At 65.8% G+C, this 48,287-nt stretch carries 53 protein-coding genes and 1 tRNA gene; 25 read left to right on the plus strand and 29 right to left on the minus strand.

All coding sequences use genetic code 11. The features are described from left to right. The 3 genes from VKZ87_RS15135 to VKZ87_RS15145 form a co-directional block, all read left to right on the plus strand. Positions 1 to 390: glutathione binding-like protein (locus VKZ87_RS15135; protein ID WP_324222099.1), on the plus strand; the 390-nt coding region annotated here is incomplete at its 5' end. A 388-nt stretch (positions 391 to 778) separates the two neighbouring features. Next, the gene (locus VKZ87_RS15140) at positions 779 to 1,048 is read left to right on the plus strand and encodes a hypothetical protein (protein WP_324222100.1); all 270 of its coding nucleotides are present in this window, start codon (positions 779 to 781) and stop codon (positions 1,046 to 1,048) included. A gap of 78 nt (positions 1,049 to 1,126) precedes the next feature. After that, positions 1,127 to 2,209: a helix-turn-helix domain-containing protein gene (locus VKZ87_RS15145; RefSeq protein WP_324222101.1), complete on the plus strand. Its 1,083-nt coding sequence runs from the start codon at positions 1,127 to 1,129 to the stop codon at positions 2,207 to 2,209. Positions 2,210 to 2,320: 111 nt separating this feature from the next. Here the strand turns inward: VKZ87_RS15145 and VKZ87_RS15150 are convergent, their stop codons facing one another. The 4 genes from VKZ87_RS15150 to VKZ87_RS15165 all read right to left on the minus strand — a co-directional run bounded on the left by VKZ87_RS15150 (position 2,321) and on the right by VKZ87_RS15165 (position 6,906). Continuing rightward, positions 2,321 to 2,542 (minus strand): hypothetical protein, encoded by a 222-nt coding sequence (locus VKZ87_RS15150; protein ID WP_324222102.1) that lies wholly within the window; start codon positions 2,540 to 2,542, stop codon positions 2,321 to 2,323. Between the two features lie 82 nt (positions 2,543 to 2,624). Then, entirely contained in the window at positions 2,625 to 3,011 is a 387-nt protein-coding gene (locus tag VKZ87_RS15155) for a response regulator (protein ID WP_324222103.1), read from the minus strand. 177 nt (positions 3,012 to 3,188) lie between these two features. Next, positions 3,189 to 4,643 (minus strand): D-aminoacylase, encoded by a 1,455-nt coding sequence (locus VKZ87_RS15160; RefSeq protein WP_324222104.1) that lies wholly within the window; start codon positions 4,641 to 4,643, stop codon positions 3,189 to 3,191. 10 nt (positions 4,644 to 4,653) lie between these two features. Next, positions 4,654 to 6,906 carry a PAS-domain containing protein gene (locus VKZ87_RS15165; protein WP_324222105.1) on the minus strand — a complete coding sequence of 751 codons (2,253 nt, stop codon included), beginning with the start codon at positions 6,904 to 6,906 and terminating at the stop codon, positions 4,654 to 4,656. 205 nt (positions 6,907 to 7,111) lie between these two features. On the opposite strand from VKZ87_RS15165, the gene VKZ87_RS15170 reads away from it, so the two are divergent. Then, on the plus strand, positions 7,112 to 8,428 hold the full coding sequence (locus VKZ87_RS15170; protein ID WP_324222106.1) for a flagellar hook-basal body complex protein: 1,317 nt from the start codon (positions 7,112 to 7,114) through the stop codon (positions 8,426 to 8,428). A 22-nt stretch (positions 8,429 to 8,450) separates the two neighbouring features. Here the strand turns inward: VKZ87_RS15170 and VKZ87_RS15175 are convergent, their stop codons facing one another. Further along, on the minus strand, positions 8,451 to 8,825 hold the full coding sequence (locus VKZ87_RS15175; RefSeq protein ID WP_324222107.1) for a hypothetical protein: 375 nt from the start codon (positions 8,823 to 8,825) through the stop codon (positions 8,451 to 8,453). 125 nt (positions 8,826 to 8,950) lie between these two features. Between VKZ87_RS15175 and VKZ87_RS15180 the strand changes: the two genes are divergently transcribed. Further along, positions 8,951 to 9,394 (plus strand): CBS domain-containing protein, encoded by a 444-nt coding sequence (locus VKZ87_RS15180; RefSeq protein ID WP_324222108.1) that lies wholly within the window; start codon positions 8,951 to 8,953, stop codon positions 9,392 to 9,394. 1 nt (position 9,395) lies between these two features. Here the strand turns inward: VKZ87_RS15180 and VKZ87_RS15185 are convergent, their stop codons facing one another. The 5 genes from VKZ87_RS15185 to gatC form a co-directional block, all read right to left on the minus strand. Next, complete coding sequence (locus VKZ87_RS15185; protein WP_324222109.1) at positions 9,396 to 10,856, minus strand: hypothetical protein; 1,461 nt, start codon at positions 10,854 to 10,856, stop codon at positions 9,396 to 9,398. Positions 10,857 to 10,978: 122 nt separating this feature from the next. Continuing rightward, the gene (locus VKZ87_RS15190) at positions 10,979 to 11,596 is read right to left on the minus strand and encodes a DUF6655 family protein (RefSeq protein WP_324222110.1); all 618 of its coding nucleotides are present in this window, start codon (positions 11,594 to 11,596) and stop codon (positions 10,979 to 10,981) included. A gap of 89 nt (positions 11,597 to 11,685) precedes the next feature. Further along, positions 11,686 to 13,161: an Asp-tRNA(Asn)/Glu-tRNA(Gln) amidotransferase subunit GatB gene (gene gatB, locus VKZ87_RS15195; protein WP_324222111.1), complete on the minus strand. Its 1,476-nt coding sequence runs from the start codon at positions 13,159 to 13,161 to the stop codon at positions 11,686 to 11,688. A 1-nt stretch (position 13,162) separates the two neighbouring features. Beyond that, entirely contained in the window at positions 13,163 to 14,641 is a 1,479-nt protein-coding gene (gene gatA / locus VKZ87_RS15200; protein WP_324222112.1) for an Asp-tRNA(Asn)/Glu-tRNA(Gln) amidotransferase subunit GatA, read from the minus strand. Next, a complete protein-coding gene (gene gatC / locus VKZ87_RS15205; RefSeq protein WP_324222113.1) occupies positions 14,641 to 14,928 on the minus strand; it encodes an Asp-tRNA(Asn)/Glu-tRNA(Gln) amidotransferase subunit GatC in 288 nt (95 codons plus the stop codon). Before gatC ends, gatA begins: the two co-directional genes overlap by 1 nt. A gap of 152 nt (positions 14,929 to 15,080) precedes the next feature. Between gatC and ruvX the strand changes: the two genes are divergently transcribed. Beyond that, positions 15,081 to 15,524 carry a Holliday junction resolvase RuvX gene (gene ruvX / locus VKZ87_RS15210; protein WP_324222151.1) on the plus strand — a complete coding sequence of 148 codons (444 nt, stop codon included), beginning with the start codon at positions 15,081 to 15,083 and terminating at the stop codon, positions 15,522 to 15,524. Positions 15,525 to 15,527: 3 nt separating this feature from the next. Here the strand turns inward: ruvX and VKZ87_RS15215 are convergent, their stop codons facing one another. The 6 genes from VKZ87_RS15215 to VKZ87_RS15240 all read right to left on the minus strand — a co-directional run bounded on the left by VKZ87_RS15215 (position 15,528) and on the right by VKZ87_RS15240 (position 20,843). Continuing rightward, on the minus strand, positions 15,528 to 16,322 hold the full coding sequence (locus VKZ87_RS15215; RefSeq protein ID WP_324222114.1) for an ABC transporter ATP-binding protein: 795 nt from the start codon (positions 16,320 to 16,322) through the stop codon (positions 15,528 to 15,530). After that, positions 16,319 to 17,380: a dihydrodipicolinate synthase family protein gene (locus VKZ87_RS15220; protein WP_324222115.1), complete on the minus strand. Its 1,062-nt coding sequence runs from the start codon at positions 17,378 to 17,380 to the stop codon at positions 16,319 to 16,321. Before VKZ87_RS15220 ends, VKZ87_RS15215 begins: the two co-directional genes overlap by 4 nt. Positions 17,381 to 17,394: 14 nt before the next feature. Beyond that, the gene (locus tag VKZ87_RS15225; RefSeq protein ID WP_324222116.1) at positions 17,395 to 18,222 is read right to left on the minus strand and encodes a GNAT family N-acetyltransferase; all 828 of its coding nucleotides are present in this window, start codon (positions 18,220 to 18,222) and stop codon (positions 17,395 to 17,397) included. Positions 18,223 to 18,230: 8 nt separating this feature from the next. Beyond that, positions 18,231 to 19,295, minus strand: a complete 1,065-nt coding sequence (locus VKZ87_RS15230) for an NAD-dependent epimerase/dehydratase family protein (protein ID WP_324222117.1) — start codon at positions 19,293 to 19,295, stop codon at positions 18,231 to 18,233. Further along, complete coding sequence (locus VKZ87_RS15235; RefSeq protein ID WP_324222118.1) at positions 19,292 to 20,089, minus strand: ABC transporter permease; 798 nt, start codon at positions 20,087 to 20,089, stop codon at positions 19,292 to 19,294. Before VKZ87_RS15235 ends, VKZ87_RS15230 begins: the two co-directional genes overlap by 4 nt. Positions 20,090 to 20,177: 88 nt before the next feature. Then, positions 20,178 to 20,843, minus strand: a complete 666-nt coding sequence (locus VKZ87_RS15240) for a TetR/AcrR family transcriptional regulator (RefSeq protein ID WP_324222119.1) — start codon at positions 20,841 to 20,843, stop codon at positions 20,178 to 20,180. A 119-nt stretch (positions 20,844 to 20,962) separates the two neighbouring features. Between VKZ87_RS15240 and VKZ87_RS15245 the strand changes: the two genes are divergently transcribed. Together VKZ87_RS15245 and VKZ87_RS15250 are read left to right on the plus strand one after the other, a co-directional pair. Further along, positions 20,963 to 21,961, plus strand: coding sequence for an ABC transporter substrate-binding protein (locus tag VKZ87_RS15245; RefSeq protein ID WP_324222120.1), 999 nt, complete (start codon positions 20,963 to 20,965; stop codon positions 21,959 to 21,961). A gap of 167 nt (positions 21,962 to 22,128) precedes the next feature. After that, positions 22,129 to 23,367, plus strand: a complete 1,239-nt coding sequence (locus tag VKZ87_RS15250) for an MFS transporter (RefSeq protein ID WP_324222121.1) — start codon at positions 22,129 to 22,131, stop codon at positions 23,365 to 23,367. Here the strand turns inward: VKZ87_RS15250 and VKZ87_RS15255 are convergent. Beyond that, entirely contained in the window at positions 23,364 to 24,218 is an 855-nt protein-coding gene (locus VKZ87_RS15255; RefSeq protein WP_324222122.1) for an alpha/beta hydrolase, read from the minus strand. The genes VKZ87_RS15250 and VKZ87_RS15255 overlap by 4 nt on opposite strands. Positions 24,219 to 24,240: 22 nt before the next feature. Further along, complete coding sequence (locus tag VKZ87_RS15260; protein WP_324222123.1) at positions 24,241 to 24,624, minus strand: nuclear transport factor 2 family protein; 384 nt, start codon at positions 24,622 to 24,624, stop codon at positions 24,241 to 24,243. Between the two features lie 351 nt (positions 24,625 to 24,975). Between VKZ87_RS15260 and VKZ87_RS15265 the strand changes: the two genes are divergently transcribed. The 3 genes from VKZ87_RS15265 (at position 24,976) to VKZ87_RS15275 (ending at position 28,177) form a co-directional block, all read left to right on the plus strand. Then, complete coding sequence (locus VKZ87_RS15265; RefSeq protein WP_324222124.1) at positions 24,976 to 26,295, plus strand: ABC transporter substrate-binding protein; 1,320 nt, start codon at positions 24,976 to 24,978, stop codon at positions 26,293 to 26,295. Between the two features lie 72 nt (positions 26,296 to 26,367). Continuing rightward, entirely contained in the window at positions 26,368 to 27,270 is a 903-nt protein-coding gene (locus VKZ87_RS15270; RefSeq protein WP_324222125.1) for a sugar ABC transporter permease, read from the plus strand. Positions 27,271 to 27,283: 13 nt separating this feature from the next. After that, the gene (locus VKZ87_RS15275; RefSeq protein ID WP_324222126.1) at positions 27,284 to 28,177 is read left to right on the plus strand and encodes a carbohydrate ABC transporter permease; all 894 of its coding nucleotides are present in this window, start codon (positions 27,284 to 27,286) and stop codon (positions 28,175 to 28,177) included. Between the two features lies 1 nt (position 28,178). On the opposite strand, the gene VKZ87_RS15280 is transcribed toward VKZ87_RS15275, so the two are convergent. The 6 genes from VKZ87_RS15280 to VKZ87_RS15305 all read right to left on the minus strand — a co-directional run bounded on the left by VKZ87_RS15280 (position 28,179) and on the right by VKZ87_RS15305 (position 34,668). Then, complete coding sequence (locus VKZ87_RS15280; RefSeq protein WP_324222127.1) at positions 28,179 to 28,613, minus strand: cytidine deaminase; 435 nt, start codon at positions 28,611 to 28,613, stop codon at positions 28,179 to 28,181. Continuing rightward, the gene (locus VKZ87_RS15285; protein WP_324222128.1) at positions 28,610 to 31,249 is read right to left on the minus strand and encodes a valine--tRNA ligase; all 2,640 of its coding nucleotides are present in this window, start codon (positions 31,247 to 31,249) and stop codon (positions 28,610 to 28,612) included. The genes VKZ87_RS15280 and VKZ87_RS15285 overlap by 4 nt, the downstream gene beginning before the upstream one ends. A 112-nt stretch (positions 31,250 to 31,361) precedes the next feature. Then, a complete protein-coding gene (locus tag VKZ87_RS15290) occupies positions 31,362 to 31,985 on the minus strand; it encodes a DUF2497 domain-containing protein (RefSeq protein ID WP_324222129.1) in 624 nt (207 codons plus the stop codon). Positions 31,986 to 32,212: 227 nt separating this feature from the next. Next, positions 32,213 to 33,583: a TolC family outer membrane protein gene (locus VKZ87_RS15295; protein ID WP_324222130.1), complete on the minus strand. Its 1,371-nt coding sequence runs from the start codon at positions 33,581 to 33,583 to the stop codon at positions 32,213 to 32,215. Positions 33,584 to 33,661: 78 nt separating this feature from the next. Beyond that, entirely contained in the window at positions 33,662 to 33,997 is a 336-nt protein-coding gene (locus VKZ87_RS15300) for a rhodanese-like domain-containing protein (RefSeq protein ID WP_324222131.1), read from the minus strand. Continuing rightward, positions 33,997 to 34,668: a protein-L-isoaspartate O-methyltransferase gene (locus tag VKZ87_RS15305; RefSeq protein ID WP_324222132.1), complete on the minus strand. Its 672-nt coding sequence runs from the start codon at positions 34,666 to 34,668 to the stop codon at positions 33,997 to 33,999. The genes VKZ87_RS15300 and VKZ87_RS15305 overlap by 1 nt, the downstream gene beginning before the upstream one ends. A 182-nt stretch (positions 34,669 to 34,850) precedes the next feature. On the opposite strand from VKZ87_RS15305, the gene VKZ87_RS15310 reads away from it, so the two are divergent. Together VKZ87_RS15310 and VKZ87_RS15315 are read left to right on the plus strand one after the other, a co-directional pair. After that, a tRNA-Cys gene (locus VKZ87_RS15310) sits at positions 34,851 to 34,924 on the plus strand. Positions 34,925 to 35,000: 76 nt separating this feature from the next. Further along, a complete protein-coding gene (locus VKZ87_RS15315; protein ID WP_324222133.1) occupies positions 35,001 to 35,378 on the plus strand; it encodes a hypothetical protein in 378 nt (125 codons plus the stop codon). On the opposite strand, the gene VKZ87_RS15320 is transcribed toward VKZ87_RS15315, so the two are convergent. Continuing rightward, complete coding sequence (locus VKZ87_RS15320; protein ID WP_324222134.1) at positions 35,375 to 35,701, minus strand: YciI family protein; 327 nt, start codon at positions 35,699 to 35,701, stop codon at positions 35,375 to 35,377. The genes VKZ87_RS15315 and VKZ87_RS15320 overlap by 4 nt on opposite strands. 11 nt (positions 35,702 to 35,712) lie before the next feature. Beyond that, positions 35,713 to 36,201, minus strand: a complete 489-nt coding sequence (locus tag VKZ87_RS15325) for an ester cyclase (RefSeq protein ID WP_324222135.1) — start codon at positions 36,199 to 36,201, stop codon at positions 35,713 to 35,715. Positions 36,202 to 36,307: 106 nt separating this feature from the next. Here VKZ87_RS15325 and VKZ87_RS15330 point away from each other — a divergent pair, with 106 nt between their 5' ends. The 7 genes from VKZ87_RS15330 (at position 36,308) to VKZ87_RS15360 (ending at position 43,068) form a co-directional block, all read left to right on the plus strand. Beyond that, a complete protein-coding gene (locus tag VKZ87_RS15330) occupies positions 36,308 to 37,225 on the plus strand; it encodes a MoxR family ATPase (protein ID WP_324222136.1) in 918 nt (305 codons plus the stop codon). 1 nt (position 37,226) lies between these two features. Further along, complete coding sequence (locus VKZ87_RS15335; RefSeq protein ID WP_324222137.1) at positions 37,227 to 38,471, plus strand: VWA domain-containing protein; 1,245 nt, start codon at positions 37,227 to 37,229, stop codon at positions 38,469 to 38,471. Beyond that, entirely contained in the window at positions 38,468 to 38,797 is a 330-nt protein-coding gene (locus VKZ87_RS15340; RefSeq protein ID WP_324222138.1) for an XdhC family protein, read from the plus strand. Before VKZ87_RS15335 ends, VKZ87_RS15340 begins: the two co-directional genes overlap by 4 nt. Beyond that, entirely contained in the window at positions 38,794 to 39,510 is a 717-nt protein-coding gene (locus tag VKZ87_RS15345) for an XdhC family protein (RefSeq protein WP_324222139.1), read from the plus strand. The genes VKZ87_RS15340 and VKZ87_RS15345 overlap by 4 nt, the downstream gene beginning before the upstream one ends. 2 nt (positions 39,511 to 39,512) lie before the next feature. After that, positions 39,513 to 41,144: a molybdopterin-binding/glycosyltransferase family 2 protein gene (locus tag VKZ87_RS15350; RefSeq protein ID WP_324222140.1), complete on the plus strand. Its 1,632-nt coding sequence runs from the start codon at positions 39,513 to 39,515 to the stop codon at positions 41,142 to 41,144. 180 nt (positions 41,145 to 41,324) lie between these two features. After that, complete coding sequence (locus tag VKZ87_RS15355; protein WP_324222141.1) at positions 41,325 to 42,575, plus strand: hypothetical protein; 1,251 nt, start codon at positions 41,325 to 41,327, stop codon at positions 42,573 to 42,575. A 46-nt stretch (positions 42,576 to 42,621) separates the two neighbouring features. Then, positions 42,622 to 43,068: a hypothetical protein gene (locus tag VKZ87_RS15360; protein WP_324222142.1), complete on the plus strand. Its 447-nt coding sequence runs from the start codon at positions 42,622 to 42,624 to the stop codon at positions 43,066 to 43,068. A 20-nt stretch (positions 43,069 to 43,088) separates the two neighbouring features. Here the strand turns inward: VKZ87_RS15360 and VKZ87_RS15365 are convergent, their stop codons facing one another. Then, positions 43,089 to 43,916, minus strand: a complete 828-nt coding sequence (locus VKZ87_RS15365) for a hypothetical protein (protein WP_324222143.1) — start codon at positions 43,914 to 43,916, stop codon at positions 43,089 to 43,091. A gap of 210 nt (positions 43,917 to 44,126) precedes the next feature. Here VKZ87_RS15365 and purU point away from each other — a divergent pair, with 210 nt between their 5' ends. From purU to VKZ87_RS15390, 5 genes are all read left to right on the plus strand, one after another. Continuing rightward, complete coding sequence (gene purU, locus VKZ87_RS15370; protein ID WP_324222144.1) at positions 44,127 to 44,978, plus strand: formyltetrahydrofolate deformylase; 852 nt, start codon at positions 44,127 to 44,129, stop codon at positions 44,976 to 44,978. 20 nt (positions 44,979 to 44,998) lie between these two features. Then, entirely contained in the window at positions 44,999 to 45,376 is a 378-nt protein-coding gene (locus tag VKZ87_RS15375; protein WP_324222145.1) for a VOC family protein, read from the plus strand. A gap of 124 nt (positions 45,377 to 45,500) precedes the next feature. Beyond that, the gene (locus VKZ87_RS15380) at positions 45,501 to 45,962 is read left to right on the plus strand and encodes a hemerythrin domain-containing protein (protein WP_324222146.1); all 462 of its coding nucleotides are present in this window, start codon (positions 45,501 to 45,503) and stop codon (positions 45,960 to 45,962) included. A 54-nt stretch (positions 45,963 to 46,016) separates the two neighbouring features. Further along, a complete protein-coding gene (locus tag VKZ87_RS15385; protein WP_324222147.1) occupies positions 46,017 to 46,397 on the plus strand; it encodes a DUF2934 domain-containing protein in 381 nt (126 codons plus the stop codon). Between the two features lie 61 nt (positions 46,398 to 46,458). Further along, positions 46,459 to 47,184 (plus strand): DUF1194 domain-containing protein, encoded by a 726-nt coding sequence (locus VKZ87_RS15390; protein WP_324222148.1) that lies wholly within the window; start codon positions 46,459 to 46,461, stop codon positions 47,182 to 47,184. 6 nt (positions 47,185 to 47,190) lie between these two features. Here VKZ87_RS15390 and VKZ87_RS15395 read toward each other — a convergent pair whose 3' ends face one another. Together VKZ87_RS15395 and VKZ87_RS15400 are read right to left on the minus strand one after the other, a co-directional pair. Continuing rightward, positions 47,191 to 47,721, minus strand: a complete 531-nt coding sequence (locus tag VKZ87_RS15395; protein ID WP_324222149.1) for a MarR family transcriptional regulator — start codon at positions 47,719 to 47,721, stop codon at positions 47,191 to 47,193. A 32-nt stretch (positions 47,722 to 47,753) separates the two neighbouring features. After that, positions 47,754 to 48,287, minus strand: a 534-nt coding sequence (locus VKZ87_RS15400) for a TRAP transporter large permease subunit (protein WP_324222150.1), incomplete at its 5' end; no start/stop codon positions are given.

The raw sequence follows: 48,287 nt of genomic DNA on the forward strand, positions 1-48,287 counted from the left end.
CTGCTCGAGCTGAAATCCGACGAGGTCTACTTTCCGCACATCATCCGCCTGATGGGCCTGCAGCAGACGCCCGACGATCCGGCGGCGGTGGCGGCGCGCAGGGGTGCTGCCGATTTCTACGCGACGATGGAAGATCTGCTCGCCGACGGCCGCCCCTGGCTGGCCGGCACGCGGTACACCTATGCCGACATCGCCTTCTTCATGGCGCAGATCTTCGGCGACCGCATGGGCGCGCCGGTTCCCGCCAGCGCCGCGCGCCTGATCGCCTGGCGCAGCCGGATGTGCGACCGCGGACCGGTGCGCGAGGTCGCCGGCGCGATGGGCCGCTGGCTGAAAGGCATCGGACGGCCGGTGCCGGCGTGGATGGAGAAAGAACTACCGCTTGGTTAGCGCAGGCGGCGGAGCAGCTGACTCTTAATCAGCGGCTCGCGGTACAGGCGCACGACGTCATCGGTTCGCACAATCCTGCGGGAGATCGCCCAGGATGACAGGAACTGTACGACGATGAACGCAGGCGCTGGTCTCCATCGCACCGTCATCCTCGGGCTTGACCCGAGGATCTCAGGCGGGAGGCGCGATATGAGGATATGCCGGCTGAGTCGCCGCCCGGACCGCCCTACCCGCAGAGGTATATGCTCTTAAAACCTGCACAACGAAGCTTCCGGACCGGCGGTCAACTCGGTCGGACGCCAGGGCAAAAGCGACGGGCTGCGATTGACGCCCGGCCGCGCTGTCAGCAGCCTGCCGGCCATCATCATCGCGACAGAAGGTGCGCCTCATGCCTGACATTTCCATCGCCGACAGGCCGGAAGCCGAGCGCCGCTACTACCAGCTGGTCGAGGCCGCCGGCACCGATACCGACCGGCTGCTGCTCGCCATCGCATACGGCATCCGCGAAGCCGGCATGACGACCGATCATCCGCATATCCAGGCGATGCTGGCCTACTGCTCCGCCTACGACGCGTCGGCGCCGGCGGCCGGCGCCGTCAGGATGAAAACGCCGCAGCCTGCCGGTTCCGGACCGACCGTCGGCGTCGACCTGCACTGACCTGTTGCCCGCGGCCTCCGGCCGCCAATAGGATGGGCAGCCTCAGGGCCGCCAGTATCAACTATCGGGAAACCCAGCGTGAGCACCGGAACGGAGATCGCAGACGACATGCAGGGCGGCGCCATCGCCGACACCTTCCTGCATTCGCGCTTTTCCGTCGACCACCTGCCGCAGCAGCAGCGCTTCAGCGTCTGGCGCGAGAGCATCGCCTGCATCTTCGAGGTCGAGCGGCCGGTGCATCGCAGCAGCGAGCCGGACGAGTTCCACGCCACCATCGACGCGCACATGATCGGCTCGCTGATGCTGGCGCGCACCGTCACCCGGGCGCAGATCTGGAAGCGCTCGCCGCTGACCATCGGCCGCGACGGCATGGATCATTTCATGATCCAGCTCTACGACAGCGGCACCCAGCGCTACCGCTGGAAGAACGGCGAGGCCGATATGCCGGCGAACGGCCTCCTGGTCTACGACCTGTCGCGCGAAATGCAGGCCGAGACGACCGATTTCAGCAATATCTCGCTGATCCTGCCGCGGCCGATGATCGAGGATTTCCTGCATACGCCGGACGACCAGCATATGCGTGCCCTCGACGGCCGCGAGCCGCTGGTCGCCCTGCTGCGCGACCACATGCTGGCGCTGGCGCGGCACGCCGCCCGGCTCGATTTCCAGCAGGCCACCGCGATCGCACCGATGACCGCGCAGCTGGCAGCGGCCTGCCTGAACGGCACCTGGCAGGGCACGCCGGGCGAAACGCAGTTCCTCGAGCGCTCGCTGCTGATATCGCTGCGGCGCGACATCGAGGCGCGGCTGGCCGACCCCGCCCTGTCGCCCGCCAGCCTCTGCGAGCATCACGGCCTGTCGCGGACCCGGCTATACGAGCTGTTCGCGCCGCTCGGCGGGGTTTCGGCCTATATCCGCGAACGCCGCCTGCGTGCCGCCCTGCTGGCGCTGGTCGATCCGCAGGCCGCGGACCGGCCGATCAGCGCCATCGCGCGCGCCTCCGGCTTCCGCAGCGACAGCGATTTCAGCCGCGCCTTCCAGCGCCGCTTCGGCCTCAGCCCGCGCGCCGCCCGTCATCACGGCCTGGAGCGGCACAACCAGCTCCAGCCGGCCCAGGTCGATCGCCGCTACGAATACTGGCTGCGCGAACTGGCCCCGTAGGGGCCACGCTACCCGTCACCCGCCACCGCGTTCATCCTGCAGTTCATCCTGCACCCACCGCCATCCTCGGCGCTGAAGATGTGCGTACCGCTCTCCCGAGGCCTGCGCCATCTACCTCAACCCCGCCTTGATCTCGCGCAGCCGCAACTTCATGCAGTTGTCGATCCAGTAGTCGGCGCCACCGCCATAGGCGGCATCGGAGGTCAGCATGTCCTGGCACATCGCCCGGGCGCGCTGCTCGTCGGGCGACAATTGTCTGGCGGGCGGTGTGGGGTTGTGGGCCTGGCAACCGGCCAGCAGAATGATCGATGCCAACAGAAACGCACGATGCATGGCTCCCCCCTTCTTTTTTCTCACCTGCAGGGAAAGCCTAGAGCGGTTCGGCCCGGCGGAGCAAGGCCGCAGGTCATGCGTGCTACCGCATCCGTGACGGGTCGCGTTCGCCGTGCTGGATCATGCGTTCCACGGCGGCGACGAGCTGGGCGTTCTGGTAGGGCTTCTGCACATAGGCGTCGACCGCCACCTGGCGCGCCCGGAGATGGTCGAGTTCGTAGCTGCTGACCATGACGACGCGCAGCCGCGCCAGCTGCGGGTCGCGGCGGATGGCGTTGACCAGCGCCTCGCCATCCATGCGCGGCATGCGGTAATCGGTGACGATCAGGTCGGGGACATGACGCCTGAGTTCGGCCAGCGCCTCCTCGCCGTCGGCGGCATGCAGGGTGACATGCCCCTCCGCTTCCAGCAGGTCGCAGATCGTCAGCGCCAGCAGCGTGTCGTCTTCCACGACCAGAATCCTGGCCATCCCTCGTCGCTTCGCTCCCTGCCGTCTCCCCGGGCCGGCGGCATGGATGGCCGCGTCGGGCGAGAGCGCAACCGGCCGCGATCACGCCGGTTCCGCCTTCCCGCCAGTTGTTTCGAATTTGCCCCAGTACCGGATGCGGACAGTCAGCCGGCGGAGTGTCAGAAGCGCGTCTGGACCTCAGGCGGCCTGTCGCGTCACCAGACGGCCGGCGCTGGCGCCGGTGACACCTTCGCCCTCGCGATAGGCGGAGACGCCGTTGACCCAGACCTCGACGATGCCCTTCGCCGGCGTTTTCGGCATGGTGAAGGTGGCAGTGTCGATCACGGTCTCTGGATCGAACAGCACAAGGTCGGCAAAGGCGCCCTCGCGCAGCACGCCGCGGTCCTTCATGCCGAAGACGCCGGCGGTCAGGCCGGTCATCTTGTGCACCGCCTGCTCCAGCGTGATCAGGCCCAGCTCGCGCGCGTAATGCCCGAGCACGCGGGGAAAGGTGCCCCAGAGGCGCGGATGCGGCATGTCGTTGCTCGGAATTCCGTCGGAGCCGATCATGCTGCGCGGATGGGCGAGGATGCGGCGCACGTCGTCCTCATGCATGAAGAAATAGATCGCCGCCGCGGGCAGCAGGCGCTTCGCCGCCTCGACCGGATCGACGCCCCATTCGGCAGCGATGTCGTTCAGCATCCGGCCGGCCATCTCGGGATGCGGCTCGGACGAGCTGATCTGGATCGGCAGATTGGCGCTCACGCGATCCGGCATCAGCGCGGTAGAACCAGCCGGATAGGGATAGACGTCGAAACCCACCTTCTGGGCCTTCACCGCCTCGTCGATGCGGGCGAGCGCCTCCGCCGAGCGGCCGAAATTCTGCGGCAGCATGCATTTGAGATGGCTGATCACCACGGCCGAGCCGGTGTCGCGGCCGATCTTCAGCGTCTCCTCGATGCTGTCGAGCACGCCGTCGCCCTCGTCGCGCATGTGGGTCACATAGAGGCCGCCATGGTCGCGCAGCGCCTCGGCCACGGCGATCACCTCGTCGGTCGGCGCATGCCGGCTCGGCGGATACCACAGGCCGGTGGAGAATCCCGAGCCGCCCTGGCTCAGCGCTTCGGTCAGCCGCTCCTTCATCCGCGCGGCCTCCTTGTCGGTGGCCGGTCGCTCGATGTCGTGGTCCATCGCCTCCACCCGCAGCGACATATGGCCGATCAGCGCGTAGGTATTCACCGCCGGCGGATTGCGGCGCAGACGCTCGGCGTAGTCGGCGAAGCTCGGATAGGCCCAGGCCTCGGTACCGCCGACCAGATCGAGCGGCGCCGGCGGGCGCTTCGTCATCCGCGCCGGCGCGAGGCTGATGCCGCAATTGCCCGTCACCACCGTGGTGACGCCCTGCGACAGCTTGCAGGTCATGCACTCGGGACCGCAGAGCACGGCATGGTCGTCATGGGTATGGGCATCGATGAAGCCGGGCGCCAGCACCCTGCCCGCCGCCTGTATTTCGCGCTCGCCGGCGGCGGCGGAGAGATCGCCCAGCGCGGCAATGCGGTCGCCCTCGACGGCAAGATCGCCGCGGCGGGCCCCGGCGCCGCTGCCGTCGATCAGCAGGGCATCGCGGATGATGAGGTCGTAACGGCGCGTCATGAGACTTCCTTCATTCGGTTTTTGCGTCCTGGGGAAAACTGATGGTGAAGCGCGTGCCTTCCCATTCGCGGCTGGAGATCGCGATGGCACCGCCCAGCACCTGGCTGACGAGATTGTAGACGATGTGCAGCCCCAGTCCGGTGCCGCCCGCGCCGCGCTTGGTGGTGAAGAACGGGTCGAAGACCTTGGGCAGGAATTCTTCCGCGATGCCGTGGCCGTTGTCGCTGAACTCGATGGAGACGCGGCCGGGCCGCGGCTGCGTCACCACGATACGGATGCGGCCGGGCTCCTCGCGGCCCTCGAAGGCGTGCTGCACGGCATTCATCACCAGGTTGGTGACGATCTGGCCGAAGGCGCCGGGCCGGTTGCGGATGACGAGATCCTCGGGACAGTCGATCTCCACCCGGTGCCGCACCTTGCGCAGCGCCGGCGCCAGCGACAGCATCAGTTCGCGCAGGTATTCCGCCACCCGGAAGCTGCGTATCTCGTCGTTGCTCTGGTCGGCGGCGATCTGCTTGAAGGCCTGGATCAGGCGCGCCGCGCGCGTCAGGTTGGCCTCCATGATGCGGTTCGCCTCGGTCGCGCTCTCGAGGAAATCCTGCAGGTGGCTGCGCGACAGATCGCCGGTGCTGAAGGCGCCGGCCAGTTTCGCAATCTCGTCGCTCATATGCGAGGCGGCCGACACGCCGATCCCGAGCGGGGTGGATATTTCGTGGCTCATGCCGGCCACCAGCGAGCCGAGCGAGGCCATCTTCTCCGCCATCACCAGGTTGGCCTGGGCGTCGCGCAGCTCGGCCAGCGCGCGCTCCGCCTCCTCCTTGGCCCGGCGGAGATCGTCCTCCATGCGGCGGCGCGCGGTGATGTTGGTGCGCACCACGACCAGATCGCCGGCCGGTGTGATGCGTTCATGCACCAGGAACCATTCGCCGGCCCTGGTGCGGATCTCGATCATGCGTTCGGGAATGCGGCGGCGGGTCTGACCGGCAACCGCCGTCGAGCCGGGGCCGGTTTCCGCCGGATCGAACACGCCGCGCTCGTAGGCGCGCGCCAGCAGTTCCTCGTAGCTCATGCCGATGGTCTGGTCGACGGTGAGGCCGTAGAGCGCGGCGAAGCGGCTGGAGCAGATGGCGATGCGGTCGCTGGCGTCGTAGAGCGCGAAGCCGTCGCCGGCCACCTCCACGGAATGCCGCAGCCTGCGATGCAGGGCGTAGCGCTCGGTCGCATCCGAGATGACCATGGCGAGCGAGCCGTCCGGCAGATGGCCGAGCGTGAATTCGAGCACCTTGCCCGTGCTGGAGAGTCGGGCCGACAGGCTGCTGGCCTGTCCCTGCACCAGACGCCGGATATGCTGCCGGATATCGTCGGCGCCGAGCTGGCCGAACTCATTCCGCTCCACCAGCGCCTGGATCAGCACCTCGTAATGGTCGCCCGGCCTGAAGGCATCCAGCGGCAGCGCCAGAAGCTCGATGGCGCGCCGGTTGATGCTGTGAAGGTGCCGGTCGGGCGAAAACAGCAGCACCCCGACCTGCAGCGCATCCAGCGCCCAGGCCTGGTATTCAGTGCGCCGGCTGGTTTCCTGCCGGGCCGAGGTCAGCGCCTCGGTCATGCGCCGCGCTTCCTGCTGCGCCAGGTAGGTCAGGCGCCGCTCGGCCTTGAAGCGACGCATGCCCATCAGGCCGAGGCCGTTGCCGGCAGCGACCATCACGGTGACGACGACCACCACGTCGAGGGGGATGCCGAACCAGAACAGGCCGATGCCGAGCGTCCCCAGGGTCAGGAAGGCCGCATTGAACAGGATCGCCAGCGCCGGGATCGGCATCAGCAGGTAGTAGGTCAGCAGCACCGCGAAGATCAGCGCGCCGAGGTAGTTGGGCGGCGGCGCCGCAATCATCCAGGTGACCAGGATCAGGATGGTGAACCCGAAGGTGGCGATGGTGCCGACGGAATGCAGCCGCCGCGCGGTCTGCATCTTGGGGACGATGGTGATGAGCCCGATCCCGAATATGAGGCCGAGCAGGCGGATCGCCAGCGCCCACTGGAAACGGTCGTTGAAGCCGTGCAGGCGGAAGTCGCGGAGGGCCAGCAGGACGAAGGCAGCGGTAGCTGCGATGAAGCAGGCCTGCATCATGCTCCGCACGGCCGGCAGCCGGCCGTCGCGGTAGCGGGCTTCGACCTCGGGATCGCGGAATTCGCCGGTCCAACCGAGCGCCTCTCCGGCCTCTCCGGCCTGCGGCGCGCCAGCCCTGAATGGTACCTGCAACATCACGGCAGATTATGCCCGCGGCCCGGTCCGGCCAAGGCAAAGCAACCGGGCAAGTTTTGCCGGGTCATCCCGGCACTGGCCCTGAGGTCGAGAAGAAACAATCACTTGCCGTCCGATCGCGTCCGGCATGGCGCTTGCAAAGTACCGGCCGGGATTTTCTGCCGGGATGCCATCGTCCCGGCCTTGCGACTGACAGGAGCCGTCCATGACCTTTTATGGCGCACTCGGAACCGCCGTCCAGGGCATCACCGCCCAGGCCGCCGCCATCGGGCATATCTCCGACAACGTCTCGAACGCCACGACCAAGGGCTACAAGCAGGTCAGCACCCTTTTCTCGGATCTGGTCTTCAACAAGGTGGCCGGCGAAAGCCCGGTGATGGATTCCAACCGCCATATGGGTGTCACCAGCATCGCCGATTTCAATAACCGCAAGCAGGGCACCATCGTCGGCAACGGCAACCTGAGCTCGATTGCGGTGAACGGCAACGGCTTCATCCCGGTGGCGCGGGCCACCGGCATAAATTCGGCCACCGGCGAGCCGACCGGTTTCGAAACCGCGACCTACTACACCCGTCTGGGCGATTTCCGCCTCGACATCACCAACCGCCTGGTGAATTCGGCCGGCGATTACCTGCTTGCCGCCGCGCCCGGACAGACCAACCGGGTGAGCGACTTCGTCGTCGACGATTCCCCGATTGCGGCGATACCGACCACCAGCGTGGACTACCAGGTGAACCTGCCGGGCGCCGCCCAGGTCGGTCGCACCTATGCCAACGGCATCGGCATCATCGATGCGGCGGGCAACGAGCGCAATTTCCAGCTCTACTGGGAAAAGACCGGCACCGATACCTGGGACCTGACCATCAACACCGCCGGCGGCACGCCGGCCAGCTTCGGTCCGGTCACCGTCACCTTCCTGAATGGTGCGCTGGATACCATGACGACCACCGATCCCGCGCTTGCCGTCACCGGCGCCGGTGCGGCCACCGTCACCCTCTCCCCGAATTTCGGCAGCGGCGCCCAGGCGCTGACGCTCAATCTCGGCACCTTCGGCGGCGGCTTCGACCCGCAGGCAACGAGCGGCCTGACCCAGTATTCGAGCCAGACCACCGATCTCAGCAACGTCAACCTGCGTCAGAACGGCCTGCCGGGCGGCGAGTTCAGCTACGTCTCGATCCAGGAAGACGGCCAGATCATCTACAACTACACCAATGGCCGCAGTCAGGTCGGCGGCCAGCTGCTGCTGGCCAATTTCCCCGAGCCGGACCGGCTGGATCGGGTCAGCGGAACGGCGTTCCTGGCCAGCGGCGTCTCGGGTGATCCCGTTTTCGGCGTTCCGGGCGATCCTGACGGCACCACCGGCCTCGGCCCCCTTGTCAGCGCCGCGGTCGAGGAGTCGAATGTGGACGTGGCCGAGCAGATGACGCGCCTGATCGTGGCGCAGCAGGCCTATTCGATGAACGGGCAGATCATCACGACGGCCAATGAGATGCTGTCCAGCGCCCTTGACATGAAACGCTGACGCCGGTTGCTAACCCACCGCCCTATTCCGCCGCACAGCGCGTACGGCGCGCCAGGATCGTATAACGGCAGGTCAGGTCGGGGCCACGCGGCTGCGCGAGCCGGAACACGTCGCCTTCGAGGCGGCGGGCGGCAAAGCCGTTGGAGAACTGCAGCCAGCCCAGGGAATCGAAATGCGCCGTGACGCCGGTGGTGAAGACCAGTTCGCGGCGCCGGTTCTTCGACACCCGGTGCTTGCCGTTGAATTCCAGCGTGCCGTCGGCGAATTCCCGGATTACCGTATCGTCGCTGCATATGGCCATTTTCGGATCGTCGGTCAGGCGGCAGCTGAAGGGGATTCCCTCCACCGGCTGCCCCGCGATCAGAATGGCGAAAATGGTTGCTTCCATCAGATTCATGGCACTCCTCGCAGGCGGCCGGAGCCTAGCATGACGGCCGGATTCCGGGAACCAATCCCCCTGCTTGCGGCTTGATGGAGCGCACGCTGCACAGCCCTGCGCGCCCCGCAGAACAGGAGGAAACGATGAAAGTCAGCGACGCCATGAGCCGCGATGTCCGCGTCATAGCCCCGGACCAGAGCATCGCCGAAGCCGCCCAGATCATGGCCGAGATCGATGCCGGCAGCCTGCCGGTGGGTGACAATGACCGGCTGGTCGGCATGCTGACCGATCGCGACATCGCCATCCGCGCCGTAGCCAAGAAATCCGGACCGGATACCAAGGTGCGCGACGTCATGAGCACGGACGTGAAATACTGCTTCGAGGACGAGACGATCGAGCATGTGGCCGAGAACATGGGCGACATGCAGCTGCGCCGCCTGCCTGTGGTCAACCGCGAGAAGCGCCTGGTCGGAATCGTGTCGATCGGCGATATCGGCAACGTGAAGCCTGGCCGCGCCGGCGAGGCGCTGAAGCGGGTCGCCTCGCCCGGCGGACTGCACCGCCAGTCCATGGACGGCATGCGGTGAGCTACGCGAAATAATCCCGGATGCGCGCCGCGACGGCGGGATCGTCGCACTGGTAGCGCGCGGCGATCATGCCTTCGGCGACGCGCAGGATTTCCGCCCTGGCCTGGAACTCGATGCGGAAAGCGGGATTGCGCACGACCACTACAAGCGGCAGCCGCATGCCGGTCTCCAGGCTGACATCGCAGGGTCCGAACATCAGGCCGGCCGGACTCCAGTTGCGCAGCGGCACGCGGACATCCTGAACCAGAACATGATCTTCCGGTCCGCCGGCGCCGCGCTGCGCCACGCGCGAGCCGAGCGGCTTGACCACCGTCGCCAGCTTGTCGCGGAAGAGCTGCAGATAGGCCGATTTGCGCGCCGGCGGCATCTCGGCCCGCATTAGCCGTTCCGAAATCGCGGCGGCAAGCTCGGCAAAGTCCTCACGCGTGGCCTTGGGCGAGATGAAGGTCGTCCTGAAATCCCGGGCGTCGAGGTAATGTCCGATGATGCCGAGCAGTTCGAACCGCGCCGCCGCGTCGGCGATCTCGTGATTCAGCTGCAGCAGGAAAAGCAGCTTGCGGGCGAGATCCGGCTCCTTGGCCAGGATCGGGTTGAGCAGCTCCGGCGTCGCGAACCGCGCCAGCCGGCGATCGAGCGCCGCAATGAGGGGCTCGTCCGCGGCCAGCAGCTCGACGCGGGCGATGCGCCGCTTGAGGGCAAGCAACGCCTCCCACTCCTGTTTCGGCTCCGCGGCGAAGAGCGGCGACGTGCCGCCCAGCATCTCGGTCAGGCGCGCGCGCATGGCCGCCTGCGTCAGTGGCAGGCCGGGCAGGCCATTGGCCGCCTGCAACCGTGCCATCACCGGCGTGACGGCCGCACCGGTGGGCTTCGCCTCCAGCACTGACAGGCAGAGCTCGATCATCGCGCGGCGGTTGGCGTCCTCGCCGAAGATCGAGGCAGCGGCGGGCTTGAGGCGCAGGATTTCGGACAGGGTCTGATCCGCCATGGAGCGCACCTCGCCCTCGATGCCGGTCTCAATCACATCGAGGCAGAACGCCGCCTGCGCGGCCAGGCTGCCCTGCGCCTTGAGCAGGCGGACGAAGGCCACGCCCGCCCGGACCCATTCGTCGAGATTTCTGCCCGCCAGCAGGCCGCCGGCAACAGCTTCGGGCAGGTCCGTGAGCGCCGCCGGCAGACCGGCGGCCTGGGTCTCAACCCGCTTCATCGCCGCTTCGGCCAGCGCGGTCAGTTCCTTCATGCGTTCGGAAACCGGCCGCCGCGTATGCTGGCCCTGCAGCAGCGCGACACGCTGCAGCAATTCCTGGAAACGGGCGCCGTCGTTCAGCAGCGCCCGGTGCTGGGCGGGATCGAAGACCAGTTCGGCAGCCGTGATGCCGTGGCGCTCCAGGTAGGAACGTCCGACCTCGAATATCAGCTCGCGCGCCGGATCGGCGAATGCCTCGGCTTCGGTTTCACAGAACATGGGGAATCGGTTCAGAAGAGAGAGCAGCCTGCCTGCTCAATCCCATACCCGCGGGAGGCGCAATCCTCAAGCGCTCTGTTCTGGAGCACAACTTAGACGCGTTTGAATGACTGGCGGCGGCGTCAGCGGCCGATCCAGTTTTCCCGCTCCGGTTCGGGAACCAGGTCGTCGGTATCCCAGCTGAGGAACAGCAGCAGTACCCAGTCCTTCTTGTGCGCGAAGCCGTAGACCGGATCCAGCGACTGGATCATCAGGCCGGTCTTCGCATTGTAGGCGGTCGCGCCGACCTTCACGACGCCCTGGCGGGTATCGCGCTTGAACAGGGCGATCTCGGGGACCTCTATCGGGCCGGCCAGGGGCACCGGGATGCCGAAATCCGGCGTGCCGACCAGCACCTTGTTGCGGTCGATCGACATGGCGCCGACCCGCGGCTCGATGACCACGTCGGCCGCCGCCTTGCTGTCGACGATATCGTTGCCGCGCCGCAGGAGGCGGTCGCGGATCGTGCTGACCAGATATCTGCTGTCGGTGCCCTCCACATAGGAGTCATCGACGAACACCCGGCTGCCCTCGGGCAGCTGGAAGACCAGCTGATCGGCCGCGCGCTCGGCGGCGGCGGAGAACAGCAGCTGCTCGGTCGCGGTGCGGCCGGGCTCGCTCTCCCGGTGCGTCGAGCAGCCGGCGAGCAGAAGCGGGAACAGCAGGAGAAGGGCGAAGCGGGCGGAAGACGACGGCAACATGGATGCTAAGGCTGCAGGATCAAAACGGCAGAAAAATGGCGGATTGCGTCGAACAACCCGCCATCGCAGGGCTTGATCCGCAATGCCGGCTAGCTGGCCAGCTTCCTTTTCAGCAGCTCGTTCACCACGGCCGGATTGGCCTTGCCGCCCGAAGCCTTCATCGTCTGGCCGACGAAGAAGCCGAACAGCTTATCCTTGCCGGAGCGGTATTCGGCAACCTTGTCGGCATTGGCCGCCATCACCTCGTCGATCACCTTCTCGATCGCGCCGGTATCGGTCACCTGCCGCATGCCCTTCTCGTCGACGATGGTCGCGGCATCCTTGCCGGTTTCCACCATCAGCGCGAAGACATCCTTGGCCAGGCGGTTGGAGATCGTGTTGTCGGCGATCAGGTCGATCAGGCCGCCGAGCTTCTCCGGCGTGATCGGAAACTCGGCCATCGACTTGCCCGACTTGTTCAGCGCGCCGAAATACTCGGTGATCACCCAGTTGGCGCAGAGCTTGCCGTCTCGGCCCTTGGCGACGGCCTCGTAAAAGTCGGCCGACTCCTTCTCGGCCACAAGGACCGAGGCGTCATAGGGACTCAGGCCCAGCTTCTCGATGAAGCGCGCCTTCTTCTCGTCGGGCAGCTCCGGCAGCGTCGCCTTGATCTGATCGACCCAGCTCTGCTCGAATTCCAGCGGCAGCAGGTCGGGATCGGGGAAGTAGCGGTAGTCATGCGCCTCTTCCTTGGAGCGCATGGACCGCGTCACGCCCTTGGAGGTGTCGAACAGCCGCGTCTCCTGGTCGATGCTGCCGCCCTCTTCCAGGATCTCGATCTGGCGGCGGGCCTCGTACTCGATCGCCTGCTGCACGAAGCGCACGGAGTTGACGTTCTTGATCTCGCAGCGCGTGCCCAGCGGGCCGCCCGGCCGGCGCACCGACACGTTGACGTCGGCGCGCATGGAGCCTTCCTCCATGTTGCCGTCGCAGGTGCCGAGATAGCGCAGGATGGTGCGCAGCTTCTTCAGATACAGGCCGGCTTCCTCGGCGCTGCGCATGTCGGGCTCCGACACGATTTCCATCAGCGCCACGCCCGAGCGGTTCAGGTCGATGAAGCTCTCGCGCGGACTCTGGTCATGCAGGCTCTTGCCCGCATCCTGCTCCGGATGCAGGCGCGTGATGCCGATCTCGCGGGTCGAGCCGTCGGGCATGTCGAGCAGCAGTTTGCCCTCGCCCACGATCGGCTGCTTGTACTGGCTGATCTGGTAGCCCTGCGGCAGGTCGGCGTAGAAGTAGTTTTTGCGGTCAAAAACCGAATGCAGGTTGATCTTCGCCTTCAGCCCGAGGCCGGTGCGCACTGCCTGCTCGACGCAGTAGGCGTTGATCACCGGCAGCATGCCCGGCATGGCGGCATCGACCAGACTGACCTGGTGGTTCGGCTCGGCGCCGAATTCCGTCGAGGCGCCGGAGAAGAGCTTCGACTTCGACGTGACCTGGGCATGCACTTCCATGCCGATGACGATTTCCCACGGGCCGGTGGCGCCCTGGATGTAGTTCTTCTCGCTGTTGGGAACGCTGCTCATCCTACTGCCTCCACCACGCATCCGGGCGTGCGGTGAAATTCGCCGCCTTCTCGACGGCGCGGCCGACGCGCAGCACGGTCGCCTCGTCGAAGGCGCGGCCGATCACCTGCAGGCCGAGCGGCAGCCCCTCGCCGTTCAGGCCGGCCGGCACCGAGAGGCCCGGCAGGCCGGCGAGGTTGATCGGTACGGTGAAGACGTCGTTGAGATACATCGCCACCGGATCGTCGTTCTTGCGGCCCACGGGGAAAGCCGCATTCGGCGCGGTCGGCGTCAGGATCGCATCGACCCTCTGGAAGGCTTCCTCGAAATCGCGCTTGATCAGTGTGCGCACCCGCTGCGCCTTGGTGTAGTAGGCGTCGTAGTAGCCGGCCGAGAGCACATAGGTGCCGATCATGATGCGGCGCTGCACCTCGCGGCCAAAGCCTTCGCCGCGGGTATTCTCGTACATCTCGATCAGGTCCTTGCCCGGCACGCGCAGGCCGTAGCGGACGCCGTCATAGCGCGCGAGGTTGGACGAGGCTTCCGCCGGCGCAACGATGTAATAGGCCGGCAGGGCGTAATGGGTGTGCGGCAGCGAGATGTCGATGACCTCCGCCCCCGCCTCCTTCAGCCATTCCTTGCCCCTGGTCCAGAGCGCCTCGATCTCCTTGTCCATCCCGTCCATGCGGTATTCGCGCGGGATGCCGATGCGCAGGCCCTTCACGCCGGCCTCGAGCGAGGCGGTGTAGTCCGGCACCGGAAGATCGACGCAGGTGCTGTCCTTCGGGTCGAAACCCGCCATGGCCTGCAGCATCAGCGCGGCATCGCGCACGCTGCGGGTCATCGGCCCGGCCTGGTCGAGCGAGGAGGCAAACGCCACGATGCCCCAGCGCGAAACGCGGCCATAGGTCGGCTTGATGCCGGTGATGCCGCAGAGCGCAGCCGGCTGGCGGATCGAGCCGCCGGTATCGGTGCCGGTGGCGCCGAGCGCGAAGCCCGCGGCGACAGCAGCCGCCGAGCCGCCCGAGGAGCCGCCGGGGACCAGCCTGGTGCCGTCCTTGGCGCGCCAGGGATTGATCACCGGGCCGTAATAGCTGGTCTCGTTCGACGAGCCCATGGCGAATTCGTCGAGGTTCAGCTTGCCCAGCATCACCGCGCCCTGCTTCCACAGATTGGCGGTGGCGGTGCTCTCGTAGGTCGGATGGAAGCCGTCGAGGATGTGGCTGGCAGCCGTCGTCAGCACGCCCTCGGTGCAGAACAGGTCCTTGATGGCGAGCGGGATGCCGTCCAGCAGGCCGGCCTCGCCCTTCGCCCGGCGGGCATCGGACGCCTTCGCCATCTCCAGCGCCTTTTCCGGCGTCTCGGTGATCATGGCGTTCAGCGGCTTGGCTGCCTGCATGGCCGACACGCAGGCCTCGGTCAGTTCGACCGACGTGAAATCCTTCTTCGCCAGGCCTTCCAGCGCGGCGGAAATGGTCAGGGTTGCCGGATCGATGCTCATCACTCGATCACCTTCGGCACGGTGTAGAAGTCGCCCTGGCGCTGGGGCGCGTTCTTCAGCACCGCCTCGGGATTGCCGCCATCGGTCACCTCGTCGGGACGCTGGCGCAGCTTCATCGGCCGGACCGAGGTCATCGGCTCGACATTGTCGGTGTTCACCGCCTGCAGTTCCTCGACGAAAGACAGGATGCGGTTCAGTTCGCCGGTCATGGCGTCCAGCCGCTCGGGGTCCATCTTCAGCCGGGCCAGTTTGGCGATTTTCGCCACGGCCGTTCTATCCAGTGACATACGCTGTCCGTTCCGTGCTCAGGTCGCTATAATGCGGGGGAATCCCCTTGAAATGGCGGCGGAAAGTACCATTCGTGACCGGGCCCGGCAACCCTGCTCCCCCTGCGGCTGACGCGCCGAAAAAGGCGCCTTTCCGGCCTGCCGATGGCCCGATCCGGCTCAGCCCCGGGCAGCGCTACCTCGGCCTCGACCTCGGGACGAAGACGATCGGACTGGCCCTTTCCGATGCCGGACACCGGATCGCCTCGCCCTATGCCACGATCGCGCGGAAGAAGTTCAGTGCGGATGCCGCCGAACTCGGGCGGATCATCGCCAGGGAGGGCGTTGCCGCCCTGGTGCTCGGCCTGCCGGTGAACATGGACGGCACCGAAGGGCCGCGCTGCCAGGCCACCCGCGCCTTCGCCCGCAACCTGGCGCAGCTGCAGCCGCTGCCGGTCGCGCTGTGGGACGAGCGGATGAGCAGCGTCGCGGTCGAGCGGATGATGGTCGAGGCCGACCTCAGTCGCGCCCGCCGCGCGGAACTGGTGGACAAGCTGGCGGCCAGCTACATCCTGCAGAGCTATCTGGACTGGGTCGGCAGCCAGCCGGCGGCCTGAGCCCTACTCCATTCCGAGCAGGCGGTAGATGCGCTTGGTGTAGTCGCCGAAGCGTTCGGTGGTCTTCACGTCCAGACTGCGCGGGAACGGCAGGTCGATCTCGAAGAAATCGGCCATGCGCGCCGGGCCGGCCGTCAGCACCGCGCAGCGCGAGCCGAGGAAGACCGCCTCCTGGATGCTGTGGGTGACGAACAGGATCGTCTTGCGGCTCTCCTGCCAGATCCGCAGCATCTCCAGGTTCATCTTCTCGCGCGTCAGCGCATCCAGCGCGCCGAAGGGCTCGTCCATCAGGATCAGCTTCGGATCGTGCACCAGGGCGCGGGCGATGGCGGCACGCTGCTGCATGCCGCCGGAAAGCTCGTAGGGATACTTGTTCTCGAAACCGGCCAGGCCCACCATGGCCAGCAGGTCGCGGCCGCGCTCCCGCGCCGCCTTGCGCGGCAGGCCGAGGATGTCGGCGGGCAGCAGCACGTTGTCGAGGATGGTGCGCCATTTCAGCAGCAGGGCCTGCTGGAACACCATGCCGACATCGCGGCCCGGCGTGAACGGCGTGTCGCCGCCGATCTCCACCGTGCAGCCGGCATCGGCCTCGTGCAGGTCGGCCAGGATCTTGAGCACGGTCGTCTTGCCGCAGCCCGAGGGGCCGACCAGCGAGACCAGGTCACCCTCGTTGACGTCGAAGGTGACGTTGGAGACGGCGACGAAATCCCGGCCGCGGCCGCGATAGGTCTTGCGCACATTCTCCAGATGGATGAACGGCCTTTTGCCCGCCGGCGGCCGGCTCTCCTGCGCCATCATGACAGCCACCGCTCCAGATTGGCCTTCACGAAGGCGTCGTCCGACAGATCGGCATGCTCGCGGCTGACGCGGTCTAGCAGCTCGGCCTGGCCCGGGCTGAGGCCTTCATTCGGATCCAGGCACCAGATGCCTTCCAGCAGGCCCTGGCGACGCAGGATCTCGTGACAGCCGGCAATGCAGCCATGGAAGTTGTTGGCGACGTCGAAGAAGGCCGCATTGCAGTCCGTGACGCGGGCGTCCAGCCCGAGCAGTTCGGGCGAGACGCTGCCGGCGGCGACCGCGGCATGGGCCTTTTCCAGCAGCTTCACCGCCTGCTGGGTCCAGACCGACCAGTGGCCGAGCAGGCCGCCGACGAAGCGCAGGTTCACGGTCTCGTCGTCGCGCTTCACCGTGAAGGGAATGGTGAGGTCGAGGACGATATGGTCATCGTTGCCGGTATAGAGCGAGATGCGCTTCTCGGCCCGCGCCAGCGCGACCCCGCGCATCACGTCCAGCGTGCGATAGCGATGGAAGGGCGCCACCTTGATGGCGATCACGTTGTCGATGCTGGCGAAGCGGCGCCAGAATTCAGAATCCAGCACCACGCCGCCGACAGCCGGCTGCAGGTAGAAGCCGACCAGCGGGATCTCGGCCGCCACCGCCTCGCAGTGGGCGATGATGGCATCGAGGCTTTCATCCTTCATGGCGGCCAGGCTGAGCAGGCCGGCATGGTAGCCGAGCTTCACCGCAGTCTGCGCTTCCTTCACCGCCTGCGCCGTCTTGCCGGCCAGACCGCCGACCATGACCAGCGGACGATCGGTCCAGGCCCGGGCATCCTCCATGGCAGCCGACAGAACCGGCTCATACAGCCCGACATCGCGGATGGCGAACTGCGTGGTATGCACGCCGACCGCCAGCCCGCCCGAACCGGCATCGATGTAATAGCGGGTAAGCGCGCGCTGGCGCCGGCGGTCGAACTTGCGGTTGGCATCCAGCGCCAGCGGATGCGCGGGAATCACCACGCCCTTGCGCAGATTGGCCAGAACGTCCGCCGGCAGTTTGGAATGATGCAAACCCATGATCCTGTCCTCTGCTATCCGAATTCCGGTCCGGCCAGTACGAAACTGCGGCCGGGATCGCCATTGGAAACTGAAGTCCCGAGCGCCATGCGGCGGAAACCGCGCTGCACCGTGAAACCGCGTGCTCTCAGCTCGTCGCCGAGCATGGTCCAGCGGTCCGGCACATCGAGGAAAACCGGGCCGCCGACACGGTCGAGCGCATGACGCAGCAGATCCAGCGCGACGGTTTCGTCAGGCGCTGCCAGCGGGCCGATCTGCGTGGCCAGACGCCCGCTGCGCGCAACAACGAAACCGCCATCCTTCAGCATCGCCAGTTCCGGCTTGCGCGCGGTGAAGGAGCGCAGCAGCGGTTCGCGGGCGAAGCCGAACGACGCGGCGTCGAGTTTCAGGCAGGCGGCGAGATCGCCCGGCACGGCAGCGGCGGCCTTGCCGCTATCCTGCATCGCTCCCTGGCCCTGCCAGCGGGTGATGCCGAAAACCGGCTGGAAGCCGAGCGGCAGATAGACGTTTTCGCCTGCCGGTGTGGCGTCGAGATACGGCACGCAGCCGAGCGTCTGCAGCTCCGCAATGCAATGGCGCAGCAGATGGGTGCCGAGTCCCTTCTGCCGCCAGCTTGCCGTCACCAGCACCATGCTGATCCAGGCGAAATTGCCGTAGGGCAGGATCGCCGCGGTGGCGACCGGCCTGCCGCCCGTTTCCCCGCGGCAGGCGAAGACGCGGCCCTGCTGCAGGAAGATGCACCAGTCGTCTTCGGTCTGGTTCCAGCCGGCTTCAGCGGACAGCGCCAGCATCGCCGGCACTTCCGACTCATCAAGACGTTCGATGTCGAGCGTCTGCGCCAAGGCCGGCCTCAGTAGGTACCGTCGCGGACTTCGAAATGGGTCGGCTTGCCGAGGCTGCGGCCGCTGCGCGATACCCAGTCGGCGACCCAGTCCATCATGCTGGCCAGCGAAATGCGCGGGTAACCGAACAGCCGCGCGGCTTCGGCGGCATTGCTGAGCCAGGCGGTCGGCGCCTCCTCGCCGGTGATCTCCGCCTTCTTGCCGAAGCGCTTCGCGAAGCTTTCGGCCAGCCAGCGCACGGCAATCGTCTCCGGGCCGGTGACGTTCAGCGGCGAGGTCGGCACGGTGGCGGCCTTCAGGCAGCGCAGCGCCTGCGCATTGGCGTCGCCCTGCCAGATGACGTTGACATGACCCATGGTCACGTCGACCGGCTCGCCGCGCATCACGGCGACGGCCACGTCATGCAGAACGCCGTAGCGCAGGTCGATCGCGTAATTCAGGCGGAACAGCCGGCCCGGGGTTTTGTGGACCTGCGAGAAATGCTCGAACATGCGCTCGCGGCCGATGCAGGACATCGCATATTCGCCCGGCGGATTGGGCGGCGTCTCTTCCGTCGCGCCCTGGCTGGCCACCGGCACGAAGGGGTACACGCAGCCGGTCGAGAAGGCGACGATGCGCGACTCCCGGAAGCTCTCGGCCACAAGCGCCGGCACATGGGCGTTCATCGCCCAGGTCAGCGCCTGGTTGCCGCTGGCGCCGAACTTGCGGCCGGCCATGAAGATCACGTTCTTCACGCGTGGCAGCTTCTCCACCGCCGCGCGGTCCATCAGATCCGCCGCGACGGTCTCGATGCCGTGGCTTTCGAGATTCTCCTTCAGGCCCTTCTCGCTGAAGCGCGCCACGCCGATGACGCGCTTGCCCGGCGCGGCGCGTTTCGCCAGCCGCGCCAGGGTCGGCCCCATCTTGCCGCCGACGCCGAGGATCATGATGTCGCCGTCGGTGGCCTCCAGATCGGCGGCGAGCGCGCGGCTCGGCCGCGTCATGAACTCTTCCAGCGCGGCTTCATCCGGGAAGCCGGCCGGCAGCTCGGAATCGTCGAGCCAGACTTCGTTCTTCACGCCGAGTTTGGTCATGACGCAATCCTCGCATCCTTACGAACCAGCAGATGCTCGAGCAGCAGCACCAGCAGATACAGCGCGATGCCGAGCAGGGTGATGAGAATGACGGCCATGAACATGGCCGGGGTATCGAGCGCAGCCTGCACCTGGATCATCAGGTAGCCGAGCCCCTTGTCGGAGGAGATGAACTCGCCGACCACGGCGCCCGCGACAGCCAGGATGGCGGCCACTTTCATGCCGGAGAAGATGTAGGGCAGCGAACCGGGCAGCTGGATGTAGATGAAGGTCTGCCAGGGCGAGCCTTTCAGCGACTTCACCAGATCGAGCAGGTCAGGCTCGACCTCCTTCAGGCCGCGCACGGTGGTGAGCAGGATCGGGAAGAAGCAGAGCGACAGGGTGATCAGGATGTTGGTGCCGATGCCGTAGGAGAACCAGACGATGATCAGCGGTCCCAGCGCCACCTTGGGAATCATGTTCAGCGTGACGAACAGGGGAAATACCAGCAGCGTCAGCAGCCGCGACCAGGTGAACATCAGCGCCAGCAGCACGCCGGACACGACCGACAGCAGATAGCCGCCGAAGATTTCCTGCGCCGTCACCCAGCTGTTGCTCACCCAGGCATAGTTCGGCTTGGCCAGAGTGGCGAAAATCGCGCTCGGCGCCGGCAGGATGAAGGCCGGCAGGTTGGTGGCGCGGACGGCAAGCTCCCACAGGATGACGGCCGCGACATGGATCGCCAGGATCGTCAGCCAGCGCATGTAAGGGCCTTTCGGCTTGTCCAGTGGCGTATCCGCTTCGGCTGCAGCCATCTGCATTCCCCTTCTGCTGCTGCCCGGCAACCTAGCAGGGCGCCTTTTGCCAATCAACCAACCAGTTGATTGATGGCCCGTGAAAAAATCAGGCCCTCAGGGCCCCCATGGCAAAGGCGATGACGTGGCGCCGGCGTTCGGCAACCGCCTTCGGCGCATCCAGCGCGCGGCCGAAAATGGCGGAAAGCGTGCGGTTGTTGGAAAAGAAGAAATACGACAGGCCGGCAATGGAGATGTAGAGCTGCACCGGGTCGAGATCGGCGCGGAAGACACCCTCCTTCGCCCCCCGCTCGATGGTCTCCTGGATCAGGCTGACCAGCGGCGAATGCATTTCCTTCAGCCGGTGCGACCCGCGCACATGGCGGGCCTCCTGGCGATTCTCGTCGTTCAGCAGGGCGAGAAATTCCGGATGCTCGGCGAGATAGTCGAAGGAGAATCCGATCAGCCGCTCCATCGCGGCTTCCGGCGGCAGGTCGCCCAGATGCAGCTCCCGTTCGCGCTCGCGGATCTCGGCATAGACCGATTCCAGCGCGGCGGCGTAGATCTCTTCCTTGCTGCCGAAATAGTGATAGACGAGCTGTTTGTTGACGCCGGCGCGCTGCGCGATCTCGTCGATGCGGGCGCCGGCCAGTCCCTTGGCGGCGAATTCGACCACCGCAGCGTGCAGAAGCGCGGCCTTCGTCGCCACTGGATCGCGGCGCCGTCCGTCGCCCTCCTCCCGGGTTGCCGTGCGTTCCTGTGCGGAGCCTGCCATGGCGTTTCCTTATCATCCAACTGGTTGATTAATTATTGACCGGTTCGCCGGCGGATGGCTAGAGTTTGCCGCTCACCCGGCGGGAGGCCGGACGCGATCATGCATCAAAGGGGATTTCCATGACTTCACGCCGACTTCTTGCCATCGCGGTAGCGGCTGCCCTGCTGCCGGCCGGCGGCGCCCTCGCCCAGGCCAAGGACAAGGTCAACCTGCTGCTGAACTGGGTGCCGACCGCCGACCACTCGCCCTACTACTACGCCAAGGCGCAGGGCTGGTACGAGCAGGCCGGCCTGGATGTCAGCATCGAGAGCGGCAAGGGCTCGGGCGTTTCGGCCCAGCGCGTCGGCGCGGGCAACACCGAATTCGCCATCGCCGACATGGCGACGGCGCTCGTCGCCAAGAGCAAGGGCGCCGACCTGGTCGCGGTCATGACCGTCTATGCGAATTCCCCGCAGGGCTTCTACTGGCTGAAGAGCTCCGGCATCACCGGCCCCAAGGATTTCCCGGGCAGGAAGCTGGGCAACCCGCCGGGCGACGCTTCGCGCGTGATGTGGCCGGCCTTCGCCAAACAGGTCGGCATCGCGACCGACAGCGTGACCTTCGTCAACGTCACGCCGCAGGCCAAGGTCGCGTCGCTGAAGAGCAAGGCGATCGACATCACCAGCGACTTCTACAACGAGCATGACCTGAAGGTGCGTGAGTTCGGCGACGATCTCGGCTTCGTTGCGTGGCGCAATATTGGCCTGAACCTGTACGGCAACTCGATCATCGTGAACGGCGACTACATCGCCAAGAACAAGGACAAGGTCGCCAAGTTCGTGGCGGTGTCGCAGAAGGCCTTCGCCGCCTGCGTCGCCGATGTCAGCCCCTGCCTGAAAGCCCTGATGAGCAGCGTCAGCGGCCTCGACGAAGCCAACCAGCGCGACCAGTGGAACCGCATCAAGGAACTGATGACGGATCCGACCACCACCGGCGTTGCGCTGGGCGCCTTCGATGCCAAGCGCATGCAGGCCGACTATGAGATGGTGAAGACCTATTTCGGCATGGAGAAGGATTTCGACATCGCCAAGGTCTACACCAACGAATTCCTCGACAAGAACGTGAAGATGACCAAGTAGGCGGCTCGCTGCGGGCTGCACCGGAACGCGGGGCCAAAAGCCCCGCGTTTTCTGTTTCCGATTACTCCGTAGCGGGAGTTTTTACTGGCCCGGCCGGCAATCTCTGCTAGGCTTGTCCCAACCGGCGGTACAGCCGGAATCTCCGCCCGGACGTCAGACAGGCTTCCATGACCGATTTCGCCCTTCCCGCCGGCCAGCCCGCCGCCCCTGCCAACCGTGACATCAAGGTGATGGCGCTGATCGGCATCGCCCATGGCTGCAGCCACTTCTTCCAGCTGGTGCTGCCACCGCTGTTTCCCTTCCTGAAGGATGTCTTTGCGGTCAGCTACACCCAGCTCGGCCTGGTGATGACGCTGTTCTACGTCACCTCCGGCGTGTTGCAGACGCCGGCCGGCTTCCTGGTCGACCGCGTCGGCGCACGCAACGTGCTGATCGGCGGCCTGGCGATCTTCTGCACCGCGATCCTCCTCTACGGCCTGGTGCCGAGTTTCTGGATGCTGATCCCGGTGGCCATCCTCGCCGGCATCGGCAATTCCGTCTTCCATCCGGCCGATTTCTCGATCCTCAATGCTTCGGTGGACCAGAAGCGGCTCGGCCGCGCCTACGGCACCCACACGCTGGGCGGTAATCTCGGCTGGGCGCTGGCTCCGGTTCTGATGGCCAGCGGCGCCGCCCTGTTCGGCTGGCGCGCCGCGCCGATCATCGCCGCGCTGGTCGGCTACGCCATCCTGGCCGCCCTGCTGCTGAACCGCGACCTGCTGAAGGAAGATGCCGGCGCCGCACGGCGCGAAGCCGCCGCCAAAGGCCAGGCGCAGGCGGCGCTGGGCCCGCTGCTCACCATGCCCGTGGTGATGTGCTTCCTGTACTTCCTGCTGCTGTCCTTTGCGCTGATTGGCGTGCAGAACTTTCTGCCTGCGACGCTGGATGCGCTCTACGGCACGCCGCTGGCGCTGGCCACCACGGCGCTGACCGCCTTCCTGCTCGGCGCTTCGGTGGGCGTCATGGTCGGCGGCCATGTCGCCGACAAGGGCGTGAAGCTGGAGGTGATCGTGATCAGCGGCCTGCTCGGCGCGGCCGCCATGATGCTGCTGGTCGCCAACCTGAACCTGCCGGGCTTTCTGCTGGTCGGCGCGGTTGCCGGCGCCGGCTTCCTGCAGGGCTTCACCACGCCGTCGCGCGACCTGATCGTGCGCGGCGCCGCCCCCAAGGGCGCCTCGGGCCGCGTCTTCGGCTTCGTCTATTCGGGCCTCGATGCCGGCTCGGCGCTGGCGCCGCTGGCGATCGGTCTGCTGCTCGACCACGGCATGCCCCACGCGGTTCTGTGGTTCGTCGCCGCCATGCTGGCGCTGACCACGCTGACCGCGGTGGCGATCCGCAAGCGCTCGACCCTGCCGGCCGCCGCCTAGCGGCTGCCGATCCAGTCCAGTAATTCGCGGTCGAAGGCTTCGGGCTCTTCCAGCATCGGCGCGTGGCTGCTGCGTTCGAAGACGCGTACCGTGAGGTCGCGGAACCTGTCGCGCACCGGCTCCCAGGTATGGGCCGGCGGCACGAGGAAATCGTAGCGGCCCAATCCGAGGAAGGCCGGCGCGCGGATGTCCGGCGCCAGGGCGGCGAGATCCATGTCCGGAATGACCTTGCCCCAGACATGGTCGAACATCGCCATGTTGGTTTCGATGCCTTCCCAGAGCGGCGCGGCGTCAAAGGTGTAGTCGAACCAGCTTTTCGCCGCCGTGGCGAGGCAGAAGGAGACGAAGGCCTTCTCCGGCGCCGCCTCGATCATGGCCGGCAGCCGGGCCATGGCCTCCGCCAGCGCCGCCTTGCGTTCGGGGCAGACGGAATCGGCCAGGTAGCGTTCGGCCGCCGCATGACCGGCCGGCGTGTAATCCGCCCCCATGCAGAGCATCACCAGATGCGAGACATGCTCCGGATACCGGCGCGCATAATCCAGCGCCATGAAGCCATGGCCGGAATGGCCGATGATCACCACCCTGTCGAAGCCGAGCTGCTGCCGCACCTGCTCGATGTCGGCGGTCAGCTTCTCCATGCCGAACTGCGCGACGTCGGTGCTGCGGCTGCCCGGAGCGAAGCCGCGGTGGTCCATGAAGGCAATGCGCAGGTGCCGCCGCAAAGTCTGCGAAAAGCAGCGCGCGTAATAGAGCGAGGAGCCAACCACGATGGCCGGCCGCCCCTCGCCCTCGACGATATAGGACAGGCGGAAGCAGTCGGTCTCGACGGCGCCGCGGACGGTCTCACTCATTCCAGGAACTCTGATGGTGGACTCAGCCGGGAAGCGTCTCGGCGTGATAGGTCTTGCTGATGACCTGCCAGCGGCCGTCCAGCCGGATCAGGCTGAGGTAATCGGTGAAAAGGCGCGGCAGAATCGCGCAGGTCAGCTTGACCATCGCCGTGTTCGGCCCGGTCAGGTCGATCGAGAGGATGCGCTCATGCTCGCGCCCCTGCCCCTTTGACTTCGGCGACGGCCGGGAGCCGACCATCTCGCACCACTGTTCGCGCGGCACGTTGACCAGCTTGTCGTCGATGGAGGCGAACAGGCTGGAGGCCGGGTGAAAGGCCTGGCGCAGCTTCTCCGGATCCCCCTCGTAAAGCCCGTCCAGGTAAACCTGCACGGTGGAGAGAATGGCGTCGATCTGCGCGTTGTTCATGGCGGGATTCCTCTACTGAACGGTCTTCTGGCCGGCCGCAGGTGACCAGCGGTCGAATGGGGCGTCAAGAGATACAATGCACTGCAGCATCGCCGAAGGTCCAACCCCGAAAGGGGTTGCGTCGCGGTCCGGCTTAGGCTCTCATATATGAGATATAAAAATGCCCCGGCGATCAACGCCGGCACGAGGAACGCTTACCGCCGCCTTGAACAGGAAGCCGGCGGCTCCCCGGACTGATCGGCCGTCTACGGACGTGCCGGGATCGAGTTTCGAGTTTGCGCGTACCGGCCCCGTCTCCGTACGGGCCGGCCAAAGAATAACGGCAGACAACCTTCGGGAGGACGTATCGGCATGTGGAAGTTTACCAGGCGCGATGTCATCAAGACCACGATCGGCGCAGCGGCCGCCAGCGCCGGCGGCGCCCTGCTGCCCGGCCATGTAATGGCGCAGCAGGCGCCGAAGCTGGAAATCGAGAAAGGCGCCAAGCTGCGACTGCTGCGCTGGAGCCAGTTCGTTCAGGGCGATATCGACACCTGGATGGCCAACACCAAGAAGTTCACCGAGAAGACCGGCGTGGAGGTCCGCGTCGATCGCGAGGCCTGGCCGGATGTGGCGCCGAAGGCTTCGGTGGCGGCGAATGTCGGCTCCGGCCCGGACATCATCCTCGACTTCTTCGACGTGCCGCATCTCTTCGCCGACAAGCTCGTCGACCTGACCGACATCGCCACTTATCTCGGCGACAAGTATGGCGGCTGGTTCCCGGTAGCTGAGCGCTATGCCAAGCGCGACGGCCGCTGGATCGGCCTGCCGCTGGGCGCGGCCGGTGCCTGCATGGTCTACCGCAAGAGCCATGTGGAAGCAGCCGGCTTCAAGGAGTTCCCCAAGGATACGGACGGATTCCTCAAGCTCTGCCAGGCCCTGCATGCCAAGGGCACGCCGGCAGGCTTCGCGCTGGGCAACGCGGTCGGTGACGGGTCCTGGACCTACTGGCTGATCTGGGCCTTCGGCGGCAAGATCGTCGACGACAACAACAACGTCGTGATCAACAGCCCTGAGACGATCAAGGCGCTGGAATACGCCAAGCAGCTCTATCCGACCTTCATCCCGGGCACGCTGGGCTGGCTCGACCCGAACAACAACAAGGCCTTCCTCGACGGCCAGGTCAGCCTAACCAACAACGGCATCTCGGTCTACTACGCCGCGAAGAACTCGCAGGATCCGAAGATCAAGGCGCTGGCCGACGACATCGAGCACGCCAACTTCCCGATCGGCCCGGTCGGCCGGCCGACGGAGCTGCATCTCTTCAGCCAGGCCTACGTGTTCAAGTACTGCAAATTCCCGAATGCGGCGAAGGCCTACCTGCAGTTCATGTGGGAGAAGGAGCAGTACGAGCCGTGGCAGGAAGCCTCCATCGGCTACATCACCCATCCGCTGAAGGGCTACGAGCAGAACAAGGTCTGGTCGTCGGATCCGAAGGCACTGCCCTACCGCGACACGGTGAAGAACATGCTGTGGCACGGCTATTCGGGCCAGCTCGGCTATTCCTCGGCGGCCGCGCTGAACGATTACATCGTCAACAACATGGTCGCGCAGGCGGCTTCGGGCTCCAAGACGCCGAAGGAGGCGGTGGAAGAGGCCGAGAAGCGGCTGCTGCGCGTCTACAAGGTGTAATCGTCCGGGGCGGCGCGGCGACGCGCCGCCCCTATCCTTTTCAGTCGCTTCCCTGTGACAGATCGGCCCCGCATGACTCATTCCGTTCCGCTCTGGGACCGCCTCAAAAATCACAACGGCGTGCTTTCGGTGCTCTTCATGGCGCCCGCCGCCATCCTGCTGCTGGTCTTCCTGACCTACCCCCTCGGCCTGGGAATCTGGCTCGGCTTCACCGATACCCGCATCGGCCGGCCAGGCATCTTCATCGGCTGGGAGAACTATCTCTCGCTGCTGGATGACTCGATTTTCCTGAAATCGGTCTTCAACACCATCCTCTACACGGCCGTGGCGACGGTCTTCAAATTCGCGCTCGGCCTGTGGCTGGCCCTGCTGCTGAACCGCCACCTGCCGATGCAGGCGATCATCCGGGCCGTGGTGCTGCTGCCCTATATCGTGCCGACGGTGCTATCGGCCATTGCCTTCTGGTGGATCTACGACTCCCAGTTTTCGATCATCTCCTGGATGCTCACCAAGATGGGGCTGATCGACGCCTATATCGATTTTCTCGGCAACGAGAACAATGCCCGTGCCGCGGTGATCGCCGCCAACATCTGGCGCGGCATCCCCTTCGTGGCGATTTGCCTGCTCGCCGGCCTGCAGACCATCTCGCCCAGCCTCTACGAAGCCGCCTCGCTGGACGGCGCCAATGCCTGGCAGCGGTTCTGGTATGTGACCGTGCCGAACCTGCTGCCGGTGCTCAGCATCGTGCTGACCTTCTCGATCCTCTTCACCTTCACCGACTTCCAGCTGATCTACGCGATCACCCGCGGCGGCCCCAATAACGCCACCCATCTGATGGCCACGCTGGCCTTCCAGCGCGGCATCAACGGCGGCATGCTGGGCGAAGGCGCGGCCATCGCGATTGCCATGGTGCCTTTCCTAGTGGTGTCCACGGCCGTGACCTATCTCGGCCTGCAGCGGCAGAAATGGCAGTGAGGAGCGCCCGGCCATGACCGCAGACGCCAACATCGCTTCCCGGGCCGACCACCGCGAAGGCATGCAGTATCTGGAGACTATCCCGCGCAAGGTGGTCACGCTCTGGGTGCCGCTGATCGTCTTCCTGATCGTGCTGCTGTTCCCGTTCTACTGGATGGCGCTGACCACCTTCAAACCGAACAGCGAGCTGCTGAACTATTCCGACTTCAACCCGCTCTGGGTGGTGGAGCCGACGCTCGACAACATCAAGAAGCTGCTGTTCGACACACCCTATCCCGAATGGCTGCTGACCACGATGACCGTCGCCGTGGGATCGACTGTGCTGTCACTGTTCTGTTCAGTGCTGGCGGCCTACGCCATTGCCCGGTTGCGCTTCCGGGGCTCCGACGGCGTCGGGCTGGCGATCTTCCTCGCCTATCTGGTACCGCCGAGCATCCTGTTCATCCCGCTCGCCACCATGATCTTCGAACTGGGCCTCTACGACAGCATGTGGGCCCTGATCCTCACCTATCCGACCTTCCTGATCCCCTTCTGCACCTGGCTGCTGATCGGCTACTTCAAGACGCTGCCCTTCGAGCTGGAGGAATGCGCCCTGATCGACGGCGCCTCGCGCTTCCAGATCCTGATCAAGATCATCCTGCCGCTCAGCCTGCCCGGCCTGATTTCGGCCGGCATCTTCGCCTTCACCCTGAGCTGGAACGAGTTCATCTATGCGCTGGCCTTCATCTCCTCGTCGGAAAACAAGACCGTGCCGGTCGGTGTGCTGACCGAACTGGTGGAGGGCGACGTCTATCACTGGGGATCGCTGATGGCGGGCGCGCTGTTCGGCTCGCTTCCCGTCGCGGTGCTCTATTCCTTCTTCGTCGACTACTACGTCGCCAGCCTGACCGGCGCCGTGAAGGAATAGGTCACTCCAGCCGCTGGTATTTCAGCGGCAGCAGGTCGGCCGGATTGTAGGCGGTCAGCCCGCCACTGGCGGCCAGCAGCACGCGGGCCTCCGGCGCGAAGTCGCGCAGCATCTCGCGGCAGATGCCGCAGGGCGCGACCACGGCGATCTCCTGGTTCTTCTCGGTCGGACGCGGATGACGCACCGAGACGATCGCCTCGATGGGATCCTCATCGCCGGCACCGGACGCCATGGCCTGCCCGACCGCCACCGCCTCGGCGCAGACCGAGGCGCGGCCGACATAGGTATCCAGATGCAGCCCGGTGAAAATGCGGCCCGAGCGGGTCCGCAGCGCGGCGGCGATATGGTGGCGGCCGACCCTGTAGCGGGCCGTAATCAGTGCCTTGGCGGCATCGATCAGGGCCTGGTCTTCCGGTCTGACGGACTGGATGTTCATCCGAGCTGCTGCAGCGCCTCGGTCAGCCGGGCCGAAAGCTGGGACTGCACGACGCGGCGCTCACGCTGCTCTTCCACCACATGTTCGGGCGCGCGTGACACGAAGGTGGCATCGGCGAGCTTGGCGTCGATCTTGGCGATCTCGGCCTCGGCCTTGTCGCGTTCCTTGGCCAGCCGCGCCTTCTCCTTGGCGAGATCGATCACGTTGGCCAGTGGCAGCACGAAGGTGGTCTCGTCGACCACGACACGGGCGGAGCCCTGCGGCGCGGGCTGGTTCTCCGAGATCGTCTCGATGCGGGCCAGACGCTTGATCGGGTCGGCATGGCGGGCCAGCCGCGCCGCCGTGTCGGCATTGCCGCCATTGGCGATCATGGCGATCTTAGCGGCCGCCGGCACGTTCAGCGCCGAACGGGCGCCGCGGATGCCGTCGATCAGACGGATCAGCCAGCCAATCTCCTCGGCCGCGGCCCTGTCTTCGGCGCGCGCGCCGTCATTCGGCCAGTCGCGTAGCATCAGGTAGCCACCGGGGGCACCGAAAAGCTTGCCCCACAGTTCTTCCGTGACGAAGGGCATGAAGGGATGCAGCAGGTGGATCAGCTGCCGCAGCACATAGGCGCAGGTCGCCTGCGTCTCGGCCTTCAGGGCAGCATCGTCGCCATTCAGTGCCGGCTTGATCAGTTCGAGATACCAGTCGCAGAAGGTACCCCAGGTGAAGTGATACAGCGCGCCAGCGGCCTCGTTGAACTTGTAGGCCTCCAGCGCCGCATCGACATCGCGGGCCGCCTGGCCAAGCCGGCCCAGAATCCACTTGTTCACGATGCCCTGTACCTTCGCCGGATCGAAATCGGCCGGCAGGGCGCAACCGTTCATCTCGGCGAAGCGGGCGGCGTTCCACAGCTTGGTGGCGAAGTTGCGATAACCCTCGACGCGCTGCTCCGACATCTTCACGTCGCGGCCCTGGGCAGCGAGAATCGCCAGCGTGAAGCGCAGAGCATCGGCACCGTATTTGCCGATGATGTCCAGGGGGTCCATGACGTTGCCCTTGGTCTTGGACATCTTCTGGCCCTTCTCGTCGCGGACCAGGGCATGGATGTAGACCGTGTGGAACGGCGCCTTCTTGGTGAAATGCAGCCCCATCATGATCATCCGGGCGACCCAGAAGAAGATGATGTCAAAGCCGGTGACCAGCACGTCGGTCGGGTAATGCGATTTCAGCAGGGCGGTCTCTTCCGGCCAGCCGAGCGTGGAGAACGGCCACAGCGCCGACGAGAACCAGGTGTCCAGCACGTCCTCGTCGCGCTTCAGCTCGACGGCCTTGCCGTAATGCTTCGTGGCTTCGGCCTGCGCCTCGGCCTCGTCATAGGCGACGAAGACCTTGCCGTCCGGCCCGTACCAGGCCGGGATCTGGTGGCCCCACCAGAGCTGGCGCGAGATGCACCAGGGCTGGATGTTGCGCATCCACTCGAAATAGGTCTTTTCCCAGTTCTTCGGCACGAACTGGATATCGCCCTTCTCCACCGCCTCGATGGAGGGCTTCGCCAGAACCTCGGCATTCACATACCACTGCTCTGTCAGCCAGGGCTCGATCACCACCTGCGAGCGATCGCCATGAGGCACCATGTGGGTGTTCGGCTCGATCTTCTCGACCAGGCCGAGCTCCTCCAGATCGGCGACGATCTGCTTGCGCGCCTTGAAGCGCTCCAGCCCGCGATACTTCTCCGGCACGTTCTCGTTCAGATGGGCGTGCTTGTCGAAGATGTTAATCATCTCGAGGTTATGGCGCTTGCCGACCTCGAAGTCGTTGAAGTCGTGCGCCGGCGTGATCTTCACCGCGCCGGATCCCTTCTCGGGATCGGAATACTCGTCGGCGACGATCGGAATGCGGCGGCCGACCAGCGGCAGGATGGCGTATTTGCCGACCAGATGCCTGTAGCGCTCGTCCTCGGGATGCACCGCGACGCCCGTGTCGCCAAGCATGGTCTCGGGCCGCGTCGTCGCCACCGTGATGAAGGTATTCTCCATTCCCTCAACGGGATAGCGGAAATACCAGAGGTGAGATTTCACTTCATGCTGCTCGACCTCCAGATCGGAGATCGCGGTCAGCAGCTTGGGGTCCCAGTTGACCAGCCGCTTGTCCTTGTAGATCAGGCCTTCGCGGTAGAGCTCGACAAAGACCTTGCGCACGGCCGCCGAGAGGCCCTCGTCCATGGTGAAGCGCTCGCGGCTCCAGTCGCAGCTTTCGCCCAGCCGGCGCTGCTGGCCGGTGATCATACCGCCGGATTCCGCCTTCCACTGCCAGACCCGCTCGACGAATTTCTCGCGACCCATGTCGTGGCGGTTCTGCTGTTTCTCGGCCAGCTGGCGCTCGACCACCATCTGGGTCGCGATACCGGCATGGTCGGTGCCAGGCTGCCAGAGCGCGTCGCGGCCGCGCATGCGCTGCCAGCGGATCAGGATGTCCTGCAGCGTGTGATTCAGGGCATGGCCCATATGCAGGCTGCCGGTGACGTTCGGCGGCGGCAGGGCGATCGTGTAGGGCTTGCCGGACTTGATCCCGGGCCGGAAACAGCCGTCAGCCTCCCAGGCCTGATAGAGGCGGGTTTCCACGTCCTGGGGGGAATAGGTCTTGTCCAGCATTACGGCTACTCGGCAATGGCTCGGCGATGTCTCGGGGAAGGCCGGAAAATAAAGACGATCCGGACCGGTCAGTCCAGAGGCACAGGACCGCCAACCGCGTCAAAAACGGTGATTACAGGTGATCCTGCTCTTCTTCCGCCTGAATGGTCAGGCGCGCCACTTCGCGCTCGACGATGCGCTGCACGATGGTGGCGAGATGGGCGTCCAGCCATTCCTTCAGCATCGGACGCAGCAGTTCCTTCACCAGCTCCTCCAGGGTGCGCTGGCTGTTGCCCAGCCCCATGGCGCGCGAGCCGGCCACGGCGCCGGAAAGCTGCCCCAGATGGGCGGCGGCGCGGGCGGCGGTCGGCGGCGAAACAAGGCCCTCGACCTCGTCGCGGACCACCTCGGTGAGCTCCAGGATATCCTCGCGCGGCTGCATCCGCGGCGGCGGAGGCGGCGGGGCACGACGTGGCGGCGGAGGCGGCGGCGGCTCGTAGGCCGGTTCCGGCTCCGGCGCCGCCATGACCGGCTCGGGCTCGGGTTCCGGCTCCGGCATCGGCTCGGGTTCGAAAGCAGGCTCGGCCTCGGGTTCCGGTTCGGGTTCCGGCTCCGGCATGGCCATCATCGGCTCAGGCTCGGGCTCCGGTTCCATCGCCGGTGGCGGCGCGGGTTCTTCCTCGGCCGGCGGCGCGGCCTGCTGGTCGGCGCCGTCCTCGGAAATGATCCGCCGGATGGAGGCAAGGATTTCCTCCATCGTCGGTTCATTCTGACCAGCTTTAGGATCACTCATCCCGGTGCCTGAAATCCTGCCGTCTATGCCGCTGCCGCGATCCATACCGCAGCATCGCAGGCCCACCCCGGGCCGAATCAGCAGCCCAAGATACGCCCGCGAAGATAACCGAACTGTTAAAGCGGGTTAAGGGATTTTTCCCAAATTCCCGCCAGCTCAGCGTTTTTCACCCGATTCGCGGCGCTTTCCCGTCATTCCGCGTTCAGGCCGCCGTCCGTGCCGAACCATTTGTCACGGACGCGGTCATAGTTCTCGACGGGGTCGTAGTATTCCACCGGCAGGCTCAGCTGGCGCGCACCCAGGCGGCCGATCGCCGAAAGCAGCGTGAAGGCAGCGACATACTCGTCGCGGCGGGCACGCACCTCGGCGACGCGGGCATCGAGATATTCCTGCTCGGCATCCAGCACGTCCAGCGTGGTGCGCGAACCGACCTCGGCTTCCTGCTGCACGCCTTCCAGCGCGATGCGGGCGGCTTCCACCTGGTCGCGCCGCGCGGTGATGTTGGAGCGCGCGGTGGTCAGGTTCTCCCAGGCCTGGGTGACGGACTGGCGAACCAGGCGCCGCTGCTCCTCCACCTGGATGCGGCGCTGGTTGTGGATCTGCTTGCGCTGGCGGGTCTGGCTGTAGACGGAACCGCCCTCATAGAGCGGCACGGTCAGCTGCAGCGCGATGCGGGCTGACTCCGTCTCCAGATTGGCGCGGGTCGTCTCATCGGCCTGGCTGAGCGAACCGGCAACGCTGACGGTCGGCAGCAGCGCGCCGGAAACCGAGCGCACGTCATACTTGGCGGAAACCTCGCGGAACCGCGCGCCGAGCAGGTCGGGATTCTCTTCCAGCGCGATGGCCAGCGCCTCTTCCTCGCTGCGCGGCAGTTCCGGAAGCGGCGGCGGCGGCGTCAGGGTGCCGGGCATCTCGCCGATCACGCGGGCCAGCACGGCACGGCTCGAGACCAGGATGCCCTCCGCCGAGATGCGGTTCGCGGTCGCGCCGCTCAGGCGCGATTCCGCCTGGGCCACGTCGGTGCGCGTGATCTCGCCCACCCGGAAGCGTTCGCGGGTCGCTTCCAGCTGGCGCCGCAGCACCTCTTCGTTATTGCGGTTGAGGTCGAGCACCGCCTGGTTCTGCACTACGTCCATATACGCGGTGACCGCATCGAGCAGTACACGGCGTTCGGTGCTGTAGAGATCCTGCCGGCCGGCCAGCACGAGGGCTTCGGCGGACTCGGTCGCGGCCTGGGTGCGGCCGCCGCGATACAGCGGCTGCGTGACGCTCAGTGTCACCGTCCGCGGGTTGATCGTGTCGGACTGCGTGGTCGGGGTCTGCGGCGTGAATTCCTGGCGCAGCACGCCGGTCTCGCCGGTCAGGCTCACCGTCGGACGCCAGCCCGACAGCGCCTGCGGCACGCCCTCATCGGTGGCTCGCAGCGCGGCGCGGGCGGACAACAGGGTCGGGTTGTTGTTGTAGGCGGCACTCAGCACGTCGGTGAGCGACTGCGCCGATGCGGGCTGCACAAAGCAGACGCCGGCGATGGTGCCAGCCAGAAGAGCCTGTCTGAAGGTCATGAAGCGCATTCGTCCTTTTCCCGTTTCACGCATTTCGGCGCGCCCCAACATGTCCCCGGACTTTTTTTATGCTCTTTTTTAGTACTTCGCGATGCCGGGGTCGATCTGCTCGGCCCAGGCATGAATGCCGCCGGCAAGATTGACCGCCTGCGGAAACCCGTTCTGCCGCAGCCAGCCCGTCACCTGGCGGCTGCGTCCGCCGTGGTGGCACATCACCACCAGCGGCTTGTCGTCCGGCAACTCGTCACTGCGCGCCGGCACCTGCTGCATCGGGATATGTATCGCCCCCGGCAGGGCGCAGATGGCGACTTCCCAATCCTCACGGACGTCCAGCAGCGCGAAATCGCGCCCGGCCTCGTGCCATGCTGCCAGTTCGGACACGCCGATCTCGGCAGGCCCATTCGGGTCAGACATCAGAACACGAAGCCGGCAGGACGCTCGAAACCCGGCAGCAGCGGCGTGCCGGCGTCAAACAGCACGCGCTGCGCAAACAGATGATCGCTGCGCTTCACCAGCACGGCCTGGCCGATCGGCGCATCGAACGGACGCAGCACGCCGACCAGACGGCCGCCATCGGCAAGCTGGTCCAGCAGGGTCTGCGAAATCTCCGGCACGGCACCGGCCAGAAGGATGACGTTGAATGGCCCCTGCTTGGGCAGTCCGGCAGCCAGCGGACCCTCCACCGTCGCCACATTGTCGATGCCGAGCGCCTGCAGCGTCTGGCCTGCCTGCTGCGACAGGGCCGGGTCGGACTCCAGCCCGATCACCGTATTGGCAATGCGGGCAAGCACGGCGGCGTCATAGCCGGTGGCCGAGCCGACCACGAGGGCGACATCGGAGGGCTGGATTTCGGCTTCCTGGATCAGCCGCGCCAGGATCATCGGCTCCATGATGAACCGGCCCGGCGCCACCGCGACATCCTCGTCCATGTAGGCGACACCACGATAGGCCTGCGGCACGAACTGCTCGCGCGGCACCGACGCCATGGCGTCGATGACCTGCTCGTCGATGACCTTGTTGGGGCGCAGCTGCGTCAGCACCATCTGGCGGCGCGCTTCGGCAAATTGACGATCGGCTAGAGCCATAGAGCAGAATCCGGAGCAAAAAGCGGTAAAAGTCAGCCGCTTTATAAAGCTCCGATGGCGGAAAAACAACGGTTCTATTGTGGTTTAGGCCGGATCGGTAACATTCGTCACAACCGCTTGGACGGCAAGGCGGGGCCTTGACCCCGCAGAGGTGAATCCGTACTAAGGGGCCGCTTTCCTGAGGTCTCGTGGCGGAGTGGCTACGCAGCGGATTGCAAATCCGTGTACGCCGGTTCGAATCCGGCCGAGACCTCCACATCCCTTCTGTTCCTGACTTTGTGCCCCGCAGCCGGTAAGCTGCCGTCAGGGAAGATTCGCGGCAGGAGGGGACGATGAGCATCATCGGCTACGGCAGGACCGAAAAGATCGACCACCTGGTCAGCAAGGAGATGCTGGATCGGGACACGGCCCGTAAGCTTCAAAAATTCCTTGAAGAAATCGAGATGGCGATTTTCAACGCCAATCGTGAGGTGATCCACAAGGCGGTCCCCGAGCTGAACCGGGATTCCTTCATGGCCTTCGCCCACCGGGTCGCCGAGGCCCGGGCCCGCTACATCAAGACCGCCCTGGAGCTCGCGGCGAAGCAGAATCCGTCGCCGGAGGATATTGCCGGGCTGAAGGCTGCCCGCGAGGCGAATGACGAACTGGTCTACGCCTTCGAGGCAACGAAACGGGTGATCGAGCGCGGCTATACGAGTATGGGGCGCTAGCCATCCGCGAAGGGCGACGTGCCGCTGGCCAGGTCGAAGACCAGCTGCCAGGGACGCAGCCTTGCGCTCAGCAGCCCGGACCGCACCGCCGGGTCGTCCGCCATCATGCGCTGCGCGGCGGCTTCGTCGGCGCTGTCCAGCACCGCGATGCCGCCGCCGGCATCGTCACGGAACAGCCCGGCAAACAGCAGGCGCCCCTCCTCCATCAGCCGCTGCAGGTAGATCTGGTGATCGTGAAGCGCCTGTCGTGGCGCCGGCTGTCCGGCGGGCCAGGCCGGGCCGCGCTGGTAGTCGATCCAGTACACCGGTCGCGGCTTCGGCATGCTCTGCTCCGTCAGCATTCTCTCCCCGCCGCCCATGCCTGCGCCTGAACCAGGGCCTGCGGATCGACCCTCTCCTCGCCCAGCTGGCGCATGAGCGTGGCGAGATCGTAGTAGAAGCGCTCCTCGACGAACAGCCCGTTGCGGAACCGGACAAACACGGTGAAGGGCAGCACGAAGGCGCGGCCGGTGGGCGCGAGCCCGAGGAACGGCCCGATATGGCACCCGGTATATTGCGGCTCGGCCACGTAGGTCTCGTCATCGATCCAGTGCGCCGAGCCGAGCGATGAGCGCTCGACCACATTGCCGAAGGCCTCCCACCATTGGCGGTAATGCCGTTCAGCGCCGGCCTTTCCGGAAAAGACCTGCCCGGTGGCGAAATCGCGGAAAACGCAGTCTTCATGCAGGGTCGCCATGGTGGCGGCCATGTCATGGGCGTTCTCCGCTGCCAGATGGCGCAGCAGCATGGACTGGTTTGGCGAGGTGCGTGCGGGTGCGCTCATGACGATCCCTCCTGTCGTGATGCTCAGACGCGGCCCGGTCCCGGCTTGTGACAGCGCCCCGGAGCGGGCATGATTTTCCGCTCCGCCGCTCTAGATTCAGGAAACGATGTCCGCCCTGCCCGCCTCCATCGATGATGTCGAAGCCCTGCTGAATGCCGGCGATTACGTCGCCGACCGGCCGCTGGCCACTACGCTGTTCCTGGCCCTGAAAATGGGCCGGCCGCTCTTCCTCGAGGGGGAAGCCGGCGTCGGCAAGACGGAGATCGCCAAGGTGCTGGCGGCGACGCTGAACCGCCGGCTGGTCCGCCTCCAGTGCTACGAAGGGCTCGACCTTTCCTCGGCGGTCTACGAGTGGAACTACCCGCGCCAGATGCTGGAAATCCGCCTGGCGGAAGCAACCGGCGAAGGCGACAAGGGCAGCCTCGGCCGCGATCTTTTCAGCCCGGATTTCCTGATCGAGCGGCCCCTGCTGCAGGCATTGAAACCCGATCCGCAGGGTGCGCCTGTCCTGCTGATCGACGAACTCGACCGCACGGACGAGCCTTTCGAGGCCTATCTGCTGGAAGTGCTCTCCGACTTCCAGATCACCATTCCCGAGATCGGCGCGATCAGGGCGGCCGAGCCGCCAATCGTGATCATCACCTCCAACCGTACCCGCGAGATCCATGACGCGCTGAAGCGGCGCTGCCTGTATTACTGGGTCGACTATCCCAGTGCCGAGCGCGAGCTTGCCATCCTCAACCGCAAGGTTCCCGGCGCGCCGCAGCGGCTGACCCGGGAGATCGTCGCCTTCGTGCAGCATCTGCGCGAGACCGAGCTGTTCAAGCTGCCCGGTGTTGCCGAGACGATCGACTGGACCCGCGCGCTGGCTTTCCTCGACAAGGTCTCGCTCGATCCCGAGACGATCGACAATACGCTTGGCGTGCTGCTGAAATACCAGGACGACATCGCGAAGATGAAAGGCTCGGAGGCTGCCGCGATCCTGCGCCAGGTACAGCAGGACATGGCCGCGCTCGGAGTGTGACATGAACCTGCTGCCCGATCCGCCATCGGCAGCGAAGGACGGCGAAGGCGGCGCCTTCGCGGAGAATGTCGTGCATTTCGTGCGGCTCCTGCGCGCCTCGGGCCTGCCGCTCGGCCCCGGCAAGTCGCTCGACGCCGTGCGCGCCGTGGAGGCCGCCGGCATCCGCCGCCGCGACGATCTCTACTGGACCCTGTTCTCCGTGCTGGTGAACCGCCGCGACCAGCGCGAGCTGTTCGACCAGGCATTCCACATCTTCTGGCGCGACCCGAAGATCCTCGAACGCATGATGGGCCTGCTGCTGCCGGAGGCCGAAGGAACGGCCGAGCCACGCAAAAGCAACGTCTCGCAGCGCCTGCGGCAGGCCCTGCTGCCGGGACGTGGCGAAAGCCGGCAGAAAGGCGGAGAGAAGGAAGTCGAACTGGATGCCACCCTGACCTTCTCGGCCGACGAACTGCTGCAGAAGAAAGATTTCGCCGAAATGTCCGCCGAAGAGCTGGAACAGGCCAAGGCGGCACTGTCGCGGATGGAGTGGCCCTTCCGGCCGGCGAAAACGCGGCGCCTGAAGCCGGACCAGCGCGGCCATCGCATCGACCTGCGGGCCAGCATCCAGGCGAGCCTGCGCTCCGGCGGCACGATCATACCCCTGAAGCGCAAGAGCGCTGCCGAACGGCCGCCGCCGCTGGTCGTGCTCTGCGACATCTCCGGCTCGATGAGCCAGTACAGCCGCATGTTCCTGCATTTCATGCATGCGCTGACCAACGACCGCACGCGCGTGCATTCCTTCCTGTTCGGCACGCGGCTGACCAATATCACGCGGCTGCTGCGGCAGCGCGACGTTGACAAGGCGCTGGCTTCGGTCAGCGAGGCCGTGCCGGACTGGTCTGGCGGCACGCGGATCGGCGCCACCGTGGCGGAATTCAACCGGCTCTGGTCGCGGCGCGTGCTGGGTCAGGGTGCCGTCGTCCTGCTGGTGACCGACGGTCTGGACCGCGAGGGCGGCGCGGGCCTCGCGCGCGAGATGGAGCGGCTGCACAAGTCCTGCCGCCGGCTGATCTGGCTCAATCCGCTGCTGCGCTGGGAGGGGTTCGAGCCGAAAGCGGCCGGCATCCGCGCCATTTTGCCGCAGGTTGACGATTTCCGACCCGTTCACAATCTTGCTTCCATAGCCGATCTGGCGGCCGCGCTCAGCCACGGCAGCGATGCCGGCAACCGGCTGAAGCAGAATCTGGGGAGGATGGCGGCATGAACACCGACCTGAGCGACGACATTCTCGCCACTGCCCTGCAATGGAAGGACAGCGGCAGGGACGTGGCGCTGGCCACCGTGGTGACCACGTGGGGTTCGGCCCCGCGGCCGGTCGGCAGCCAGCTGGCGGTCGATGGCGAAGGCAAGTTCATCGGCTCCGTGTCCGGCGGCTGCATCGAGGGTGCCGTGGTGACGGAAGCGCTGGACGTGATCGCCGACGGCAAACCCCGCCTGCTCGATTTCGGCGTCTCGGACGCGCAGGCCTGGGAAGTCGGCCTCGCCTGCGGCGGCAAGATCCAGATCTACGTGGAGCGGCTGGACGGATGAAACGCGATATCCTCCGGCAACTGCAGCAGGACCGCGCCGAGAAGCGCCCCGTCGTCCTGGCCACCTTCCTGAACAGCGGCGAGCAGCGGCTGCTTTACCTGACCGGCAAGAAGGGCCTGAAGGATCTCGATCCGCGTATCGGCGAGGCAGCGCGCGCGGCCCTGCTGGAAGACAAGCCGCGGACCATCGAGACCGCGCAGGGTCCCCTCTTCCTCAATGTCTTCAATCCGCCATTGCGGCTGATCCTGGTCGGCGCGGTCCATATCGCGCAGGCGCTGGTACCGATGGCCCAGTTCGCCGGCTATGAAGTGGTGGTGATCGATCCGCGAAGCGCCTTCGGCTCGGCCGAGCGCTTTCCCGGCGTGACGCTCTCGAACGACTGGCCGGACGAAGCCATGACGGACCTGAAGCCGGATCTGCGGACGGCCGTGGTGACGCTGACCCATGATCCGAAGATCGACGACCCGGCGCTGATCGCGGCGCTGAAATCCGACGTCTTCTATATCGGCGCGCTGGGCAGCAAGAAAACCCATGCCGCGCGGCTCGAGCGGCTGCGCAGCGCCGGAATCCCCGAGCACGAACTGGCCCGCATCCACGGTCCGGTAGGCCTGAGTATCGGCGCCAAGTCGCCGGCCGAAATCGCCATCTCGATCCTGGCGCAGATGACGGCCGCCCTGCGCCAGCCGGCACCGCGCGAAACCGTGACGGCATAGACATGTTCTTCGGCGTCGTCCCGGTCCGCGAAGCCGTCGGCGGCATTCTCGCCCATACCACAGGCGCCGGCAGCGCCCGCTTCCGGAAGGGGCGCGTCCTGAGCGCCGAGGATACGGCCGCGCTTGAAGCCGCCGGCTTCACGCAGGTGCACATCGCCCGCCTGGAGGCCGGCGACATGGCGGAGGACGAGGCGGCAACGCGGATCGCCGAGGCCAGTGCGGGCCCCGGCGCCCGGGCGGCGGCAGCCTTCACCGGGCGCGCCAATCTCTACGCCGAAGCCGCCGGGCTTGCGCGCATCGACATCGAGCGCGTGCATCAGCTGAATGAACTCGACGAGGCGGTGACCATCGCCACGGTGGAGGATTACGAGCCGATCGAGCCGGGGCAGATGCTGGCAACGGTCAAGATCATCCCCTTCGCCGCGCCGCGCCACATCGTCGAAAGCGGCGAGGCGCTTCTGCGCAATGGCGGCCCCCTGGTGCAGGTCGCGCCCTATCAGCCCCGCAACGCCGGCCTGATCCTCACCCGCGTGGCGGATACCAAGGACAGCGTGCTGACCAAGACCGAACAGGCCGTTGCCGTGCGCCTCGCCCATATGGGCAGCCGCATCGGCGCCGTCCGTATCGTCGATCACGACGATGCCGCGGTCGCCGCGGCCATCGCCGAACTGAGGGCCGAGGATTGTGCGCCCATCCTGATCTTCGGCGCCTCGGCCACCGTCGACCGGCTGGACATGATCCCGGCCGGGCTCACCCGCGCCGGCGGCATCGTCGAGCAGTTCGGCATGCCGGTCGACCCTGGCAACCTGCTGATGCTGGGCCGCCATGACGAGGTGCCGGTAGTGGGCGTTCCCGGCTGCGCGCGCTCGCCCAAGCTGAACGGCTTCGACTGGGTGCTGCAGCGCATATGCGCCGGAATCCCGGTAACGCGGCGGGACATCGCCCGCATGGGCGCCGGCGGACTGCTCAAGGAAATCCCCAGCCGGCCGATGCCGCGGGACGGTGCGGCCGGAGCTGGGCCGCAGCAGCCGCGCCGGCCGCGGGTGGCCGCCCTGATCCTGGCCGCCGGGCTGTCGCGGCGCTTCGGCAGCGACCACAAGCTGCTGGCCGACCTCGACGGCAAGCCGGTGATCCGCCATGTGGTGGAAGCCGCCCTGGCCTCCTCCGCCCGCCCCGTCATCCTCGTGACCGGCCATCGTGCCGCCGAGGTGGAGGCAGCAGCCGGGGCCGGCGACCTGACCCGGGTGACCAATCCCGCCCATGCCGAGGGCCTTGCCTCCTCGCTGCAGGCCGGCCTGAAGGCGCTGCCCCCGGAGATCGACGGGGTGCTGGTCTGCCTCGGAGATATGCCGGATATCCGGGCCGAAGTGCTGGAAAAGCTGGTTGCGGCCTTCAACCCGACCGAAGGCCGGGCCATCTGCCTGCCAGTCCATAACGGCAAGCGGGGCAACCCGGTCCTCTGGGGAACGCAGTTCCTTCCCGAGCTCCTGCGGCTGGAGGGCGATGCGGGCGCCCGCAGCCTCCTGGTGCCCCATGCGGACTGGATCTGCGAGGTGCCGGTGGACGATCCTGGCATCCTTCGGGACTATGATACTCCGGAGATGCTGGCCCGCCGCCGGATTTCGGAAACCTGACGCAAGTCCCTCTCGGTTAATGGAATATTAGAAACAAAAGCTCCATTAACTAAGTCTCGCGGCTTTTGCCGCAGGAGGGAATTTGCCATAGTGGGCAGGCTGCGGGGGTAGAATTCTACAGCTTAGATCGGCGGGTTGCCGCCCTCTCCACGACCGTTACCGGAGAAAGCGACCGTTTCGATGAGCGAAGCGATTATTCAAAATCAGCCGTCGTTCGACGACGAGAAGATGTTCACCGACTTCGACCGTCTTGTCCGCGGCAAGATCTTCGGCGGTCGTCTGGCGGCGATCATCCAGTTCGTCAATCCCAAGACCTTCGAGCGCAACCGCGAAAGTTACAACATCGTGGTGCATGCGATCCGGTCGCTGATGTCGAAATACGAAGGCACCTTCTACACGCTGCACGATTATTCAATCGTCCTGTTTGCCCGGCTTTCGGAGCGCTTCTTCGATCAGACCTTCGAAAAGCTGGTGCTCGAGATCGATGATGTTCTGACTCGAAACAACATTGCCATCGGCCTCACCCCCGAGGAAGCCGAGAACGCCGTCCGCTGGTATCGCTTCGACAGCCAGTTCGAGGAACTGCAGGAGCTGATGGACACCATCCAGCAGCGCTACCGCACCTTCTCCGAACGCCGCAAGCGCCTGCTCGCCAAGGCCGGCACCGCCGCCGGCCAGGGCGAAGGTGTTCCGCTGACGCCCGGCGCGCTGCAGCAGATCGACGACATCCTGAAGAAGGCCGATGTCTCGACTTTCATGAAACGGCAGCCGGTGGCGCTGTGCTTCGGCAACCAGCCACCGAAGCCGATCTTCCACGAGATCTTCGTCGGCGTGAACGAGCTGCGCCAGGCGATCGCGCCCAACGTCAATCTCCGCGGCGCCCGCTCGCTGTTCCATCACCTGACCCGCACGCTCGACACCCGCGTCTTCCGCGCCCTGCTGGACGGCTACGTGACCCGCAGCAGCGGCCCGTTCAGCATCAACGTGAATGTCAGCACGGTGCTGAGCGACACCTTCCGCGACTTTGACAGCCGCATCGGCAACATCGTGAAGAAGGAACAGATTATCATCGAGCTGCAACGCTACGATGTGTTCTGGGATTACTCGGAATATCTGCTGGCCTGCGAGTTCCTGCACAATTCCGGCTATCGCATCCTGATCGACGGCATCACGCCGGACCTGCTGCAGATGTTCGGCCGCGCCGAGCTGCGGGCGGATTTCATCAAGCTGTTCTTCTTCAAGGACCGGATCGACGACTGGACCGACAAGGAACTGGCCAGCCGCGTCGCGGAGATCGATGCCAACCGCATCATCATGGCCCGCTGCGAGAGCGAAGAGGCGCTCAAGGCCGGCATGGCGGCGGGCATCCGCCTGTTTCAGGGCTGGCATATCGACAACATGATCCGCGCCTCGCGCGAAGTCGTGAACTGACGCGCATCGCCGCGTCTCCGTTTTTTCTCAACATTGGTGCAGTCTCATGTGGAACCGGTCCAACCCCAGCCCGAAGCAGTCCGACAACAGCCAGGTTACCGAGTTCCGCGCTCCGCAGGCTGCGACGCCTGCCGCCGCCAAGAAGGCCATCAGCTCGAAGGATAGCGAGCGGATCGAGAAGATCCTCGCCAGCATCGCCATCGACACCTCGCAGACCTTCAATGCGATGCTGGATTCGCTGATGGGCGAACGCCCGGTCTCGCATCACGAAAGCAGCCAGACCCGCGATTTCATCGCCACGGTGTTCGAAGACATCCGCCAGGAGAGCAACCGCGACGCCGTGGTGCTGGCACGCAAGTTCGCCGACATGTGCATGCGCGCTGCCGACCAGCTGAACGACAACCACCAGCGCACCGTGGCGCGCTGCGTCAGCGAACTGTTCGAGCAGTTCGCCGCCAAGCTAGACCATCGCGAGCCGGCCAATTCCAACTGAGTGACGGAAACCGGGGCGGCCTAGGCCGCCCGGGGCCGGTACATCTCGAGCTCTTCGAGGAAGTTCTCGGCAAGCGGCCGCGGATCTTCGCCCGTCGCTTCCTTGAACAGCGCCACATCTTCCTTGCCAAGCCGCAGGATCGGCCGGATCAGCCCGTTGAAGAACAGGTAGAATTCGCGGTCGCCGAAAGGCAGCGCCTGGCCGTCGAAGGGGCGCTCGACATAGACATTGGACGACAGCCCGACCGCAGTCGGATCGTGCTGCATCACCTTCATCACCCACTCGCGGCGGGACTCGAACACACGGAACGCGCGCATGACGCGCACCATGACCCGGAAGAAGATCTTCTTGGCACGGGGATCGGCATAGAAGGCCGCCCAGTCGAGATTGCCGCCCTGGGCCTGGCGGATTTCCTCGGCCAGGGCTGCCGCCTCTTCCGCCATCACGTCGACATCGTCGCCGAACAGCGAACGCACAAAGAAGAAATAGTTGCCGATCAGGCGGCGGTCGAGTTTCTCCTCCGCGAACAGCACGTCCAGCGGATGCACCAGCAGGCGGCCGAAGGCATTAACCCGGGCGCCGCGGCGGTTATCCTCGTCGATGACCTTCAGCAGGCCATCATAGGAGGCGCGGTAGAAATGGTCGTAGTCGGGCGAGGTCTTCATCGCCTCGACAAGTTGTTTCAGGCTCTCCAGCGTCACATTGCCATGCATGGTGGCGCCCTGAACCAGGGCGTCGAGCAGCTTGTTGGCCATCTGGCGGAGATAATCGGGGCCGCGGATCAGCATCTTGTCGGCTTGGGCATGGGATGGTCGGCGCGAGGCCAGCGTTCTGCGAAACCTTTTCACCGGCTGCGACGAATCCGCCGCCGGTAGGCCGAGTTTATGCCGTAGCCCCGAGGGATGCGAGGTAATTCTTAACAAGCCGGACCCGCGCGCATGAGGACGAATCCATCCTAGAGCTCCTGTCCCCCTGCCGTTGCGACCGTTCGGTGGCGCGGCTACAGTGCGGCCTCATCCAACAGTCATGCCGTCGCCCTCCTCACCCCGCACGTTTTCATGAGCCTTATTCTGACGCTTTCCTGCCAGGACCGGCCGGGCATTGTTGCCGCCGTCTCCGGCTTTCTCGCTTCCAACCGCTTCAACATCCGCGATTCGGCACAGTTCGGCGATTCCGAAACCGGGCTGTTCTTCATGCGGGTCAGTTTCGAGGATCTCGATGGCGGCCGTTCCGCCGAACAGGTGCGCGCCGCCTTCTCGCCGGTCGCGGCCCCCTTTAGCATGACCTGGAGCATCCACGACGAAGCGGTGCGCTCGCGGCTGCTGATCATGGTGTCGCGCTTCGGCCACTGCCTGAACGATCTGCTCTACCGCTATTCCATCGGCGCCCTGCCCGTCGACATCGTCGCCGTGGTGTCGAATCACCGCGACTGGTACCAGCGTGCCGCGGTCCATGACATTCCCTATCATCACTGGCCGGTGACGCCGGGCAGCAAGGAGCGGCAGGAAGGCATGCTGCGCGACCTGATCGAACAGGAGCGCGTGGATCTGGTGGTGCTCGCCCGCTACATGCAGGTGCTCTCGCCCGATCTCTGCAACGCCTATCCTGGCCGCATCATCAACATCCATCATTCCTTCCTGCCCAGCTTCAAGGGCGCCAAGCCCTACCAGCAGGCTCATGCCCGCGGCGTGAAGCTGATCGGCGCGACGGCGCATTATGTGACCGACGATCTCGACGAGGGCCCGATCATCGAACAGGAAGTCGCGCGGGTGGACCACGCCCATTCGCCCGAGCAGCTCGCTGCCGTCGGCCGCGACATAGAAAGCACCGTGCTGGCGCGTGCCGTGAAATATCATGTCGAGCACCGGATCTTCCTGAACGGCAACCGCACGGTGGTTTTCCGGAGCTGAGAAACGAACGGAGGCTGGCGATGATCGACCACATTTCCCTCGCGGTCCGGGATCTCGCCAGCAGTGCCGCTTTCTACGAAGCCGTGCTGGCGCCATTGGGCTACAGGAAGCTGGTCGAACGGCCGGCCAGCATCGGCTTCGGAAAAAAGTACCCCGAGATCTGGCTGAACGCCCGGCCGGACATGGCGCCGATACCGGAGGATACCGGCGCCCATGTCGCGCTGCGGGCCCGCGACACTGCCGCGGTGGAAGCCTTCCATTCCGCCGCCCTCCGGCTCGGCGGCCGCGATGACGGTGCCCCGGGGCCGCGCCAGGCGGCCATGACCGGCTATTTCGCTGCCTTTATCCGCGATCCCGACGGCAACCGGATCGAAGCGGCCTGCTTCCCCGCCACCTGATCTGCGCCGGCGTTTTCCGGCTGATCCGCAAACTGCCGGCAGAAGCTGCCGGAACAGCCGGCGTATCCCTGCGTTGTCTCTGACAGCCAGCCGGCTGCCAGCACCGCGTTTAAGGGAGAATGACATGCCCCATGTCACCGAGAAGCTTCATCAGGATCACGAAAAAGTAGAGAAGATGTTCAAAAAACTGCTGCAAACCAAGGATGACGATGCATCCACGCGGCAGAAACTCTGCCAGCAGATCGCCACCGAGCTGCGGGCGCATATGGAATTCGAGGAGAAGGTCTTCTATCCGGCACTGCGCCAGGCCGGTGACGGCGCCGGCGAGAAGGTCCGCCATTCCGTCCACGAGCATAACGAGGCGAAGCAACTGCTCGATCAGCTGATCAGCTGCGATCCGAAATCGGAAGAGTTTCTCGACATCGCCGGCCAGCTGCAGGAAGCGGTCGAACACCACGTCCGCGAGGAAGAGGATTCCATCTTCGACCTCGCCCAGGAGAAGCTGGAGGACGGCGACGCCGAGCAGATGGCGATGCGGCATGACACGATGGCCCGGGAATACAAGCAGCAGCATGCAGCGCGTTAATCCCTCGCCGGCCGGCGCGAGCCGGCCGGCAGCCACCTTTGTCTGAGGTCGGAGATGAGTGACAGGAAGAGCGACAAGAACTTCGATCGCGAGCAGCAGCTTGAATGGCGCATCCGCGACCGGGCCTATCGCCTCTGGGAAGAGGAAGGCCGTCCAGAGGGACGCGAGATGGAACACTGGCAGATGGCCCGCGAGCTGATCGCGCAGCAGGACAACCAGGAACTGGCCACCAAACCCAATCCGGCCGCCGAAGGCAGCGATCGCGCCACCCGCGACGAGCCCGTCGAGCCCCTGCTCGCGGTGGACAACCTCGGCGATCTGCCGGGCCTCGCCGATCAGGGCGAGGACTCCGCCTATCCGAAAGAGCGGCCGGCGGCACGCAAGCGCAAGCCCTCGGCGGCGAAAACCGCAAAACCATCGGACGCCGCCCGGTAGGAGGCGCCCAGCGTTCCCACCCGCCGGCACGCTGGCGCCCATCAGGCGGGCGAGCTAAACCATGACCGGTCCAGACCGTCGACGGTTCCTGATCACCAGCGGCGCCTTGCTGGGCGCCGGTGCCGCCCTTCCCGCCATCGCCCGGCCCGGGCACCACGTCGACCTTGCCCTGGTGCTCGCCGCCGACTGTTCCGGCAGCGTCAGCAGTGATGACTACACGTTGCAACAGGAGGGCTATGCCGACGCCTTCCGTCGCCCGGAGGTGGTCAAGGCAATCCGCTCCGGCATCAACGGCGCGATCGCCGCCTGTTATTTCCAGTGGTCAGGTTATGACCTGCACAATCTCATCGTGCCATGGTCGATCCTGCGCGGCGACGACAGCATCGCCACCTTCGCGACGGCCCTGCAGCATGCCGAGCGCCGCCTCAACAGCGGCGGTACGGCCCCCGGTGGCGCAATCGCCTTCGGCCGCCGGCTGCTGAACGCCACGCCTGCGCCGGCTCTGCGGCAGGTGATCGATATCTCCGGTGACGGCCGCACCAATACCGGCCCGCCGCCGGATCCCGACCGCGAGGCCGCGCTGGCCAGCGGGATCACGATCAACGGTCTGCCGATCGAGAACCAGGAACCGCAGCTGGAGGAGTATTACCGCGAACATATCATCGGCGGGCCCGGCGCCTTCCTGGTGCCGGCGCGCGATTTCACCGCGTTTCGTGAGGCCATCCGCCGCAAACTGGTGCAGGAAATCGCCGGCCTTCACACAGGCGACAGCAGTCGCTTCGGCTAGCGGTACTTACTCCACCGCGCCGCTGCCGAGACTGCGAGCGATCTTCTTGAGCAGGCGCAGCAGGGTTGCCCGCTCCGTCGTGCTCAGCGACGCTACGATATTCTCCTCATGGCGCCGGACCTTCACGATCAGGTCGTCCAGCAGCGCCTCGCCCTTCTCGCTCAGCGACAGCGCATAGGTGCGCCGGTCGGCGGCGGTGCGTTCGCGCCGGATCAGGCCCTTGCGTTCCAGCTGATCCAGCGCAGGCGTGAGCGTGGACTTGTCCAGCCCGACGGCGCGACTGAGATCGGTCTGGTTGATCCCGGGATTGTGCTTGAGCAGCATCAGCAGGCTGAAACGCCCTGGCGTCAGCTCGCCCATGCGGTCGGCCAGCCGCCCGACGATCCGGGCAAAATCCTCGAACACCGCCACCTGCGCGATGCGCAGATTGTAGCCATAAAAGCCGGGCAGAGGGCCACGGTCGATCCTGCGCGGCGCGGCGCCGCTGCGCCTCGCTCCGCGCTGAGCCACCGCTGCCTTGTCCGGGGAGGTCTTCATAGCGCCTCTATGACCCATGACGTCATGGCGGGTCAATTCATCTGGCTGGGCAAAAACAGCGCAATGGCGGGAAACATCACCAGCAGGGCCAGCCGGACAAGGTCGACCAGGATAAAGGGCATCACGCCCTTGTAGATCTCCCACAGGCTGACATCCCGGGCGATGGAGTTGATCACGAAGACGTTGATGCCGACCGGCGGCATGACCATGCCCAGGGTGGTCACCATGACGATGATGACGCCGAACCAGATCGGGTCGAAACCAAGCTGCAGCATCACCGGATAGATGATCGGCACCGTCACCAGGATGATAGCCAGCTCGTCCATCAGCGCGCCGAGGATCAGGTACATGATCAGGATCAGCGTCAGCACGCCGTAGGGGCCAATCGGCAGGCTGGTCAGGAAATCGCTGACATTCTGCGGCGTCTGGGTGATGACCAGGAAATAGCCGAACAGGAAGGCGCCGACCACAATGGTGAAGATCGAAGCCGAAGTGCGGACCGCGTCGATCAGCGCCGCCCGGATCTTCGGCCAGTCCAGTCGGCCGCGCAGGATACCGATGATGAG

Source organism: Ferrovibrio sp. (genome assembly GCF_035304305.1).
GTDB lineage: Bacteria > Pseudomonadota > Alphaproteobacteria > Ferrovibrionales > Ferrovibrionaceae > Ferrovibrio.

Coding starts and splice junctions, on each gene's coding strand:
- VKZ87_RS15140 (WP_324222100.1), top strand. CDS start 779: ATGCCTGACATTTCCATCGCCGACAGGCCGGAAGCCGAGCGCCGCTAC.
- VKZ87_RS15150 (WP_324222102.1), bottom strand. CDS start 2,542: ATGCATCGTGCGTTTCTGTTGGCATCGATCATTCTGCTGGCCGGTTGC.
- VKZ87_RS15155 (WP_324222103.1), bottom strand. CDS start 3,011: ATGGCCAGGATTCTGGTCGTGGAAGACGACACGCTGCTGGCGCTGACG.
- VKZ87_RS15160 (WP_324222104.1), bottom strand. CDS start 4,643: ATGACGCGCCGTTACGACCTCATCATCCGCGATGCCCTGCTGATCGAC.
- VKZ87_RS15165 (WP_324222105.1), bottom strand. CDS start 6,906: ATGTTGCAGGTACCATTCAGGGCTGGCGCGCCGCAGGCCGGAGAGGCC.
- VKZ87_RS15170 (WP_324222106.1), top strand. CDS start 7,112: ATGACCTTTTATGGCGCACTCGGAACCGCCGTCCAGGGCATCACCGCC.
- VKZ87_RS15175 (WP_324222107.1), bottom strand. CDS start 8,825: ATGAATCTGATGGAAGCAACCATTTTCGCCATTCTGATCGCGGGGCAG.
- VKZ87_RS15180 (WP_324222108.1), top strand. CDS start 8,951: ATGAAAGTCAGCGACGCCATGAGCCGCGATGTCCGCGTCATAGCCCCG.
- VKZ87_RS15185 (WP_324222109.1), bottom strand. CDS start 10,856: ATGTTCTGTGAAACCGAAGCCGAGGCATTCGCCGATCCGGCGCGCGAG.
- VKZ87_RS15190 (WP_324222110.1), bottom strand. CDS start 11,596: ATGTTGCCGTCGTCTTCCGCCCGCTTCGCCCTTCTCCTGCTGTTCCCG.
- gatB (WP_324222111.1), bottom strand. CDS start 13,161: ATGAGCAGCGTTCCCAACAGCGAGAAGAACTACATCCAGGGCGCCACC.
- gatA (WP_324222112.1), bottom strand. CDS start 14,641: ATGAGCATCGATCCGGCAACCCTGACCATTTCCGCCGCGCTGGAAGGC.
- gatC (WP_324222113.1), bottom strand. CDS start 14,928: ATGTCACTGGATAGAACGGCCGTGGCGAAAATCGCCAAACTGGCCCGG.
- VKZ87_RS15215 (WP_324222114.1), bottom strand. CDS start 16,322: ATGATGGCGCAGGAGAGCCGGCCGCCGGCGGGCAAAAGGCCGTTCATC.
- VKZ87_RS15220 (WP_324222115.1), bottom strand. CDS start 17,380: ATGGGTTTGCATCATTCCAAACTGCCGGCGGACGTTCTGGCCAATCTG.
- VKZ87_RS15230 (WP_324222117.1), bottom strand. CDS start 19,295: ATGACCAAACTCGGCGTGAAGAACGAAGTCTGGCTCGACGATTCCGAG.
- VKZ87_RS15235 (WP_324222118.1), bottom strand. CDS start 20,089: ATGGCTGCAGCCGAAGCGGATACGCCACTGGACAAGCCGAAAGGCCCT.
- VKZ87_RS15240 (WP_324222119.1), bottom strand. CDS start 20,843: ATGGCAGGCTCCGCACAGGAACGCACGGCAACCCGGGAGGAGGGCGAC.
- VKZ87_RS15245 (WP_324222120.1), top strand. CDS start 20,963: ATGACTTCACGCCGACTTCTTGCCATCGCGGTAGCGGCTGCCCTGCTG.
- VKZ87_RS15250 (WP_324222121.1), top strand. CDS start 22,129: ATGACCGATTTCGCCCTTCCCGCCGGCCAGCCCGCCGCCCCTGCCAAC.
- VKZ87_RS15255 (WP_324222122.1), bottom strand. CDS start 24,218: ATGAGTGAGACCGTCCGCGGCGCCGTCGAGACCGACTGCTTCCGCCTG.
- VKZ87_RS15260 (WP_324222123.1), bottom strand. CDS start 24,624: ATGAACAACGCGCAGATCGACGCCATTCTCTCCACCGTGCAGGTTTAC.
- VKZ87_RS15265 (WP_324222124.1), top strand. CDS start 24,976: ATGTGGAAGTTTACCAGGCGCGATGTCATCAAGACCACGATCGGCGCA.
- VKZ87_RS15270 (WP_324222125.1), top strand. CDS start 26,368: ATGACTCATTCCGTTCCGCTCTGGGACCGCCTCAAAAATCACAACGGC.
- VKZ87_RS15275 (WP_324222126.1), top strand. CDS start 27,284: ATGACCGCAGACGCCAACATCGCTTCCCGGGCCGACCACCGCGAAGGC.
- VKZ87_RS15280 (WP_324222127.1), bottom strand. CDS start 28,613: ATGAACATCCAGTCCGTCAGACCGGAAGACCAGGCCCTGATCGATGCC.
- VKZ87_RS15285 (WP_324222128.1), bottom strand. CDS start 31,249: ATGCTGGACAAGACCTATTCCCCCCAGGACGTGGAAACCCGCCTCTAT.
- VKZ87_RS15290 (WP_324222129.1), bottom strand. CDS start 31,985: ATGGAGGAAATCCTTGCCTCCATCCGGCGGATCATTTCCGAGGACGGC.
- VKZ87_RS15295 (WP_324222130.1), bottom strand. CDS start 33,583: ATGACCTTCAGACAGGCTCTTCTGGCTGGCACCATCGCCGGCGTCTGC.
- VKZ87_RS15300 (WP_324222131.1), bottom strand. CDS start 33,997: ATGTCTGACCCGAATGGGCCTGCCGAGATCGGCGTGTCCGAACTGGCA.
- VKZ87_RS15305 (WP_324222132.1), bottom strand. CDS start 34,668: ATGGCTCTAGCCGATCGTCAATTTGCCGAAGCGCGCCGCCAGATGGTG.
- VKZ87_RS15315 (WP_324222133.1), top strand. CDS start 35,001: ATGAGCATCATCGGCTACGGCAGGACCGAAAAGATCGACCACCTGGTC.
- VKZ87_RS15320 (WP_324222134.1), bottom strand. CDS start 35,701: ATGCCGAAGCCGCGACCGGTGTACTGGATCGACTACCAGCGCGGCCCG.
- VKZ87_RS15325 (WP_324222135.1), bottom strand. CDS start 36,201: ATGAGCGCACCCGCACGCACCTCGCCAAACCAGTCCATGCTGCTGCGC.
- VKZ87_RS15330 (WP_324222136.1), top strand. CDS start 36,308: ATGTCCGCCCTGCCCGCCTCCATCGATGATGTCGAAGCCCTGCTGAAT.
- VKZ87_RS15335 (WP_324222137.1), top strand. CDS start 37,227: ATGAACCTGCTGCCCGATCCGCCATCGGCAGCGAAGGACGGCGAAGGC.
- VKZ87_RS15340 (WP_324222138.1), top strand. CDS start 38,468: ATGAACACCGACCTGAGCGACGACATTCTCGCCACTGCCCTGCAATGG.
- VKZ87_RS15345 (WP_324222139.1), top strand. CDS start 38,794: ATGAAACGCGATATCCTCCGGCAACTGCAGCAGGACCGCGCCGAGAAG.
- VKZ87_RS15350 (WP_324222140.1), top strand. CDS start 39,513: ATGTTCTTCGGCGTCGTCCCGGTCCGCGAAGCCGTCGGCGGCATTCTC.
- VKZ87_RS15355 (WP_324222141.1), top strand. CDS start 41,325: ATGAGCGAAGCGATTATTCAAAATCAGCCGTCGTTCGACGACGAGAAG.
- VKZ87_RS15360 (WP_324222142.1), top strand. CDS start 42,622: ATGTGGAACCGGTCCAACCCCAGCCCGAAGCAGTCCGACAACAGCCAG.
- purU (WP_324222144.1), top strand. CDS start 44,127: ATGAGCCTTATTCTGACGCTTTCCTGCCAGGACCGGCCGGGCATTGTT.
- VKZ87_RS15375 (WP_324222145.1), top strand. CDS start 44,999: ATGATCGACCACATTTCCCTCGCGGTCCGGGATCTCGCCAGCAGTGCC.
- VKZ87_RS15380 (WP_324222146.1), top strand. CDS start 45,501: ATGCCCCATGTCACCGAGAAGCTTCATCAGGATCACGAAAAAGTAGAG.
- VKZ87_RS15385 (WP_324222147.1), top strand. CDS start 46,017: ATGAGTGACAGGAAGAGCGACAAGAACTTCGATCGCGAGCAGCAGCTT.
- VKZ87_RS15390 (WP_324222148.1), top strand. CDS start 46,459: ATGACCGGTCCAGACCGTCGACGGTTCCTGATCACCAGCGGCGCCTTG.
- VKZ87_RS15395 (WP_324222149.1), bottom strand. CDS start 47,721: ATGAAGACCTCCCCGGACAAGGCAGCGGTGGCTCAGCGCGGAGCGAGG.